This is a genomic window from Xenorhabdus thuongxuanensis (assembly GCF_001908095.1).
Taxonomy (GTDB): domain Bacteria; phylum Pseudomonadota; class Gammaproteobacteria; order Enterobacterales; family Enterobacteriaceae; genus Xenorhabdus; species Xenorhabdus thuongxuanensis.
The window spans coordinates 1-57,671 of record NZ_MKGR01000004.1; the positions used below are offsets into that span (position 1 = coordinate 1).

The 57,671-nt window shown below is 43.7% G+C and carries 45 protein-coding genes (1 of these 45 running past the window's edge); 30 read left to right on the forward strand and 15 right to left on the reverse strand.

Annotated features, from left to right (window positions below):
• Positions 1–607: 607 nt before the first annotated feature.
• Positions 608–1,993, forward strand: a complete 1,386-nt coding sequence (gene mdtD, locus Xentx_RS03785) for a multidrug transporter subunit MdtD (protein WP_074018953.1) — start codon at positions 608–610, stop codon at positions 1,991–1,993.
• Between the two features lie 12 nt (positions 1,994–2,005).
• Here the strand turns inward: mdtD and rbsR are convergent, their stop codons facing one another.
• The 6 genes from rbsR to Xentx_RS03815 form a co-directional block, all read right to left on the reverse strand.
• Positions 2,006–3,001, reverse strand: a complete 996-nt coding sequence (gene rbsR, locus Xentx_RS03790) for a ribose operon transcriptional repressor RbsR (protein ID WP_074018954.1) — start codon at positions 2,999–3,001, stop codon at positions 2,006–2,008.
• A 2-nt stretch (positions 3,002–3,003) separates the two neighbouring features.
• Positions 3,004–3,933, reverse strand: a complete 930-nt coding sequence (gene rbsK / locus Xentx_RS03795) for a ribokinase (RefSeq protein ID WP_074018955.1) — start codon at positions 3,931–3,933, stop codon at positions 3,004–3,006.
• Positions 3,934–3,997: 64 nt separating this feature from the next.
• Entirely contained in the window at positions 3,998–4,888 is an 891-nt protein-coding gene (gene rbsB, locus Xentx_RS03800) for a ribose ABC transporter substrate-binding protein RbsB (RefSeq protein WP_074018956.1), read from the reverse strand.
• A 24-nt stretch (positions 4,889–4,912) separates the two neighbouring features.
• Entirely contained in the window at positions 4,913–5,884 is a 972-nt protein-coding gene (rbsC, locus tag Xentx_RS03805) for a ribose ABC transporter permease (protein WP_074019111.1), read from the reverse strand.
• Positions 5,885–5,889: 5 nt separating this feature from the next.
• Positions 5,890–7,410, reverse strand: a complete 1,521-nt coding sequence (gene rbsA, locus Xentx_RS03810) for a ribose ABC transporter ATP-binding protein RbsA (RefSeq protein WP_074018957.1) — start codon at positions 7,408–7,410, stop codon at positions 5,890–5,892.
• A gap of 114 nt (positions 7,411–7,524) precedes the next feature.
• Positions 7,525–7,680, reverse strand: coding sequence for an RbsD/FucU domain-containing protein (locus Xentx_RS03815; RefSeq protein WP_083600868.1), 156 nt, complete (start codon positions 7,678–7,680; stop codon positions 7,525–7,527).
• 275 nt (positions 7,681–7,955) lie between these two features.
• Here Xentx_RS03815 and ravA point away from each other — a divergent pair, with 275 nt between their 5' ends.
• A complete protein-coding gene (gene ravA, locus Xentx_RS03820; RefSeq protein WP_074018958.1) occupies positions 7,956–9,449 on the forward strand; it encodes an ATPase RavA in 1,494 nt (497 codons plus the stop codon).
• A gap of 62 nt (positions 9,450–9,511) precedes the next feature.
• On the opposite strand, the gene Xentx_RS03825 is transcribed toward ravA, so the two are convergent.
• The gene (locus tag Xentx_RS03825) at positions 9,512–12,991 is read right to left on the reverse strand and encodes a DEAD/DEAH box helicase (RefSeq protein WP_074018959.1); all 3,480 of its coding nucleotides are present in this window, start codon (positions 12,989–12,991) and stop codon (positions 9,512–9,514) included.
• Between the two features lie 130 nt (positions 12,992–13,121).
• On the opposite strand from Xentx_RS03825, the gene viaA reads away from it, so the two are divergent.
• Complete coding sequence (viaA, locus tag Xentx_RS03830) at positions 13,122–14,582, forward strand: ATPase RavA stimulator ViaA (protein ID WP_074018960.1); 1,461 nt, start codon at positions 13,122–13,124, stop codon at positions 14,580–14,582.
• Positions 14,583–14,585: 3 nt separating this feature from the next.
• Here the strand turns inward: viaA and asnA are convergent, their stop codons facing one another.
• On the reverse strand, positions 14,586–15,578 hold the full coding sequence (gene asnA, locus Xentx_RS03835; protein WP_074018961.1) for an aspartate--ammonia ligase: 993 nt from the start codon (positions 15,576–15,578) through the stop codon (positions 14,586–14,588).
• A gap of 165 nt (positions 15,579–15,743) precedes the next feature.
• Between asnA and asnC the strand changes: the two genes are divergently transcribed.
• The 22 genes from asnC (at position 15,744) to asd (ending at position 41,973) form a co-directional block, all read left to right on the forward strand.
• Positions 15,744–16,205 carry a transcriptional regulator AsnC gene (gene asnC, locus Xentx_RS03840; RefSeq protein WP_074018962.1) on the forward strand — a complete coding sequence of 154 codons (462 nt, stop codon included), beginning with the start codon at positions 15,744–15,746 and terminating at the stop codon, positions 16,203–16,205.
• Positions 16,206–16,296: 91 nt separating this feature from the next.
• On the forward strand, positions 16,297–16,737 hold the full coding sequence (gene mioC / locus Xentx_RS03845; RefSeq protein ID WP_074018963.1) for an FMN-binding protein MioC: 441 nt from the start codon (positions 16,297–16,299) through the stop codon (positions 16,735–16,737).
• A 375-nt stretch (positions 16,738–17,112) separates the two neighbouring features.
• Positions 17,113–19,002: a tRNA uridine-5-carboxymethylaminomethyl(34) synthesis enzyme MnmG gene (gene mnmG / locus Xentx_RS03850; protein ID WP_074018964.1), complete on the forward strand. Its 1,890-nt coding sequence runs from the start codon at positions 17,113–17,115 to the stop codon at positions 19,000–19,002.
• A gap of 11 nt (positions 19,003–19,013) precedes the next feature.
• Positions 19,014–19,634, forward strand: coding sequence for a 16S rRNA (guanine(527)-N(7))-methyltransferase RsmG (gene rsmG / locus Xentx_RS03855; protein ID WP_074018965.1), 621 nt, complete (start codon positions 19,014–19,016; stop codon positions 19,632–19,634).
• Between the two features lie 609 nt (positions 19,635–20,243).
• Positions 20,244–20,621, forward strand: coding sequence for a F0F1 ATP synthase subunit I (gene atpI, locus Xentx_RS03860; protein ID WP_074018966.1), 378 nt, complete (start codon positions 20,244–20,246; stop codon positions 20,619–20,621).
• Positions 20,622–20,652: 31 nt separating this feature from the next.
• Positions 20,653–21,477: a F0F1 ATP synthase subunit A gene (atpB, locus tag Xentx_RS03865; protein ID WP_074018967.1), complete on the forward strand. Its 825-nt coding sequence runs from the start codon at positions 20,653–20,655 to the stop codon at positions 21,475–21,477.
• A 51-nt stretch (positions 21,478–21,528) separates the two neighbouring features.
• The gene (atpE, locus tag Xentx_RS03870) at positions 21,529–21,768 is read left to right on the forward strand and encodes a F0F1 ATP synthase subunit C (protein WP_045967711.1); all 240 of its coding nucleotides are present in this window, start codon (positions 21,529–21,531) and stop codon (positions 21,766–21,768) included.
• A gap of 57 nt (positions 21,769–21,825) precedes the next feature.
• Positions 21,826–22,296: a F0F1 ATP synthase subunit B gene (atpF, locus tag Xentx_RS03875; RefSeq protein ID WP_047770880.1), complete on the forward strand. Its 471-nt coding sequence runs from the start codon at positions 21,826–21,828 to the stop codon at positions 22,294–22,296.
• A 12-nt stretch (positions 22,297–22,308) separates the two neighbouring features.
• Complete coding sequence (gene atpH / locus Xentx_RS03880; protein WP_074018968.1) at positions 22,309–22,842, forward strand: F0F1 ATP synthase subunit delta; 534 nt, start codon at positions 22,309–22,311, stop codon at positions 22,840–22,842.
• 14 nt (positions 22,843–22,856) lie between these two features.
• Positions 22,857–24,398 carry a F0F1 ATP synthase subunit alpha gene (gene atpA / locus Xentx_RS03885; protein ID WP_074018969.1) on the forward strand — a complete coding sequence of 514 codons (1,542 nt, stop codon included), beginning with the start codon at positions 22,857–22,859 and terminating at the stop codon, positions 24,396–24,398.
• Between the two features lie 72 nt (positions 24,399–24,470).
• Positions 24,471–25,334, forward strand: a complete 864-nt coding sequence (gene atpG, locus Xentx_RS03890; protein WP_074019112.1) for a F0F1 ATP synthase subunit gamma — start codon at positions 24,471–24,473, stop codon at positions 25,332–25,334.
• A gap of 34 nt (positions 25,335–25,368) precedes the next feature.
• Positions 25,369–26,751, forward strand: a complete 1,383-nt coding sequence (atpD, locus tag Xentx_RS03895; RefSeq protein ID WP_074018970.1) for a F0F1 ATP synthase subunit beta — start codon at positions 25,369–25,371, stop codon at positions 26,749–26,751.
• A 21-nt stretch (positions 26,752–26,772) separates the two neighbouring features.
• Entirely contained in the window at positions 26,773–27,195 is a 423-nt protein-coding gene (locus Xentx_RS03900; protein ID WP_045967700.1) for a F0F1 ATP synthase subunit epsilon, read from the forward strand.
• Positions 27,196–27,335: 140 nt separating this feature from the next.
• Positions 27,336–28,736: a bifunctional UDP-N-acetylglucosamine diphosphorylase/glucosamine-1-phosphate N-acetyltransferase GlmU gene (glmU, locus tag Xentx_RS03905; protein ID WP_074018971.1), complete on the forward strand. Its 1,401-nt coding sequence runs from the start codon at positions 27,336–27,338 to the stop codon at positions 28,734–28,736.
• Positions 28,737–28,872: 136 nt separating this feature from the next.
• On the forward strand, positions 28,873–30,702 hold the full coding sequence (gene glmS / locus Xentx_RS03910; RefSeq protein WP_074018972.1) for a glutamine--fructose-6-phosphate transaminase (isomerizing): 1,830 nt from the start codon (positions 28,873–28,875) through the stop codon (positions 30,700–30,702).
• A 327-nt stretch (positions 30,703–31,029) separates the two neighbouring features.
• Entirely contained in the window at positions 31,030–33,411 is a 2,382-nt protein-coding gene (locus Xentx_RS03915; protein WP_074018973.1) for a type I restriction-modification system subunit M, read from the forward strand.
• A gap of 10 nt (positions 33,412–33,421) precedes the next feature.
• Positions 33,422–34,693, forward strand: coding sequence for a restriction endonuclease subunit S (locus Xentx_RS03920; protein ID WP_208607539.1), 1,272 nt, complete (start codon positions 33,422–33,424; stop codon positions 34,691–34,693).
• Positions 34,694–34,920: 227 nt separating this feature from the next.
• Entirely contained in the window at positions 34,921–37,965 is a 3,045-nt protein-coding gene (locus tag Xentx_RS03925) for a type I restriction endonuclease subunit R (protein WP_074018974.1), read from the forward strand.
• A 269-nt stretch (positions 37,966–38,234) separates the two neighbouring features.
• Positions 38,235–38,540: a type II toxin-antitoxin system TacA family antitoxin gene (locus tag Xentx_RS03930; protein WP_074018975.1), complete on the forward strand. Its 306-nt coding sequence runs from the start codon at positions 38,235–38,237 to the stop codon at positions 38,538–38,540.
• On the forward strand, positions 38,521–39,063 hold the full coding sequence (locus Xentx_RS03935) for a GNAT family N-acetyltransferase (protein ID WP_074018976.1): 543 nt from the start codon (positions 38,521–38,523) through the stop codon (positions 39,061–39,063). Before Xentx_RS03930 ends, Xentx_RS03935 begins: the two co-directional genes overlap by 20 nt.
• A gap of 150 nt (positions 39,064–39,213) precedes the next feature.
• Positions 39,214–40,662: a flavin-containing monooxygenase gene (locus Xentx_RS03940; RefSeq protein WP_074018977.1), complete on the forward strand. Its 1,449-nt coding sequence runs from the start codon at positions 39,214–39,216 to the stop codon at positions 40,660–40,662.
• Positions 40,663–40,851: 189 nt separating this feature from the next.
• Entirely contained in the window at positions 40,852–41,973 is a 1,122-nt protein-coding gene (gene asd, locus Xentx_RS03945; RefSeq protein ID WP_074018978.1) for an aspartate-semialdehyde dehydrogenase, read from the forward strand.
• Positions 41,974–42,049: 76 nt separating this feature from the next.
• Here the strand turns inward: asd and gyrB are convergent, their stop codons facing one another.
• Genes gyrB through dnaA form a run of 4 tightly spaced genes read right to left on the reverse strand, consistent with a single transcriptional unit; the run spans position 42,050 to position 48,085 of the window.
• Positions 42,050–44,464 carry a DNA topoisomerase (ATP-hydrolyzing) subunit B gene (gene gyrB / locus Xentx_RS03950; RefSeq protein WP_074018979.1) on the reverse strand — a complete coding sequence of 805 codons (2,415 nt, stop codon included), beginning with the start codon at positions 44,462–44,464 and terminating at the stop codon, positions 42,050–42,052.
• Positions 44,465–44,482: 18 nt separating this feature from the next.
• Positions 44,483–45,574, reverse strand: a complete 1,092-nt coding sequence (gene recF, locus Xentx_RS03955) for a DNA replication/repair protein RecF (RefSeq protein ID WP_074018980.1) — start codon at positions 45,572–45,574, stop codon at positions 44,483–44,485.
• Between the two features lie 17 nt (positions 45,575–45,591).
• Positions 45,592–46,692 carry a DNA polymerase III subunit beta gene (gene dnaN / locus Xentx_RS03960; protein ID WP_074018981.1) on the reverse strand — a complete coding sequence of 367 codons (1,101 nt, stop codon included), beginning with the start codon at positions 46,690–46,692 and terminating at the stop codon, positions 45,592–45,594.
• Between the two features lie 4 nt (positions 46,693–46,696).
• Positions 46,697–48,085: a chromosomal replication initiator protein DnaA gene (gene dnaA, locus Xentx_RS03965; RefSeq protein WP_074019114.1), complete on the reverse strand. Its 1,389-nt coding sequence runs from the start codon at positions 48,083–48,085 to the stop codon at positions 46,697–46,699.
• A 737-nt stretch (positions 48,086–48,822) separates the two neighbouring features.
• Here dnaA and rpmH point away from each other — a divergent pair.
• From rpmH to mnmE, 5 genes are all read left to right on the forward strand, one after another.
• On the forward strand, positions 48,823–48,963 hold the full coding sequence (gene rpmH, locus Xentx_RS03970) for a 50S ribosomal protein L34 (RefSeq protein WP_000831330.1): 141 nt from the start codon (positions 48,823–48,825) through the stop codon (positions 48,961–48,963).
• Between the two features lie 17 nt (positions 48,964–48,980).
• Complete coding sequence (gene rnpA, locus Xentx_RS03975; RefSeq protein WP_074018982.1) at positions 48,981–49,340, forward strand: ribonuclease P protein component; 360 nt, start codon at positions 48,981–48,983, stop codon at positions 49,338–49,340.
• On the forward strand, positions 49,304–49,564 hold the full coding sequence (gene yidD / locus Xentx_RS03980; protein WP_074018983.1) for a membrane protein insertion efficiency factor YidD: 261 nt from the start codon (positions 49,304–49,306) through the stop codon (positions 49,562–49,564). Before rnpA ends, yidD begins: the two co-directional genes overlap by 37 nt.
• Before the next feature lie 2 nt (positions 49,565–49,566).
• A complete protein-coding gene (yidC, locus tag Xentx_RS03985; protein WP_074018984.1) occupies positions 49,567–51,183 on the forward strand; it encodes a membrane protein insertase YidC in 1,617 nt (538 codons plus the stop codon).
• 105 nt (positions 51,184–51,288) lie between these two features.
• Complete coding sequence (gene mnmE, locus Xentx_RS03990; protein ID WP_074018985.1) at positions 51,289–52,653, forward strand: tRNA uridine-5-carboxymethylaminomethyl(34) synthesis GTPase MnmE; 1,365 nt, start codon at positions 51,289–51,291, stop codon at positions 52,651–52,653.
• A 48-nt stretch (positions 52,654–52,701) separates the two neighbouring features.
• Here mnmE and Xentx_RS03995 read toward each other — a convergent pair whose 3' ends face one another.
• From Xentx_RS03995 to Xentx_RS04005, 3 genes are all read right to left on the reverse strand, one after another.
• Complete coding sequence (locus Xentx_RS03995) at positions 52,702–54,042, reverse strand: MFS transporter (RefSeq protein WP_074018986.1); 1,341 nt, start codon at positions 54,040–54,042, stop codon at positions 52,702–52,704.
• Between the two features lie 486 nt (positions 54,043–54,528).
• Positions 54,529–55,350 (reverse strand): TonB family protein, encoded by an 822-nt coding sequence (locus Xentx_RS04000; protein WP_074018987.1) that lies wholly within the window; start codon positions 55,348–55,350, stop codon positions 54,529–54,531.
• A gap of 20 nt (positions 55,351–55,370) precedes the next feature.
• A protein-coding gene (locus Xentx_RS04005) for a TonB-dependent receptor domain-containing protein (RefSeq protein ID WP_074018988.1) crosses the window boundary here: on the reverse strand, positions 55,371–57,671 show its 3' portion. 678 nt of this gene lie beyond the right edge of the window; 2,301 of the gene's 2,979 nt are visible here — the last part of the coding sequence; its start codon lies off the right edge, out of view; the stop codon is at positions 55,371–55,373.

Below are 57,671 nucleotides of genomic sequence, written 5' to 3' on the forward strand. Positions count from 1 at the left end.
AGCCATGATCAAACTCTTCAATTAAAGGTTTGATGCTCAAAGAATCGTCCTGTTAGTTCGTAATGAATTAACTGTCAGTCACTCTTCAAGACTTTAAATCATTTTGCCTTTCGGCTTGGATAAGTGTCTTGCGAGTGCCCACACAGATTGTCTGATTAACTTGTTAAAGAGCGTTGGCAACCGGATGTCTGTTCCGGGTTGCGAGGCTGCGTATCTTACGCTTTTCGCCGCCAGAGTCAAGCGATTATTTTCGCTTTTCTCTCACCGTCCTGCGCGGCCTGTTTCAGCGCTGCGTCGGTCAGTGGTGGCGCATTATAGGGGGTTTTACGGCACTGACAAGAGTTTTTTTTAATTTCTTTCCTGCTCGTGGTTTTTTTCAACAAAAACGGTAATTATGTGTGTTTTACGCACCAAAAATGATGATTTAAACAACAATCATTAAAGACAATATTCTTATACAATGCTCGTTGTTCAATTGATTACGGCAACTATCGATTAGCCTTAGAGGAAATAGTTGACTACTTAACAATCAACAAATGGTTTGAGTTCGATGTAGTAAGATATTATGTATTCACTAACTATCATTAAAAAATAAATGGGATATCTAATGGTCAAATCCGCACGCAGTACGTCGGGGTTGCCTTGGATTGCGGCGATAGCTTTTTTTATGCAGTCTTTAGATGCCACAATTCTTAACACTGCACTACCGGCGATTGCAAAAAGTCTTAATCACTCTCCGCTGGCAATGCAACCTGCCATTGTCAGCTATACCTTAACTGTAGCGATGTTAATTCCTGTAAGCGGTTGGCTTGCTGATAGGTTTGGCACTCGTACAGTATTCATTTATGCTGTTTCCTTCTTTTCTTTAGGCTCGCTTGCTTGTGCACTGTCACACAATCTCTCTTTCTTAGTTATATCCCGCGTTATTCAAGGCATAGGTGGAGCTATGATGATGCCTGTTGCTCGCCTGACTTTACTAAGAACATATCCACGTAGCGAATTACTACCTATTTTGAATTTTGTCACCATGCCAGGATTATTAGGTCCGATTTTGGGTCCAATGCTCGGCGGATTATTAGTGACTTATGCAACATGGCATTGGATCTTCATCATCAATATTCCCATTAGCTTATTAGGTATCATTTACGCCAAAAAGAATATGCCCAATTTAACTATGCCCAAATGCTCTTTCGATTTTCTGGGATTCATGCTGTTTAGTACGAGTTTGGTAATGATTTCGGTCAGCTTTGATTTATTTGGGGATCACTCATTTTCAGGCTATATTCCTCCCGCTTTATTTTCTGGCGGTATCATTATGCTATTGGGGTATATCTTCCATGCTAAAAGACACTCAAATCCCCTCATTAACCTCCAGTTGTTCCAAACACGTACATTTTCAATCGGCATTGCCAGTAATATTGCTACTCGGCTAAGCACTGGCTCGCTTTCATTTATTATTCCTTTGATGCTACAAGTGGGGTTTGGATTTTCAGCAATAATTGCTGGCATAATGATGGCACCGAATGCTATTGGCTCAATTTTAGCCAAATCTTTTGTGACCAATATATTGACCCGCTTTGGATATCGAAACACACTCATTTGGGTCACGATCATTATTGGTATAATGATTTCACAATTCTCGCTACAGACACCGGAACTCCCCATCGTATTTTTGATAATCCCTCTTTTTATATTGGGAATGGTAATGTCCACACAGTTCACAGCTATGAATACAATTACCTTGGCTGATCTCAATGATAACAATGCAAGTGCTGGTAACAGCCTGCTGGCAATCACTCAGCAGTTATCCATCAGTTTTGGAGTGACCGTCAGTGCGGCAGTCCTGAGATTTTATGAGTCAATGGAATATGGCTCAGCCATCAGCCACTTCCACTATACTTTGATTACGATGGGAGTGATTACCTTGATTTCCTCTACTGTTTTCCTATTACTGAACAAAGAAGACGGTAATAACTTAATTAAGAAGAAATAAATCAGTTAACGGCTAAGCTACAGAACTTCGTTCGATCAATTTAGGTGTCAACATCAGTTGTTTTGGTTCGCTTTCTGGATTGTCCATTCGATAAAGCAGGCTATCAATCGCCAATTTACCCAATTCATCTTTTGGTTGATGAATGGTTGTCAACGGAGGGATAAGGTAAGGCGCGATTGCAATATCGTCATATCCGATAATCGAGATATCATCCGGCACGGAAAGTCCCTGCTGATACAAAGCTTGATAAGCGCCAATCGCCACAGCGTCATTCCCCGCAAATAAAGCTTCCGGTGGTTCAGGTAATTGGAGAAGTTGCTTCATTGATGAGAATCCACCGGCAAATTCAAAATCACTGTAGATCTCATATCCCATGGGGATCTCCAGCCCAGCATCCTGCATTGCTTTTTGGTATCCAGCCAAGCGCTGACGAGCGGGTGTCTTATCACGTGGGCCAGTGATACAAGCAATTTTACGAAAACCTCGACCGATCAAGTAATTGGTAGCCATTTTTCCCCCTTGTAGGGAGTTATCCTTGATAATGTCATAGCAGGTATCAAACGGAGACCAATCCATGATTACCATCGGTACCAATGGGTAGCGACGAAGAGAGTCACTGGATAGCCTCTGGGTTTCAGAACACATGATTAACAAGCCATCAACGCGCTTTTGCAGCAAGGTTTCCATGCTGCTAATCATACGGGTAATGTTACCTTCGGTATTACACAAAATTAAACTGTATCCCCGTTCGTAACAACTCCTTTCTACACCTCTAACGACTTCGGAAAAAAAAGAGTTATCACTGGCCGTAACCAACATACCAATGGTTTTGGTTTGCTTGACTTTCAAGCTTCTTGCCAAAGCAGACGGCGCATAATTTAATTCCTCAATCGCTGCATTGACTTTCTTTTTCACGTTTTCACTGACATAACGATTGCCATTAATCACATGAGACACTGTTGATGTTGATACGCCCGCCAGACGAGCAACGTCCTTCATGGTAGCCACGGTTAATCCTGTTCAGACAGAAATGCATCAATTTCATTCCGCCACGGAACCGCAGGTTGCGCTCCCTGACGCGTAACTGCAATCGCAGCCGCAGCCTGTGCAAAGCGGATCGACGACAATATCTCTTTTCCTTCCAGCAATCCCGTTACCAAGGCGCCATTAAATGTATCCCCGGCAGCAATTGTGTCGATCGTTTTTACTTTAAACCCGGAAACAATTTTCCCTTCCTTATCTTTTTCGCTCAGCCATACACCTCGACTACCCAATGTAATAATGACCGTTTCTATCCCCTTATCATGTAAAGCCTGAGAGGCTCTGTCCGCCCCAACATCATCTTTTACAGCAATGCCAGTTAAATACTCTGCTTCGGTCTCATTCGGCGTGATAATATCTACCAGCGAAAGTAATCGATCCGAGATTTTCTGTGCGGGTGCTGGATTCAAGATCACTTTGGTATGATGTTTCTTAGCCGTTTCAGCAGCAAGTTGTACTGTTTCCAATGGAGTTTCAAGCTGCAATAACAATGCATCAGCTTCTTTGACAACTTGATCATGACGAAGGAAATAATCAGGGGTTAGCCTGCCATTCGCCCCTGCATTAATGCCAATAACATTTTCACCCTGCCGATTGACAAAAATCAGAGCAACACCCGTTGTTTCTCCTTCAATAACCTCAATTGAGGAGATATTGATATTATCTTTCACCAACTGTTGGCAAACACGTGTACCAAGGTCATCTTGGCCAACGCAAGCAATAAATGTAATGTCAGCACCACAACGACCAGCAGCAACTGCCTGGTTTGCTCCTTTTCCTCCAAAGGCAACCTTATACTGTTCTCCTCTCACTGTTTCCCCTGGTTGGGGAAAAGAATTGAGATTCAAGATGTGATCTACATTGATGCTACCCATCACCACCAGTTTTGCCATACTCATTACATTTATTCCTGTATAAAAATAATGCAGCCATAAAAACTAATGGCTGCATGAATAATGTTGATTATTTCTTAACAACTAATCCCAGTTCGACCGGAATGATGGCATCAACTTTTTCACCTTTTAACACTTTGTCCGCGGTCTGAACACCGATGATACCAATTTGATCTGGACGCTGTGCGATCGTTGCTCCCAATTTACCGCTCTGTACAGACTTAAGAGCATCGTCAGTGCCATCGAATCCAACAACCAACACATCTTCTTTACCGGCTGCCTGCAACGCTCGCAATGCCCCAAGAGCCATTTCATCATTTTGAGCGAAAACGGCCTGTACTGACGGATGAGCTGTCAGCAAGTTTTGCATGACATTCATCCCCTTTGTGCGATCATAATCAGCAGGCTGACTAGCCAACATATTGAATTTGTGCTTTTGGGCTGCCTGACCAAAACCTTCACCACGTTCACGCGCACCTGAAGTTCCTGGAATGCCTTCCAATTGAATGACTTTGACATCATTACCTAATTTCCCAGCGATAAAATCAGCTGCCATTTTGGCACCTAAACGGCTGTCGGAAGCAATATAGCTGATAACGTTGCCCTTATACGCTGAACGGTCAAGAGTAATAACCGGAATATTCGCCTTATTTGCCACGATCACTGCATTACCAACAGCATCTGAGTCGGTTGGGTTAATTAACAACAATTTTATGCCACGAACTGCCAAATCCTGTACATTGGCCAATTCTTTTGCTGGATTATCCTGAGAATCAAGTACAATTAAGTGATATCCCAGCTTATCAGCCTCTTTTTGTGCGCTATCTTTCATGGTGACAAAGAAAGGGTTATTCAAGGTTGAAATAACCAATGCAATGCTATCTCTCGCCAGTGCATTAGCACTTATAGTGACACTCAATGCCATGACGGAGAAAATAGTTGCCAGCTTCTTCATTTTCATATTATTTTTTCCTGTAGGGTAAGGTTATTTACTGCTTTTGTTATCAACCAAGACCGCCAGTAAAATAACAACTGCCTTGACGATCATCTGGTAGTTGGAAGAAATACCTAATAAATTCAAACCATTATTCAAAAAGCCTAAAATCAACGCACCAATCAACGTACCAACAATTCGCCCCTTGCCTCCTGCCAAACTGGTTCCACCCAGTACGACTGCTGCAATAGCATCCAGTTCATAACCACTTCCAGCCATCGGTTGAGCAGAAGATAATCGGGCAACTTCGATAATACTGGCCAGTGCAGCCAACAGACCACATAGGGAATAAACGATTATTTTTATTTTATCAACACCAATACCTGATAAACGTGTTGCAGATTCATTTCCGCCTAATGCGTAGATGTAACGACCAAGACGAGTGTGGTGAAGAATGAACCAAGCCGCGACAAACACCAGCGACATAATCCACACAGGCGCAGGCACTCCTAATGGACGCCCAATACCAAACCAACCAAACAGATCAGCATTGTCACTGAAACCGGTATTAATCGGACTCCCATCGGTATAAACCCGAGTCACTCCGCGCAACAATAACATCATCACCAGTGTTGCAATAAATGCCTGAACCTGACCTTTTGCAACAATCACACCTGTGCAGGCCCCAATTGCGGCCCCCAATGCCAAAGCCCCAGCAACAGCGACCAAGGCATTGATATCTGCTCCAACCATTGATGCCGCTACAGCACCAGTCAGGGCCAACAAAGAGCCAACTGATAGATCAATTCCTGATGCCAGAATAACCAACGTCATGCCTACCGCCATGATAGCGTTGACAGAAGTTTGCTGGAGGATGTTAAACAGGTTATTCAATGTGAAAAAATTGGGGCTAAGGGAAGAAACGATGGCAATCAAAAATAAGAGCGCAATAAGTGATTTCTGCTCCATCAACCATGTTTTCGTAAACCAACGTCGGGAGGCTGGCGCTATACTAGAATTCATATCCATTATCCTTGACCATTCTCTTTTAATTGCATCGTATTTTGTTTACCAACAGCAGCGGCCATCAACACTTCCTGAGAAATACCATTCACATTGAATTCCCCACTGATACGACCTTCATGCATAACCAGAATACGATCACTCATTCCCATCACTTCAGGCATTTCAGAAGAAACCAAAATAATGCTTAAGCCTTCTTTTTTAAACTGGTTGATAAGCTGATAGATTTCCCTTTTCGCCCCAACATCTACGCCTCGGGTTGGCTCATCAAGGATCAACACCTTTGGACGAGTCATCAATCCACGGGCAATCGCAACTTTCTGCTGATTACCACCAGAGAGCAGCCCCATCGTCTGTTCCATTGAGGGGGTTTTGATATTGAACAACTTAATGAAGTCAGCAACGGATTTTTGTTCTGCGGAGTGATTCAAGAAACAAGAATTTCGGCTGAAATAACGTAATGCTGTGAGGGACATATTCTCTTTGACCGACATTCCCAAGACTAACCCATCACGCTTGCGGTCTTCCGAAATATAGACAATGCCATTGGTCAGCCCTTCCTGCGGACTGTGGATCGTCAGCGGTTTTCCATCAAGCAAGATCTTGCCTTCAGTTTTTGGCAAAGCCCCGTAAATCACCTTCATTAATTCAGTACGGCCAGCGCCCATCAGACCGGAGATCCCCAGAATTTCTCCACTAAACAGGGAAAAACTGACATTGTTGATTCCCGATCCAGAAAGGTTTTCTACTTCCAACCGTTTTTCACCTCTCGGTAGATCCAAACGCGGGTATTGCTCCTCCAGCTTGCGCCCCACCATCATTTCGATCAATCGATCTTCATTCAGGGCATTGACAGGTTGTTCACCAATAAATTGCCCATCACGCAATACCGTCACATCATCACAAATTTTAAAAAGCTCTTTCAAACGATGGGAAATATAGACAATGCCACACCCTTGCGCTTTCAGTTCCCGTATGACATGAAACAAGGATTCCGTTTCGGTATCCGTCAAGGCATCTGTAGGTTCATCCATAATGATAACTTTGGATTGGAAACTCAGCACTTTGGCAATTTCTACCATTTGCTGCTCACCAATGGACAATTCAGAAACAAGCCGATGGCTGCTGTAACGGATATTGAGACGCCTCAGCAAGTTATCGGCTTCTTCATACATTTTTTTCCAATTGATGACGCCCAGTTTATTGACGAATTCACGACCCAAAAAAACGTTTTCAGCAATCGTTAGTTGGGGGATGAGGTTTAATTCTTGATGAATAATGCCAATACCCGATTCCAGAGAGGATTTGGGACCAGAGAAAGCCACATCCTTCCCAAGATAGCGGATCGTGCCAGCATCTTTTGTATAAATGCCGGTCAAGACTTTCATCATTGTAGACTTACCGGCACCATTTTCGCCGACTAACGCCATTACTTTCCCGGGATAAACCCGCAGTGCAGCTCCTGACAATGCTTTTACTCCAGGAAAAGCCTTATCAATTCCCTTTAACTCCAGTAATGGCTTCATAATAACCTCAGAAAGTGACACTTTTCTCTTTCAGAATGCTATGACTGACATATTTTAATCGCTATTGCATTTCCCTGTTGTATTTCGAAAACAGCAATACGCTTGGTGATTTGTTCATGTATACCGATTGTGTTCAATAATTTCAGCGGCCAAAATGGCCGCTTCAACTTGTACTTCCTGAACAACAACATCAAAGACAGATAACAGATCGGGTGTTCCCTGGGTTAGCGCTAAATCAATTCTTTGGGTAGATAATGGGATAGTTTTCATTTTTATAAGCCTCTTAGCGAAACGTTTCGCTAAAAGGCCATCATATAAAGCTAACTATCAAAGACAACATGATTGATACGAAAATGTGATCATCATTGAAACGTTTAAGAAGATGATAATTAGAAGAAAAAAATAACTTATTGAATAAATTAAGCTGAATCGATTTTTTAAAACACACCATTAAAACTTAATAAATTATCACCAAAACCTTTGCATAGGGTGAATTTTATCTATAAATAAAGGAAGGTAACTATTCAAACCTTGGTGTAAATACTATGCGATTGGTCGAGAAAATATCCCTATTAGGTCAGTATTTAGAAAGCGGACTATATGAAAGACGGCAAGCCATTCGCCTGTGCCTGCTGGCCGCTTTATGTGGAGAGAGTGTTTTTCTTCTTGGACCACCAGGAATAGCTAAAAGCCTTATCGCACGTCGGCTCAAGTTTGCATTTCAAAATGCCCACGCTTTTGAGTACCTGATGACCCGTTTTTCCACCCCAGAAGAGATCTTCGGCCCCCTTTCCATTCAAGCACTCAAAGATGAAGGACGTTACCAGCGCCTTACCGAAGGTTATTTACCCGAAGCCGAAATCGTTTTCTTGGATGAAATTTGGAAAGCAGGGCCCGCCATTTTGAATACGTTACTCACCGCGATCAATGAAAAGAAATTCAGAAATGGCAACCAAGAAGAACAGCTACCGATGCGTTTACTGGTTACAGCATCCAATGAACTCCCTGATAGTGATAGCAGTCTGGAAGCACTTTACGATCGTATGTTGATCCGACTCTGGCTAGACAAGATTCAGGAAAAGAAAAATTTTCGAGCCTTACTGACTGACCGAAACAATGAAAATGGCAATCCCGTGCCTACCCATATTCAAATCACCGATGATGAATTTCAGCAATGGCAAAGCAAGATCAATCATGTATCCCTGCCAAATCATATCTTCGAACTGATTTATCAATTACGCCAACAAGTAAATGCGACTGAGAGTACGGCTGATGTCTCAGATCGCCGTTGGAAAAAATCCATCCGTTTACTGCAAGCCTGTGTCTTTTTCAGTGGCAGAAGTGAGATATCTCCATTAGATATCGTGCTATTAAAAGATTGCCTATGGCACGATTTGGATAGCTTAAAACTCTTGTCCCAATTTTTACATGTCTTATTGACAGAACAGGCTTATCTGCAACATTCCCTCATGCAAAAAATGGAGAAGTTATACCAGCAATGGGTACAGTTCAACCAAGACGAAAATAACCATCATCCCCTGCAATTAGTCGCCAAATCCTCTCTGTTTGGCCGCAGGGCTTTCTATTCACTGCCTGAAAATATTACAGATGAAAAACTGGTCCTGTTTTTACATCCTTCATTACACATACATAATATTGAAGTCAATTTCATTGAATTAGATAAAAAATCACTGGAAAATGCCCTAAAAAATAATACAGGAGAACTCTCAGCCTGTTTAAATGGCATTGGTTTTCCTCAAACTATCACGGCCGAAATCAATGAAAAGAACCAGCTTACAGTGCTGGATATTAGCCGTAATAGCGCTGTCCTCTGCCTATCTGGTCCCACAAAGAACACTAATACAGAATGGCGTGAAAATCTGGCATCTATCAGCGATGAAATTCAACAACAACGTCATCTGTTTAATCAACATCAACCCTGTTTATTTATCGAAGAACACTGGCTTGCCAGCATAGAGCAGAGTTTCCTACAATTAACCGAAAAACTGAAACAATTGAAATCAAAAATGGGGAAGTAATATCGTGTGGGTCTTCTGCAAGGGAGCGACAAATATCATCTCCCTTGGGATAAAGTCATGCATCAAGCAAGCGCAAACAGTTCTCTAAGCGCTTGCGTATCCAGATTGCCTATCCATTGCTCTCCACTACCTACCACCATATCCGCTAGCTCACGCTTGCGCTGGATCATTTCGTTAATGCGTTCTTCAAAGGTGGCACTGGTAATAAAACGGTGCACCTGCACATTACGCCGTTGACCAATGCGATACGCACGGTCAGTGGCCTGCGCCTCCACTGCGGGATTCCACCATAAATCGAAGTGAATCACGTTTGAGGCGGCAGTTAGGTTAAGACCCGTGCCTCCGGCCTTGAGGGATAACAGAAACACTCGCTCAGTGCGGTCGGTCTGAAATTTCTCCACCATTTCGTCACGTTTGGAGCGGGATAGGCCGCCATGCAAGAACATCGGGGACTGCCCGTAGCGCTGCCGCAACCAGTGGGCCAGTAATTCCCCCATTTCACGGAACTGAGTGAAAATGAGTGTCTTCTCGTGTCTGGCATGTATATCGTCGAGCAGATCGAACAAACGTCCGAGTTTGCCGGAAGTCATGGCATCGCTGGCAGGTTGTTTCAGGTACAGATCGGGATGGTTGCAGATCTGCTTTAGCGCCAGAATCATTTGTAATACCAAGCCCTGGCGTTTGAACTGATCTTCTTCGGCTTCAAGGGTCAGCAGACCTTCACGCACCACCGATTCGTACAGTGCGGTTTGCGTTGCCGTCAAAGTGCAGTATTGATCACACTCAACCTTGTCGGGCAAGTCGCTGATCACGTTGTGATCGGACTTAAGGCGACGCAAGAGAAAGGGAGCCGTGATGCGTTGAAAGCGTTCCGCTACCTGCCGATCGCGGTTGATTTGGATCGGCGTAGTGTAATCTTTCTCGAAACGTTTAAGTGTGCCCAGATAACCGCGATTAACGAAATCCATTAAGCTCCAGTACTCAGACAGGCGGTTTTCAACGGGAGTACCACTCATGGCGATATAGCCAGCAGCAGGAATGGATTTGATCGCTTTGGTTTGCGCGGACGACGGGTTCTTGATGTTTTGCGCTTCATCTACCACCAGCACCCGCCAGGACATAACTTTGAGCGTGGTTACCGCACTACGAACAATACCATAGGTAGTCAGCAAGACGTCCGGCCGTTCGCAGGCCAATTCACGTTTGCTGCCATGAAATACGTCAATGCTGATCGTTGGCGCAAAGCGAGCTATTTCCCTCTGCCAATTGGTCAGCAAACTGGTGGGAACCACTATCAGTGCCTTAGACTGTTCTAAGGCGCCGTCCTGCTTGAGCTTGAGCAGAGTAGCGATTACTTGCAGCGTTTTTCCAAGCCCCATATCATCAGCAATAACGCTGCCAAACCCTACCTGTAAATTGCGCAACATCCAAGCGTAGCCGCGTTGTTGATATGGGCGCAAAGTAGCGTTGAGGTTGCACGGTAAAGGCACTTCACCCGACTCCCTCAACTCAGTCAGCAGTTGTAGCGTGTTGTCGTCGAGTTTTACCGGTGTACCACCATATTCGCCAGCCAATGCAGTGCGCAGCAGTTCAGTGCCCGACAATTTAGAGGGGCGGTCCAATTGTGCTTGCAAACTCGCAATTTCTTCCGGATCGAGGTAAACATATTCTCCTTTGAAACGCACTATGCCCGTTGCACCTTGAACCAATTGCTCGAACTCGGTATGAGTCAGATAATGTTCACCCAGCGCTATCCGCCAATCGAAAGTCAGGATTTCATCGACCCTCAATTGATTGCTTCCCAGCCCCTGTGCCCGACTGGATACATTCATCGACAACCGAGGGCGTAACAATCGCTCCAACAATTTGGGTAGCAAAGTACGAATGCCGAGCAGTTGAATAACAGGCAGTGTGTTGAATAATAGCTCAGGAAGTTGTTCAGCCGTCAGTACAATAGGAGAACGTGCTCCCTGTCTCAAATAGTCATTAAGGGGCGGGAAAAATTCAGCCAGCAGAACGACCGTCTGCAAGATGCCGAAACGCGTCTGACTCCATTCTTGCTCAGTCAGCACGCTGTGCAACGGAACTGGTGGTGTCAAAAGGGCTGATTTGGGCTGAATAGCCAACCCCACTTCGAAATCGCCGAACGCCCCCTCATCCAAACTCAGCACAAGAGAATAGTCCCGTTCGGCCAGATGATAGCGAGCAAACCAAGTCTGTAAAGCAGGGCCAATAGCACTTTCCTCCGGACCATCAAAACTTTTTGGTTCACCACTGAATAACAGGGACAAGATTTTATTGTCGCGCGGTTTTTCCCATACATAATCCGACTCCATTCGCAGGTAATAACCGAGAAATACCGCACATAGCGCGCAGGCCTGCATTATCGGTGAAATAGTCTGGTTCCGACTCAACACGGCCAATTGCGACGGCAAGCCTCTTGCCAGAAGCTCCATCTGTTCAGCAACCCGGTTATCAAGCATGGCCGGTAACCAACGCACTCCCAGAACGTCTGGTGCCACAGAAAACACCTGTGGCACCACCGCTCCGTGAGCCAACAGATGCAAAGATATCATGCGCAGGTGGAACAGTGCGGCCACCTCTGGTTGCCTGTCCGGTAAGTCTGCTGGTGTGAGTTGTGCCAGCGCAGTATCCAGTTCTTCAATAGAATACAGGCCATTGACACCGCTGATGATGGCATCGCCCTCCCGACTCAGTGTGATACGAGGGCAGTGGGAAGCTAACAAAGTGACTGTAGGCATATCCATCAGAATCTTGCCATCCAACACCTTGCGGGCAAACTTAGCCACCCGCGTCAGTACTCTCTGCATCACCTTGCGCAGATCGCCGTCAGGGAAAAAAACAGTCTGTGTTGGCAGTACCGACAATAGTGGCTCAGACAGCGATGGCAAATCAGCATAAGCCAACATTTCCAGCGCCATCGGATCCGGCAGGTTAGCCTCTGCCGACGCCTCATCTTCCATTAACAGAGCCGACAAACGCGGCACACTGACCACCACCTCGTGCTCAATATTAATCCCTCGTGCTTTTAGCTGCTGAATCAGATCCACACCACGCAGGGAGAACACCAGAAAAGGATTGCTGTCGATTTGACGACTGATCAAGTAAATCGTTGCCGCCAAGTGCTTACAAGGCACTGCCCAGTCGGGACAAGAACATCTCATTGTTAAATCTTTCCACTGGGATGGAAAGATGGCAATACCCAAGCGGTTAGCCTGCTCTAATACTGAAGGATCCAATTCTCGATTGAGCAGACGGGCGATCACACTAGGATCATCCACCAACGCGTCAAGCAATCGATCGACGTATTTCTGGATCAGTGAGGGGACTTGAATTAAAACCTGATAAGGTAATGGACGAGAACCTAGAACCTTAGCCTGCAAAGTGCCTCCCTTCAATGTCAGATTCTTGACCGCACCTTTATTAGCATAAGTCCGCCCACGCGGCAATCGGTTGTCATAATCTATATTAGTGAGAGCGTTCAGCCACTGTTTACCCCACCAAGAATTGCCATAACTCATGTTATTTACCAAAGAAGACAGAAAATATAGACTGAATTTTACGAGAGTTAGTGACAAAGCACATGACTATTTCTGCAACATTGGCACATGCTCCACAATGGGAAACTGAGATCAAAAATGGGATTATTTCATGTTAACACTGACCACACTCGATCTCTTGCTCTCTGTCAATGAAGGGGAGCTGATCGAAGAGATTATCTTGATACTGCTGAGTGCCCCTCAGTTAGTTATTTTCTTTGAAAAACATCCAAGATTTAAACAAGCATTGATGCAAGATCTTCCTGCATGGCAGCAAATATTGCGGCAAAGAATAAATGAGACCCTGATCCCCGCCCTATTGGCCGAAGAATTTCAGTTATACCAATACATGCAGACAATTAACACGACAGAGTTCTATCAACAGTTACCTAACATCGTAGAGAAACTCCAACAACTCGAATCTCCCTTTGCCAAAGAAGCCGGTATACTATCCAAAGCATTCTCTGAATACACCTCTTCAGGACAAATGTTGTTTATCCAACGCTGGCACCTCAGCTTGATCCTACAAGCGACGACATTTAACAAGACACTATTAGAACAAGAAAAAGAGCAACTCCTTGCAGAGATCCAGAAACGATTAACACTCAGTGGCACCCTTGATCCCTTATTTGATCACAATGATCATGCGGCAGGCCGATTATGGGATATGAGTAAAGGACAACTTCACCTGACCACGAAAAATATACAACTCTTTACTCTCTATGCTGACTTTCTTAAGCAGCAACCTGAGCTGGAAAAACTGACACAATTACTCGGCCGCAGTCAAACAGCGAAATCAATTCCTAAAGAAAGCCCAATTCTGGAACCATTCACCCGATTCGAAAGAATGCCAGATACTATACCTGAGCAAATTAGCGGAATTAGGCAAAGCGACGATATCTTAAGGTTATTACCCACCGAGATGGCTATGCTGGGTATTGAAGAGTTGGAATACGAATTTTATCGGCGTCTGGTGGAGAAAAAATTACTGTCCTATCGCTTACAAGGAAACAACTGGCAAACAAAAACCACGCTCAAGCCCGTCACTCATCATCATCACAATAAAAAACAGCCTCGAGGTCCATTTATTGTTTGTGTTGATACTTCAGGCTCAATGGGTGGGTTTAATGAGCGGTGTGCAAAAGCATTCTGTCTGGCTTTGATGCGTATTGCACTAGCGGATAATCGTCACTGCCATATTATGTTGTTCTCGACACAACTTATCCATTATGACTTAACATCACCGGATGGGCTAACTCAAGCAATGCATTTTCTGGGGCAAACATTTAGGGGAGGAACCGATCTGGCATCTTGTTTAGATGCAACCGTTAAAAAAATGAAAGAAAATACTTGGGAAGATGCTGATGCTGTTGTTATTTCAGATTTCATTGCCCAACGATTGCCGGGCTCCCTAATCCATCAGATAAAAAATCTGCAACAGCATCAACAACACCGCTTCCATGCGGTCTCCCTTTCCCACTATGGAAAACCCGGTATTATGCAGATATTCGACCATATCTGGCGTTTTGATACCGGGCTTACAAGCCGTTTACGAAGAAGGTGGCGAAATTAAAACTTAGAGTACACCTTCAACTGATTCAACAATCTCAGGTGACCAGACACCGCACTGAACCTGACCGATATGAGCCATTTGCAGCAGCAACATCACCAAACGGGATTGACCAATACCACCACCGATAGATTGTGGCATATCACCTTTGATCAACGCCTGGTGCCAATCATATTGCAGGCGATCCTCATCACCAGTCAGTGAAAGCTGACGTTTCAGAGCCTCTGCATCAACACGGATACCCATTGAAGAAATTTCAAAAGCATCCTGTAAAACAGGGTTCCAGACAATAATGTCACCGTTCAGGCCAAAGAAACCATCACAGTTCGGTGTAGTCCAATCGTCATAATCCGGCGCACGTACATCATGAGCCTGATCATCAGACAACTTACCACCAATGCCCATAAGGAAAATGGCACCAAACTCTTTAGCAGCCTCACACTCACGACCTTTAGCATCCAGATCAGGGTAACGTTTCAGAAGCTCTTCACTATGGATAAAGTGAATTTGATCTGGCAGGAACGGTGCCAGACCAAATTCCTTACTTACCGCTTGTTGTGTTTCTTTTATTGCTTCGTAGATTTTACCTACTGTCTGTTTTAAATAGTCGAGTGAACGCTGACCTTCACCCATCACTTTCTCCCAATCCCACTGATCAACAAAGACAGAATGGATAGGCGTCAAGCGATCTTCATCAGGACGCAGAGCTTTCATGTGAGTATACAATCCTTGTTCAGATTGAAAACCAAAGCGACCTAATGTTTTACGTTTCCATTTCGCCAGAGAATGAACCACTTCAAAGGTATCGTCCGGCAAAGTTTTCACTTTCACCTGAACCGCTTTTTCGTGGCCAGATAAGTTATCCTGAGTACCATCACCAAGACGGCTCAAGATAGGACCTTGAACTTCGATTAAGCCAAGTTTTTTCTCTAACAGACGGGAAAAGTATGATTTAACAAAACTAATCTGCTGTTGTTTTTCAATAAAGGAAGTTTTCATGATGCAGCTCTCAAAATTTTTAGTGGCCCTGTGTCCTGTTGATATAGATTAAGCAACAAAATGAGGTACAAATTCAATATCTGATAATAAAAATATTGCATAAGATTTATAAATGATAATTTTTACACTATAAAAATGAATATTATTCAAAAACAGGGGTTAAAAATGGCAGAAATTTATCAGATCGATAATTTAGACCGTGACATACTTCACGCTTTAATGGAGAACGCACGTACACCTTACGCTGAATTAGCCAAAAAATTCGCAGTAAGCCCGGGAACCATTCATGTCCGCGTGGAAAAAATGAAGCAATCAGGGATCATTACGGGGACTAGGGTGGATATCAGCGCCAAACAACTAGGGTTCGATGTATGCTGCTTTATCGGCATCATATTGAAAAGCGCCAAAGACTATCCAGCAGCATTGAAGAAACTCGATATGCTTGATGAGGTCGTTGAAGTTTATTACACCACAGGGCACTACAGCATTTTCATTAAAGTCATGTGCCGATCCATCGAAGCTCTTCAGGATGTACTTATCAACAAGATCCAGACGATTGACGAAATCCAGTCAACAGAAACATTGATATCCCTGCAAAACCCGATAATGAGGACAATAAAACCTTAAAACGAAAAATCAGTTAACCACATTATCCACAGGTAGATCCCAATAGATTCACTGCGTACAATAGTTGTTCTTTAATTTAGCAAGGATCATGATGAATACAATAACCTTAATCAGCGGCAGCACAATGGGTAGCGCTGAATATGTCGCAGAACATATAGCTGAGATCTTAGAAAATAACGGCTTTTCAACAGAGATGCTTCATGGTCCCTCATTAGAAGATCTTCCACTTGAAGGATTATGGCTTGTAGTTACGTCAACACATGGGGCTGGAGACTTACCTGATAATCTCCAGCCTCTGGCAGATGAGATCACACAACAGCAACCGGATCTCAGTAATATCACATTTGGTGCAATCGGTATCGGCAGTTCCGAATATGACACATTCTGTGGCGCGATAAGATCACTGGAAGGCTTATTGGAAGATCACGGAGCAAAACGGATCGGCGATCGATTGGAAATCGACATTCTGCAACATGAAATTCCCGAAGATCCGGCCGAAGAATGGGTCAAAGAGTGGGCAAAGTTACTCTGATCCGATTAAAAACATAACGATCATCTGTGGATAACTTATCTGAAAAGCAGGGGTTAACCCGTAGTTATCCATTTAACAACTGAGTTCAAATCGAGTGGCTGTGAATAACTTAGCTTTTAGATCCCAGCTTATACTGAGTTGGATCACGGATCATTCACAGCAAATGATCCGTTACAGCGTTATGATCTTTATATGGAAAATCCACTTATCCACAGATGATCGTGATCCTAATAAAAGATCCAATAAAGAGATCTTTAAATAAAAAGATCTTCTTTTAAGTAATGATGATCTCTCACCTCTTGGTCTGAGGTCCAAACTTGAGTAGAATTCTCTCCCTAATGCATATGAAGCATTCTCACTATTGAAGGTTCGCACATGTTTTATCCAGAGCACTTTGACGTCATCATTATCGGCGGGGGTCATGCCGGTACCGAAGCGGCGATGGCCTCCGCGCGTATGGGGCGTCAAACCTTACTACTGACTCACAATATCGATACTTTGGGCCAGATGTCATGTAATCCAGCCATTGGTGGGATCGGTAAAGGGCATCTGGTAAAAGAGATCGATGCACTTGGTGGCCTAATGGCAAAAGCCACGGATCAAGCCGGTATTCAGTTTAGAACACTCAATGCCAGCAAAGGCCCGGCTGTTCGAGCAACACGAGCACAAGCGGATCGAGTACTTTACCGACAAGCTGTAAGAACAGCACTGGAAAATCAACCTAACTTAATGATCTTCCAGCAACCCGTTGAAGATCTCATAGTTGAAAACGACACTGTTACAGGTGTTGTTACACGTATGGGATTGAAATTCAAAGCTAAATCTTTGGTTCTGACTGTAGGGACTTTCCTTGATGGAAAAATTCACATCGGATTGGAAAATTACAGTGGAGGACGAGCAGGTGATCCTCCTGCGATCTCATTGTCTCACCGTTTACGTGAACTGCCTCTGCGTGTAGCTCGCCTGAAAACAGGTACACCACCTCGCATTGACGCACGAACCATTGATTTTAGCCAGCTTGAACAACAACTGGGCGATAACCCAACACCCGTATTTTCATTCATGGGTAATGTCGATCAACACCCACGGCAGATCCCGTGCTACATCACACATACCAATGAAAAAACCCATGAAGTGATCCGCAATAACTTGGATCGCAGTCCAATGTATGCGGGGATCATCGAAGGGATCGGCCCTCGTTACTGTCCTTCCATCGAAGATAAAGTTATGCGTTTTGCGGATCGCAACGCTCACCAGATCTTTCTGGAACCAGAAGGATTGACCAGTAACGAAATCTATCCAAACGGTATTTCGACTAGTTTGCCATTTGATGTTCAGATGCAAATTGTTCACTCCATGAAAGGCATGGAGAATGCCCGTATTATTCGCCCTGGTTATGCGATCGAATACGACTTTTTCGATCCACGTGATTTAAAACAAACACTGGAAAGTAAATTTATTCACGGTTTGTTCTTTGCTGGTCAGATCAATGGCACCACTGGGTATGAAGAAGCGGCTGCGCAAGGATTATTGGCTGGTCTCAATGCTGCACGTTATGCCAATGGTGAAGAAGGTTGGTTCCCACGCCGTGATCAGGCTTATATTGGCGTCTTGGTCGATGATCTATGCACACTCGGCACTAAAGAGCCTTACCGCATGTTCACCTCCCGCGCTGAATATCGTTTGATGCTACGTGAAGACAATGCGGATCTTCGACTGACTGAACAAGGCCGCAAACTTGGCTTGGTTGATGATCTCCGTTGGGAACATTACTGCCGCAAATTTGAAATGATCGAACAGGAACGCCAGCGCCTGCGCAATATCTGGGTACATCCTCACTCTGATAGCTTAGAGGATATCAACCAGATGTTGAAAACACCGCTGTCAAAAGAAGCCAACGGTGAAGATTTGCTGCGCCGCCCTGAGATGAATTATGAATTGTTGACATCGTTACCACGTTTCTCTCCTGGGCTGACTGAACCTCAAGCTGCGGATCAAGTTGAAATTCAAGTGAAATATGAAGGCTATATCGCCCGTCAGCAAGAAGAGATCGAAAAACAGTTACGTAATGAAAATACCGCATTGCCTGTTGATTTGGATTATCAACAAGTGAGCGGACTTTCCAACGAAGTTATTGCAAAACTGAATGACCATAAACCAAGTTCAATTGGCCAGGCTTCACGTATTTCAGGTATCACTCCAGCAGCAATTTCTATTTTGCTGGTATGGCTGAAAAAACAAGGTTTATTGCGTCGTAGCGCCTAAGGAGACAGATTTTGCTTAACAAATTGGAATCACTGCTGGCGAAAACTGACATTAAGTTATCACTGCCACAAAAACAGCAGCTCGTTGCCTATGTTGACATGCTGAATAAGTGGAACAAGACTTATAACCTGACATCTGTCCGTGATCCGGAACAGATGCTGGTTCGGCATATTATGGATAGCATCGTTGTTAATCCATTCCTGCATGGAACGCGTTTTATTGATGTCGGAACAGGGCCTGGCTTGCCAGGAATCCCACTGGCAATTGTACGCCCAGATTCTCATTTTACTTTATTGGATAGTCTGGGAAAACGCGTTCGCTTTTTGCGTCAGGTTCAACATGAATTAGGTTTGAACAACATTGAGCCTGTACAGAGCCGGGTTGAAGAATTTATTCCTGAACCTCTTTTTGATGGGGTGATTAGCCGTGCATTTGCTTCATTGCAAGACATGCTGTCATGGTGCAACCATCTTCCTAAACCACTTGAAGGGCGTTTTTATGCTTTGAAAGGTGTACTGCCGGAAGATGAATTGGCTGAATTGCCAACGGGGATTGTGCTCGATACCGTCGTTCCTCTCCAAGTCACAGAGTTAGATGAGCAGCGTCATTTGGTAATACTTAAGTCAAACTAATTTTGCTATTTGTCAATAAAAATTTAAATAATTAGTGACGTCAACTACATTTAAAATGTAACTGACGTTACTCATTATTCTCTTCCATGGATTCAACTTTATTTACTGATGATTCACAGAAAACCAACGTTATTTTTATATTGGTAGAATTTCTCTTTTCAAAGATTGCTATCGATTCTCTTTATAAATAAATTTTAGAGAAAGTGAGAAAATAATCATTTAACCTTTTTTATCGATATATCAGATAAAACTTCATAGGTATAATATTAATAGTTTGATTTTCTATAAAAAAATAAAAGATTTTTATCACATATTTAATGATAAATATAATTAATGATTTTTGTTTAATGTGATGTATATCACGTTTAATTCTGAGGTCATACCATTACTCATTGCAGAATATTAAATGGTATTTGTGAGCGATATAGCACCAAAGTTAGAAATTTAAATAATTATTCACTTTTTCGCTACTTATGGATTGAATTCATTTTGGCTGCCCGTATAATTTGCACGTTTTTGTCACTTGACACTCTTAAGCAAAGCCAGTTTTATACAACATTCAGCAAAGCCTGATATGTGATGGTGTACCACAGGGAGAAAACAAAAGTCATGTCTGTATCCCTTTACAGCGGTAGAATGGCACTGAAACTGTTATTTTTGCAGTTAATGACTTTTGTTATTCTCAGTGTAGCTTTTTGTACCAAAAGTATAGAGTGGGGCGCTTCTGCTTTTGCTGGTGGGCTAGCATGTTGGCTACCAAATGCCATTTTTATGCTACTTAGCCGCTTCCAAAAGGTAAAAGAAGAAGGAGTTCCAGTACGGATTGCATGGTTTTTCGCGATTAGCGAAGGGGTAAAGGTTATCATTACGATAATCGTGCTGATAGTCGCTTTAGGGGTGTTCAAGGCGGCATTTGCACCACTTGGTGTGGCCTATTTAGCGGTGCTGATTGTGCAGATCATCGCACCTGCCGTAATGAACGGTTAGCGTTTTTAACAACAAAAGGGTAAAAAGCATCATGTCTGCATCAGGAGAAGTTTCAACTTCGGAGTACATAAGTCATCACCTGAAGCACCTTCAGTTGGACTTGCGTACCTTTGAGTTGGTCAATCCCCACGCTAGTGGTTATGAGGCGACGTTCTGGACGTTGAATATCGACTCGCTTTTTTTCTCCATCGTATTAGGGATGTTGTTTCTATTTGTATTCAGAAGAGTCGCGGTTCGCGCCACTGACGGCGTTCCGGGCAAATTTCAGACTGCAATAGAAATGGTAATCGGCTTCGTTGATAACACCGTGCGTGATATGTATCACGGCAAGAGCAAAGTGATAGCTCCTCTGGCTTTGACTGTGTTCGTCTGGGTGTTACTCATGAACGCATTGGACTTGCTGCCAATCGATTTGATTCCTTTAATCGGTGAACACTTCTTCGGTTTGCCTGCTCTGCGTATTGTTCCAACCGCAGATGTCAGTGTCACTTTGTCGATGGCTCTCGGTGTCTTTGTCCTCATTCTGTTCTACAGCATTAAGATGAAAGGAATTCGTGGTTTTGCGAAGGAGCTGACGTTACAGCCTTTCAATCATCCACTTTTTATTCCAATTAACTTAATCTTGGAAGGGGTCAGTTTGCTGTCTAAACCTATATCACTCGGTCTGCGACTGTTTGGTAATATGTATGCGGGTGAATTGATCTTTATTCTTATTGCGGCTCTTCTACCGTGGGGAGCACAGTGGTTACTCAGCTTGCCTTGGGCGATTTTCCACATACTGATTATTACGTTACAAGCCTTTATTTTCATGGTTCTGACGATTGTTTATCTGTCGATGGCATCTGAAGAGCATTAATTTTTATCAATCAATAATTGTGTTTTAACTTGAAACAAACTGGAGACTGTCATGGATATAAACATGGATCTGCTGTACATAGCTGCCGCTATTCTGATGGGTTTGGCGGCTATTGGTGCTGCGATCGGTATCGGCATCCTCGGGGGTAAATTCCTGGAAGGCGCTGCTCGCCAACCTGATCTGATTCCTCTGCTGCGTACGCAGTTCTTTATCGTCATGGGCTTGGTTGACGCCATCCCGATGATTGCTGTGGGCCTGGGCTTGTTTATGATGTTCGCTGTTGGCGGTTAATAGATAGCAGAACTTAAAATTACGCCAATTCATTAATTGAAATAGAGGTATTGTGTCGTGAATATTAACGCAACAATCCTCGGCCAGGCCTTAGCGTTTGTCCTGTTTGTTTTGTTCTGCATGAAGTATGTATGGCCACCAATCATGGCGGCCATTGAAAAACGTCAGAAAGAGATTGCTGACGGTTTGGCTTCAGCAGAGCGTGCCAAAAAGAACCTGGACTTAGCGCAAGCCAATGCGACCGACCAACTGAAAAAAGCGAAAGCTGATGCACAAGTTATCATTGAGCAGGCTAATAAACAAAAAGCCCAAATTATCGATGATGCTAAAGCAGAAGCAGAGCTGGAACGTAACAGAATTGTAGCGCAAGCCCATGCTGAAATTGAGGCTGAACGCAAGCGCGCTCGTGAAGAGTTACGTAAACAGGTTGCGATGCTGGCTATCGCAGGTGCCGAGAAAATCATCGAACGTTCCGTGGATGAAGCTGCTAACAGCGACATCGTTGATAAACTGGTCGCTGAACTGTAAGGAGGGAGGGGCATGTCTGAATTTGCTACGGTAGCTCGCCCCTACGCCAAAGCAGCTTTTGACTTTGCTGTAGAACATCAATCTCTCGAACACTGGCAGAACATGCTGGCGTTCATTGCTGAGGTTACTCGCAATGAGCAGGTTGGTGAGCTGCTTTCCGGTTCATTCGCACCGGAAACGTTAGCCAAAACCTTCATCACCCTTTGTGGTGAGCAGGTTGATGAGCATGCTCAGAACTTTATTCGTGTAATGGCAGAAAATGGTCGCTTGCTGGTACTGCCAGAAGTCTTCCAGCAATTTATCCAATTGCGTGCGTCACTTGAATCGACTATCGATGTTGAAGTGATTTCTGCGTCCGAACTGAATGAGCAGCAGCAGGCTAAAATTTCTGCGGCGATGGAAAAACGTCTGTCACGCAAAGTGAAGCTGAATTGCAAAATTGACAAGTCTGTTATTGCCGGCGTGATTATCCATGCAGGTGACATGGTGATCGATGGCAGCATTCGTGGCCGCCTGGATCGTTTAACAGACGTCTTGCAGTCTTAAGGGGACTGGAGCATATGCAACTGAATTCCACCGAAATCAGCGAACTGATCAAACAGCGTATTGCTCAGTTCAATGTCGTGAGCGAAGCTCACAATGAAGGTACGATTGTTTCCGTTAACGACGGTATCATTCGTATCCACGGTTTAGCCGATGTCATGCAAGGTGAAATGCTTTCCCTGCCTGGCAACCGTTACGCAATTGCACTGAACCTGGAGCGCGACTCTGTAGGTGCGGTTGTGATGGGTCCGTATGCTGACTTGGCCGAAGGCATGAAAGTCAAATGTACTGGCCGTATTTTGGAAGTGCCTGTTGGTCGTGGTCTGCTGGGTCGTGTTGTTAACACACTGGGTGAACCAATTGATGGCAAGGGCGCTATTGAGAACGATGGCTTCTCACCTGTAGAAGTTATCGCACCAGGTGTTATCGATCGTCAATCTGTTGACCAGCCTGTCCAGACAGGTTACAAATCCGTTGATGCCATGATCCCAATCGGCCGCGGCCAGCGTGAGTTGGTAATCGGTGACCGTCAGACCGGTAAAACCGCTCTGGCTATTGATGCGATCATCAACCAGCGTAATTCTGGTATCAAATGTGTCTATGTTGCAATTGGCCAAAAAGCCTCTACCATTGCTAACGTAGTTCGTAAACTGGAAGAACACGACGCACTGGAAAACACTATCGTTGTTGTTGCATCCGCTTCTGAATCTGCGGCTCTGCAATATCTGGCACCCTACTCTGGCTGTGCGATGGGTGAATACTTCCGTGATCGCGGTGAAGATGCACTGATTGTTTACGATGATCTGTCTAAACAAGCTGTAGCATACCGTCAGATTTCCCTATTGCTGCGTCGTCCACCTGGACGTGAAGCATACCCTGGTGACGTTTTCTATTTGCACTCCCGTTTGCTGGAGCGTGCAGCGCGTGTTAACGCTGAATACGTTGAAAAATTCACTAATGGTGAAGTGAAGGGTAAAACCGGTTCTCTGACCGCACTGCCAATCATTGAAACTCAGGCGGGTGACGTTTCTGCATTCGTGCCAACAAACGTTATCTCCATCACTGATGGTCAGATCTTCCTTGAATCGTCTCTGTTCAACTCAGGTATCCGTCCAGCGGTTAACCCAGGGATTTCCGTATCCCGTGTAGGTGGTGCTGCTCAGACTAAGATCATCAAGAAACTGTCTGGTGGTATTCGTACCGCTCTGGCTCAGTACCGCGAACTGGCAGCATTCTCCCAGTTTGCTTCTGATCTGGATGACGCAACGCGTAAGCAGTTGGATCATGGTCAGAAAGTCACTGAGTTGCTGAAACAGAAACAGTATCAGCCGATGTCTATTGCACAGCAGGCTCTGTCTCTGTTTGCTGCTGAGCGTGGTTATCTGGAAGATATCGAAATCGCAAAAGTGGTCAGTTTCGAAGCTGCGCTGTTGGCGTATGCTAACCGTGAACATGCTGATCTTCTGAAAGAGATTGACCAGTCTGGTGATTACAATGGAGAGATTGAAGCGAAGCTGAAAGCTCTGTTGGAATCCTTCAAGGCGACTCAGTCCTGGTAACACTATTCGGCCCTGTTTGATTCTATTTAATGAAAAAACTTGGGCCGTCTGGTTGAATTCGGAGAAGCAGAAATGGCCGGCGCAAAAGAGATACGTACCAAAATCGCCAGTGTGCAGAACACGCAAAAAATCACTAAAGCGATGGAGATGGTCGCCGCGTCCAAAATGCGTAAAACGCAGGATCGCATGGCGGCCAGCCGTCCTTATGCAGAAACCATTCGCAATGTGATTGGACACCTTGCGTTAGGTAATCTGGAATACAAACATCCATACCTTGAAGAGCGCGAAGTCAAGCGTGTTGGGTACGTGGTTGTTTCGACTGATCGTGGTTTATGTGGCGGTTTGAACATTAACGTGTTCAAAAAATTGCTGATAGAAATGAAAGACTGGTCTGATAAAAACGTCCAAGTTGATTTGGCGCTTATTGGATCAAAAGCGGTTTCCTTCTTTTCTTCTGTTGGTGGCAACATTGTTGCTCAAGTAACAGGGATGGGAGATAACCCGTCATTATCCGAACTGATCGGGCCAGTCCACGTCATGATGCAAGCATATGACGAAGGGCGTCTGGATAAACTGTATATAGTGACAAACAAGTTCATGAATACAATGTCTCAGGTTCCGACGATCACTCAGTTATTGCCTCTGCCAGCCGGAGACGATGAAACACTGAAGAAGAAGTCTTGGGACTATCTGTATGAACCTGATCCTAAGGCGCTGTTGGATACCCTGCTGCGTCGCTATATAGAAGCGCAAGTTTATCAGGGCGTCGTTGAAAACCTGGCTAGTGAACAGGCCGCACGAATGGTAGCGATGAAAGCCGCGACCGATAACGGTGGCAACCTGATCAAAGAGTTGCAGTTGGTTTACAACAAAGCTCGTCAGGCCAGCATCACTCAGGAACTCACCGAAATCGTTTCGGGTGCTTCTGCGGTTTAACAGCTAGGTTTACGAATTACGTAGAGGATTCAAGATGGCTACTGGAAAGATTATCCAGGTAATCGGCGCCGTGGTGGACGTCGAATTCCCTCAGGACAGCGTACCAAAAGTATACGATGCCCTTGAGGTTAAAAACGGTGAAGAAAAACTGGTGCTGGAAGTTCAGCAGCAGTTAGGTGGTGGTATCGTTCGTTGTATAGCAATGGGTACCTCCGATGGCCTGCGCCGTAATTTGGACGTGACTGATTTAGGGCACCCAATCGAAGTACCAGTGGGTAAAGCGACACTGGGCCGTATCATGAACGTATTGGGTGATCCAATTGATATGAAAGGTGAGATTGGCGAAGAAGAGCGCTGGTCAATTCATCGTACAGCACCATCCTATGAAGAGTTATCTAACTCTCAGGAACTGTTGGAAACCGGTATCAAGGTGATGGACTTGATCTGCCCATTCGCTAAGGGTGGTAAAGTTGGTTTGTTTGGTGGTGCGGGTGTAGGTAAAACCGTTAACATGATGGAGCTGATCCGTAACATCGCGATCGAGCACTCAGGTTATTCTGTATTTGCCGGTGTTGGTGAGCGTACCCGTGAAGGTAACGACTTCTATCATGAAATGACTGATTCAAACGTACTGGACAAAGTATCTCTGGTATACGGTCAGATGAATGAGCCACCAGGAAACCGTCTGCGTGTTGCATTGACAGGTTTGACGATGGCGGAAAAATTCCGTGATGAAGGCCGTGACGTTCTGTTGTTCGTTGATAACATTTACCGTTATACCTTGGCAGGGACAGAAGTATCTGCACTGTTGGGTCGTATGCCATCTGCGGTAGGTTATCAGCCAACGCTGGCGGAAGAGATGGGTGCCCTGCAAGAGCGTATCACCTCAACCAAAACGGGCTCCATCACCTCCGTACAGGCAGTTTACGTTCCTGCGGATGACTTGACTGACCCATCACCTGCGACAACTTTTGCTCACTTGGATGCAACCGTCGTATTGAGCCGCCAGATTGCATCTCTGGGTATTTACCCAGCGGTTGACCCTCTGGATTCAACCAGCCGTCAGCTTGACCCACTGGTTGTTGGTCAGGAGCATTATGACGTGGCTCGTGGTGTTCAGTCTATCCTGCAACGTTATCAGGAACTGAAAGACATCATTGCCATTCTGGGTATGGACGAACTGTCTGAAGACGACAAGCTGGTTGTGGCACGTGCCCGTAAGATCCAGCGCTTCCTGTCTCAGCCATTCTTCGTTGCAGAAGTCTTCACCGGTTCACCAGGTAAATTCGTTTCTCTGAAAGACACTATCCGTGGCTTCAAAGGCATCCTGAACGGTGATTATGACCACCTGCCAGAGCAGGCGTTCTACATGGTTGGTACCATCGAAGAAGCTGTGGAAAAAGCGAAAACGCTTTAATACGGCTGACGGGAGGTTGATATGGCTGCAATGACGTTCTCCCTGAACGTAGTCAGTGCTGAAAAACAGATGTTTGAAGGGCTGGTACAGAAAATTCAGGTGACAGGTAGTGAAGGTGAGCTGGGGATTTATCCTCAACACACGCCACTGCTTACTGCCATAAAACCGGGCATGATACGTATTGTTAAGCAGTTTGGTGAAGAAGAATTTATCTACCTGTCAGGTGGTATTCTTGAAGTTCAGCCAAACGGCGTTATCGTACTGGCCGATACAGCGATCCGTGGTAAGGATTTGGACGAAGCTAAAGTGCTTGAAGCCAAGCGCAAGGCAGAAGAACACATCCGTAATTCTCACGGCGATGTTGATTATGCTCAGGCATCTGCTGAATTGTCGAAAGCGATCGCGAAACTTCGCGTTATCGAGCTGACAAAAAAAATGATGTAATGTACCAAAGGGTATAGGCAGTTAGATAAAAAGCCAGTTGGTGAAAACTAACTGGCTTTTTTGCATTGCGAAATATGTGGCAATTTATTTCGCAAACAGGTTTACTTTCATACTTAAAAATTGGGATTGTCAGGTTTCTTATGTCTGTGATTGCAAATAATGACAACGTAAATAGTGTCGATACAAAAAGTGTCGTGATCCTTGCCGCAGGCAAGGGAACTCGCATGTATTCCGCGCTTCCTAAAGTTCTGCACTTGCTAGCCGGTAAGCCGATGGTTCAGCATGTTATTGATACCGCAATGGCGTTGGGTGCCCAAAATATTCACTTGGTTTATGGTCATGGTGGGGATTTGATGAAACAAGCCCTTCCCAACCAAGATCTAAATTGGGTACTGCAAGCAGAACAGCTTGGCACGGGTCATGCCATGCAGCAAGCTGCTCCGCATTTTTCGGATGATGAAGATATTCTGATCCTTTACGGTGATGTGCCCTTGATTGGTAAAGATACTTTGGCGCGTTTGATTGAAGCTAAGCCAGAGGGTGGAATTGGTTTATTAACCGCGATACTGGATAATCCAACGGGCTATGGTCGTATCATTCGTGAAAATGGTGAAGTGACGGGCATTATCGAACAGAAAGATGCAACGGAAGAACAGCGTAAAATCAACGAGATTAATACCGGTATTTTGGTAGCGAATGGCGGTGATTTGAAACGTTGGTTATCAAGGTTGGAAAACAATAACGCACAGGGAGAATATTACCTGACGGATGTTATTGCGCTTGCACACAAAGAAGGTCGTCAAATCAAGGCGGTACACCCAAGCCGTTTAAGTGAGATGGAAGGAGTCAACAATCGCCAGCAACTTTCTGCCTTGGAGCGTATTTATCAATCTGAGCAAGCAGAAAAATTACTGTTGGCGGGCGTCATGTTGTTAGATCCTGCTCGTTTTGATTTGCGTGGAACATTAGAACATGGTCGAGATGTGGTAATTGATACCAATGTGATTATTAAAGGTCATGTCACATTGGGAAATAATGTTCAGATTGGCTCTGGTTGTATCCTGAAAAATTGTGTTATTGGTGATGGGGTAGTTATTGACCCTTACACTATCATCGAAGATTCTGAAATTGCGGCTGAGTGCACTATTGGGCCTTTTGCCCGTTTACGCCCTGGCTCCAAATTGGCGGAAAAAGCTCACGTTGGCAATTTCGTTGAAATGAAAAAATCCTCGCTTGGCAAAGGTTCCAAGGCTGGTCATCTGACTTATCTTGGTGATTCTGAAATTGGTAATAATGTCAATATTGGTGCGGGAACCATTACTTGTAACTATGATGGCGCCAATAAATTTAAGACCATCATTGGTGATGATGTTTTTGTTGGTTCTGACACCCAACTTGTTGCGCCAGTTACGATAGCGAAAGGCGCGACTATTGGTGCCGGAACCACAGTAACAAAAGACGTTGCTGAGAATGACTTGGTTATCAGTCGTGTAAAACAAACCCATATTAAAAACTGGCAGCGTCCAGTAAAGAAAAAATAACCAAGATATATCCACAATAAAAATCCCCATCTCTACAAAGCTCGGGGACGGCAAAGCCGAAACACAATTTGCCGTAAGATAATCAGGTTGGCGACATAAAAGGGCTTCATCGCCCTGTTTTTAGGAATAAAACAAAATGTGTGGAATTGTTGGTGCAGTAGCACAACGAGATATTGCAGAAATACTGATCGAAGGTCTTCGTCGCCTAGAGTATCGTGGTTATGACTCTGCGGGTATGGCTGTCGTTGACAGTGAAAACCGCATGACTCGCCTGCGTGAAGTGGGTAAAGTGCAGATGTTGGCTGATGAAGCAGACAAACAGCCTGTCATTGGTGGAACGGGGATTGCTCATACTCGTTGGGCGACTCACGGTGAACCAAGCGAACGTAATGCCCATCCCCATGTTTCTGAACACATTGCTGTTGTGCATAATGGCATTATTGAAAACCACGAAGAACTGCGTGAAGAATTGAAAGCGCGTGGTTACACCTTCTCTTCTGATACAGATACAGAAACCATTGCCCATCTTGTTCACTGGGAGCAGCAACAGAGCGGTTCGCTGCTGGAAGTGGTGCAGCGTGTGATTCCAAAATTGCGTGGCGCTTATGGCACTGTAATTATGGATAGCCGTCATCCTGATGTACTGGTTGCTGCACGTTCTGGCAGCCCATTGGTCATTGGCTTAGGTGTGGGTGAAAACTTCCTGGCATCAGATCAATTAGCATTACTGCCAGTGACCCGCCGCTTTATCTATCTGGAAGAAGGTGATATTGCAGAAATCACTCGCCGTACCGTTCGTATCTTTGATGTACAGGGCAAAGCGGTTGAACGTGAACAAATTGAATCTAGCGTTCAGTACGATGCAGGTGATAAAGGTGTATACCGCCATTACATGCAGAAAGAGATTTACGAACAACCGATGGCGATCAAAAGCACATTGGAAGGCCGTTTGAGCAATGGTCAGGTAAATCTGTCAGAACTGGGCGCTAATGCTGCGCAATTGCTGTCTCAAGTTGAGCATATCCAAATCGTTGCTTGCGGTACTTCCTACAATGCGGGAATGGTTTCGCGCTACTGGTTTGAATCACTGGCAGGTATTCCATGTGATGTTGAAATTGCTTCTGAATTTCGTTACCGCAAGCCAGCGCGCCGTAAAGGAAGCCTGCTGATCACTCTGTCCCAATCTGGTGAAACGGCTGATACCTTGGCTGCTCTGCGTTTATCCAAAGAACTGGGTTATCTGACTTCGTTGACCATCTGTAACGTTGCCGGTTCCTCTTTGGTACGTGAATCTGAATTTGCCCTGATGACCAAAGCAGGGGCTGAAATCGGCGTGGCGTCCACTAAAGCCTTTACCACCCAGCTAACTGTATTGCTGATGCTGGTGGCTTATATAGGACGCCTGAAAGGTGCAGATGCAGCACTGGAACAAAATATTGTCCATGCCCTACATGCCCTGCCAAGCCGCATTGAAAGCATGTTATCTAAAGATAAGTTGATTGAAGCATTGGCAGAAGATTTCTCTGAAAAACATCATGCCTTGTTCCTTGGCCGTGGCGATCAATACCCGATCGCGGTTGAAGGTGCACTGAAACTGAAAGAGATCTCCTATATTCACGCAGAAGCCTACGCTGCCGGTGAATTGAAGCATGGTCCATTGGCATTGATCGACGCGGATATGCCAGTGATCATCGTTGCACCGAACAACGAACTGCTGGAAAAATTGAAATCCAATATCGAAGAAGTCCGTGCCCGTGGCGGTTTGTTGTATGTCTTCGCCGATCAGGATGCGGGTTTCACCAACAGCGAAAATATGAAGATCATCTCCCTGCCACACGTAGAAGAGCTGATCGCACCGATCTTCTATACCGTGCCACTGCAATTACTGTCTTACCACGTTGCATTGATCAAAGGCACGGATGTGGATCAACCGAGGAATTTGGCGAAGTCAGTGACGGTGGAGTGATGGTGTTGTAGTTAACTATCAGAGATCTGTCTTATAAAGGCAGATCTCACCACATTTGGATAATTTGCACGTAATGAATTTATCATTTTTTTCTGCAAACAGATCATAGTTATTTTCAAGTATGATGTCTGAACTAAACTCAATATATCCTCAAAAAACTCACAGTTTCGATTGTTGCTATGTGACTTGACAATCAAAGTTTCTACTGCATAACTAAGCAAGATTTTATTTCTTTATGTGATTTTTTCATTCATTAATCACATGATTTGTTATTAATTTTAAAAGAATAATGTGACCACTGAGGTTGTCACACTAAACGGAAAAGATATGAACCACAGCGTACACAATAAACTAGTTTCTTTTATTTGGAACATTGCTGATGATTGCCTGCGTGACGTGTATGTACGCGGTAAGTATCGTGATGTGATCCTGCCTATGGTGGTGTTGCGCCGTTTGGATACCTTGCTGGAGCCGACCAAAGAAGCGGTACTTGAAGAAGTTAGGTTCCAGAAAGAAGAGATGAATTCCATTGAGCTGGATGATGATCCGTTAATAAAAGCTAGCGGCTATGTGTTTTACAACACCTCCAAATGGACACTAAAAACATTGCTCAATACCGCAACTAACAACCAGCAAATCTTGCTTGAAAACTTTAATGAGTACTTGTTGGGGTTTAGTAACAACGTTAAAGAGATTATTGAGTGTTTTAATCTGAAGTCGCAAATCCGCCATATGGCTTCTAAGCAAGTACTCCTAGACGTAGTTGAAAAGTTTGTATCAGATTATATAAACCTAACCCCAAAAGAGACCACCGATCCAGATGGCAATAAACTACCAGCTCTTACCAACTTGGGAATGGGGTATGTCTTTGAGGAACTTATCCGTAAATTCAATGAAGAAAACAATGAAGAGGCTGGTGAGCATTTCACACCGCGCGAAGTGATTGAATTGATGGTTCACTTACTTTTTGATCCAGTAGAAGGCTCGTTACCACTCACCATGACCGTGTATGATCCCGCTTGTGGTAGTGGCGGTATGCTTACGGAATCGCAAAACTTTATTAAAGAAAAGTATCCAAAAGATAACCGCGACATTTACCTGTATGGTAAGGAAATTAACGACGAAACGTATGCCATCTGTAAATCCGATATGATCATTAAGAATAATAATCCGGAAAATATCAGGGTTGGCTCGACTTTATCTACTGACGAATTTTACTCAAATTGTTTCGATTTTATGCTGTCTAATCCTCCTTATGGCAAAAGCTGGGCGTCCGAACAGAAGCACATTAAAAATGGCACTGAAGTGATTGATCCACGCTTCAAGGTCAAATTAAAGGATTTTTGGGGTGTTGAATCTGACTATGATGCGACGCCTCGCTCAAGTGATGGTCAGTTACTGTTTCTGATGGAAATGGTCAGCAAAACGAAGTCACCAAAAATTAGCCCGTGGGGAAGTCGTATAGCTTCTGTTCACAATGGTTCTAGCTTATTTACCGGTGATGCGGGTGGTGGTGAGAGCAATATCCGTCGCTACATCATAGAAAACGATATGCTGGAGGCGATTGTTCAGCTACCAAATAACTTTTTTTATAACACGGGTATTACTACTTATATTTGGATACTGAGCAATAATAAATCAAAAAATCGTCGTGGCAAGGTTCAACTGATCGATGCCAGCCTTTTATATCGTAAATTGCGTAAGAACCTTGGCAATAAGAATTGTGAGTTTGCTCCTGAACATATTGAAGAAATAACCAGTACTTATCTATCCTGTGCCACTGTTGAGCGTCAATTGGATGCTAACGGTGATCCAGTTGGCATTGCTAGCCAAGTATTTCGTAACGATGATTTTGGTTACTACAAAGTCATCATTGAGCGCCCTGATCGCCGTAAAGCAAAATTCACTCATGATGCTATCAATCCACTTCGTTTTGACAAACAGTTAAGTGATGTTATGTCACACTTATATGCTGAGCATGGTGACAAGGTGTATGAGAAAGGTTTCCTGAAATCGATTGAAAAAGAGATTATATCTTGGTGTGAAGAAAATGACATCAGTTTGAATACTAAAGCGAAAGTCAAGCTTTTGGATATTAATCACTGGTTGTCACTCAAATCTGTGTATGAAACAGCTAAGCAATTAATGGCAGCAATTGGGACAAGTGAATTTGATGATTTCAACGTTTTTAAATCACAAGTGGAACAGGAGTTGAAAACACACCAAATTAAGCTCTCGGCTACCGAGAAAAACGCGATCCTGAACGCGGTGAGCTGGTATGATGAAACAGCGGCTAAGGTCATCAAAAAGGTAGTCAAATTAACGGGTGATAAACTTGATGAGCTTTTGGAATGCTACGAATGTGAAGTTTCAGATCTGCCTGATTTTGGTTTTTATCCTACAGACAAAAAAGGTGAATATGTCACCTATGAGACGAGTTCTGATTTGCGTGATAGCGAGTCCATACCGCTGAACCAAAGCATCTACGAATATTTTCAGAAAGAAGTGAAACCTTATGTCGATGAGGCATGGATCAACTTGGATTCAGTAAAAATCGGATATGAGATTAGCTTTAATAAATACTTCTATCGTCATAAACCACTTCGCACGCTTGAAGAGGTGGCATCAGATATCATTAGTCTGGAGCAGAAGGCTGAGGGCTTGATTGCGCAAATTCTGGGCTTGTCAGTTGAAAAGGCTCAAGGGTAAGGGGACATTCATGGTAAGTATTGCAGAAATGTCGAAATATGAGTCTTATAAAGACTCGGGTGAAGGTTGGATAGGAAACGTACCTTCTCACTGGGATGTAAAAAAATTAAAGCATCTGTTTTTTGAAAAAAAACATACAAAAAATATGAGCCTCAATTGTGGTTCTATTAGTTTTGGTGAAGTAGTAACCAAAAATGATGAGAAAGTACTTGAGAGTACTAAAGCGTCATATCAGGAAGTTTTGTCTGGTGAATTTTTGATTAATCCACTTAATCTCAATTATGACTTAATCAGTTTAAGAATAGCGTTATCGCAGATTAATGTTGTTGTAAGCGCTGGTTACCTTGTAATCAAGGAAAAAAGTGTACTTGATAAAGGGTACTTCAAATATCTTCTGCATAGGTACGACGTAGCTTATATTAAACTACTGGGCTCTGGTGTGCGGCAAACTATTAGTTTTAACCATATCGCAAATAGCATGTTGTTGTATCCACCTATTCAAGAACAATCAATCATAGCTAAATACCTCGGCCAAAAAACCGCCCAAATCGACGAAGCTATCTCAATCAAAGAGCAGCAAATAGCTTTGTTAAAAGAACGTAAGCAAATCACCATCCAGAAGGCTGTGACACAAGGACTTAATCCTAATGTACCGATGAAAGATTCAGGTGTGGATTGGATTGGGCAGATACCGGAACATTGGGAAGTTAGGAAATTAAAGTATTGTCTTACCCTGACTAAAGATAAAGTAGAAAGTAAGTATTCAGATTTTCAGTATCTTGGTATGGAGTCTGTTCAGGCAGGTACGGGGTTACTTAGCGGGGTAGATAGTGAAGCCGATGGACTCGCTAATATTTTTAAAAAAGGACAAATCTTATTCGGAAAATTAAGACCTTATCTTGCTAAAGTTTACTTAGCTGAATTTGGTGGGGTTTGTTCTACCGAATTTCTGGTATTTGATATTAATTCATCATTCAATAGAGAGTTTATATCAAAGTTATTATTATCTGACGGATTTATAAAAACAGTTGATGCATCTACTTATGGCTCAAAAATGCCAAGAGCAAATCCCGACTTCATTTTAAACATGCTATTACCTGTTCCTCCTAGCAATGAGCAAGCAAATATATCCAAATATATTAGTATAATATTAGATTTTTCTGAATCTGCTGAAAAAAATTTGATTCAGCAAATCAAAAAACTCAAAGAATACAAAACCTCACTCATCAATAGTGCTGTAACCGGCAAAATCAAAATAACACCTGAAATGACTGAAGCATAAGTAAACAGGCGTTATGTTTACAGTTACATCAAACTGATCTTGAAATGGATGTGGTGGGTAATAAAAACCTTCCCGCATCCAATTTTCTGTAACTTCTGCGATTCAGTCACAATCTATCGCTAGGCATCTCGCTTACATAAGTAAATTAGAATAACCTTTACAAGGTTCGTTGCAAAAAGTGACAGAGGCACTAGCGCAAAAGAATTTTGGATAAGGATAATTTGATTATGGTTAGTAAAACTAACGAACAAGCATTAGAGTCAACAATTGAGAAGTGCTTAGCGGGGATTAGTTCCGAAGAATTGAAAGAAGGTTTATCTCTTCAAGATACAGGGTTTGTATATTCTGTTGGATCATCTCCAGACTCCGCTGGGTATTCTATTGGAGTTCCTTTAGATTTCGACAATCAATATGCGTTAGATAAGCGGTTTTTCTGGCAGTTTTTGGAAAAAACACAAAAAGAAGAGCTTGCCAAACTCAAGAAAAATTCCCCCTCTGATTGGAAAAGAAAACTGCTTGAACGTTATGACCGTCTGATTAAAAAACATGGTGTCTTACATCTTCTTAAAAAAGGGTTAAGTGTCGATGATGCACACTTTGATCTGATGTATTCAGTACCACTAGCCAGTAGCAGCGATAAGGTAAAACAAAATTTTACTGACAATATTTTCAGTTGTACCCGACAAGTACGCTATTCACTTGCTAATCCGCGACAAGAAATTGACATGGTTTTGTTTATCAATGGCATTCCGATTATTACTCTGGAGCTTAAGAATGCCTGGACAGGCCAAACAGCAAGATACCATGGGAAAAAACAGTATCGTGAAGATAGAGATACTAACCAGCCATTATTAACTTTTGGGCGCTGTTTGGTACATATGGCGGTGGATACCGATGAAGTCTATATGACAACTAAGCTGGCAGGTAAAAATACCTTCTTCCTGCCGTTCAACAAGGGGTACAACCTTGGTCAGGGCAATCCACCCAATCGCAACGGACACAAAACAGCTTATCTATGGGAAGAAATTTTCACTAAAGAAAGCATTGCTAATATCATTCAGCACTTTGTTCGTCTGGATGGAACCAGTAAAGATCTGCTCTCAAAGAGAACACTTTTCTTTCCTCGTTATCATCAGTTGGATGTCGTGCGTAAGTTAGTGGCTCACGCATCGATCTACGGTATTGGTCAAACTTATTTAATTCAACATTCAGCCGGTTCAGGGAAGTCTAATTCCATTACATGGGCCGCTTATCAACTTATTGAAACCTATCCCGCTTCGGAAGCTATCTCAGATGGACGAGGTCTTGAGCAACCCTTATTTGACTCTGTCATTGTTGTGACAGATAGACGACTATTGGATGAGCAGCTTAGGAAGAATATTAAGGGTTTCTCTGAAGTTAAGAACATCATTGCATCGGTACATAAATCATCTGAGCTTAAACAAGCGTTAGAAAATGGTAAAAAGATCATTATCACAACGATCCAGAAATTTCCGTTTATCATTGATGGTATCGCTGACCTCAGTGACAAACGATTTGCAGTAATTATTGATGAGGCGCACAGCTCTCAGTCCGGGTCAGCGCATGACAATATGAACCAAGCCATGGGTAAACCGGATGTTGAAGAGGATGCGCAGGATAAGATCTTGCAAGCGATGAAATCACGCAAGATGCGTGGTAATGCATCTTATCTGGCGTTCACAGCAACCCCTAAGAACAGCACGCTGGAGAAGTTTGGTCAGTGTCAGGAGGATGGGTCATTTAAACCATTCCACCTGTACTCAATGAAGCAAGCCATTGAGGAAGGTTTTATTTTGGATGTGCTCGCTAACTACACTACTTATAGAAGTTACTACGAAATAGAAAAATCGATAGCTGAGAACCCTGAGTTTGATACTAAAAAAGCGCAGAAGAAGTTGCGTGCTTATGTTGAGCGTAGCCAGCAGACCATTGATACTAAAGCTGAGATCATGCTTGAACACTTTATCCCTCATATAGTGAATGCCAAAAAACTCAAAGGGAAAGGTAAAGGTATGGTCGTAACCCAGAACATTGAGACAGCGATTCGATACTACAAAGCAATTAGTCATATTTTAGAAGAGCAAGGCAACCCTTTTAAGGTGCTAATCGCCTTTTCAGGATCTAAAGAAGTCGATGGTATTGAATATACAGAGGCAGAGATCAATGGCTTTGCCGAAATGGATACTAAGGATAAGTTTGATACAGATGAATATCGTTTGCTTGTGGTTGCTAACAAGTACCTTACCGGATTTGATCAACCAAAACTTTGTGCAATGTATGTGGATAAGAAGTTGGCCAGCGTTTTATGTGTACAAACACTCTCTCGCTTAAATCGTAGTGCACCTAAATTGGGTAAGAAGACAGAAGACTTGTTTATATTGGATTTCTTTAACTCAGTGGAGGATATTAAAACAGCATTTGATCCCTTTTATACCGCAACATTACTGTCTCAGGCTACGGATATTAATGTCCTCCATGAGCTAAAAGATGAAATGGATGATGTGGGGGTTTATGAATGGTATGAAGTTGAAGATTTCGTTATCCGTTATTTCAATAATGAAGATGCTCAAACATTGAGTCCAATTATCGATAAGGCGGTTGGGCGGTTTGACAGCGAGCTAGATCTTACACCTCAGGCCAAAGTAGATTTCAAAATTAAAGCCAAGCAATTTGTGAAAATTTACAGCCAGATGGCATCCATCATGCCTTATGAATTTGTGTCATGGGAAAAACTGTTCTGGTTTCTTAAGTTTCTGATCCCTAAATTGAACGTGGAAGATCCAGACGAAGAGGTTTTCGACAAATTACTGGAGTCAGTAGATTTGAGTTCTTATGGTCTACAACGAGTTCAGCTAAATCATAGTATTAAATTGGATGACTCTGAGTCAGAACTAGAGCCTCAGAATCCTAATCCAAGAGGTGCCTATGGAATGGGGAAAGAAACCGAAGAATTAGATGAAATTATTCGTACTTTTAATGATAAATGGTTCCAGGGCTGGAGTGCAACCCCTGAGGAACAAAGGGTCAAGTTTGTGAATATAGCGGACAGTATCCGCAATCATCCTGATTTTGAAGCAAAGTATAAAAACAATCTAGATCCACATAACCGAGAGTTAGCTTTCGAAAAAATGTTGAAGGAAATTATGCTCCAGCGTCGAAAAGAGGAGCTGGAACTTTACAAACTGTTCGCAAACGATCCTGCCTTCAAAGTTTCCTGGACTCAAAGTATGCAACGAATAATTGGGGAATAGGTAATTGCCTTAATTTATAATTTTTTATTTTAAATACATTCAGTTAAAAAATTTGAAGCAATTCTAAACCAACAATTAGACAGCGTTGGAACCAGCAAATAGATGTCACTCAATTATTAAACTTTCATCTTATATGTACGGCTTACAGCCGTACATAATTGCATCTATCTCCACTAAATGCTATCTTCCATCAGTACAATATATACACGAAAGCTATTACTACAAACGAGTAAGAAATGGTAATTATCAAACAACAGGAGTGACCTAGAATGGCAACGATATCAGTGGAAAAAACACTCAAAGCGGCTAAAAATGCGCGCATAGAGTTAAAAACCAGCACCGAGCTAAAAGAAATCTTACGTCAGGCTGCGCAGGTTGCTGGTGTCGATTTAAGTGCTTTTATCTTGAACACAGCTTTCGAACGAGCAGAAGAAGTTCTGGAAAACCAAAAACGCCGTGAGTTAGATGAAGAAAACTGGCGTACCTTGAATATATTGATTGCTGAACCCGCATCTCCAACACTTGCTTTATGTGCTTTGATGAGAAAGAACAGAGATGGAAAAGCTATTAAATGAAATCATGGTTGAATACATTTGTGTGAACTATCAGAGCGATATGACATATCCAGGGCAAAAAGCTTTTGATTGTGGCAATCATGTTATTAATCGTTACGTTCGCAGTAGTCTTAGGAGTAACGTCGCCAATGGAAATTGTGTTGCCAAGGTTCTAATTGACACCAAAACGGGGGAATTACTTGGAGTTTGTAGTTTTACTGGCTATTCATTGGCAAAATCTCGGCTCAGTGGTGTATTGAGCGGCTCTATGCCAAGTGACCTTTCTGTCGTTCGTTTGGTGATGCTAGGAGTATCAGTTAAGCATCAAAATAAAGGATATGGTCATATTTTAATGAGGGAATTTTTACAGCATGCCATTAAAGTTCATAATGTGATGCCCATTAAGGGAATATTTCTGGATGCTGCTCCTGATGCTATTGCATTTTATACACTCCTAGGATTTGTTGAATTAGGAATTCCTTCACCTAATAGAACAACTCCCATGTTTTTAAAAATTCAGGATTTATTGGCAGCTATAAAGTAACAGCTATTCATTTTTTGAATAACTAACCATTAACATCCTGATACTCCCCCTACATAAATGCAAATGGTTGCTTCTGCAAATAAAAAATAACATGACATATTGAACAAGCCATTTATCTGGTTAAAAGAATCTTTTTGCAGGAGAAGTAGTATGAGTAACCATTATGATATTTTGATCATAGGCGCCGGAGTTTCCGGTATTGGCATGGCGTGTCATCTGGCAAGGGAATGTCCTAATAAAAAAGTGGGGATCTTAGAACGTCGCCATAATATAGGGGGAACTTGGGATTTATTTCGCTATCCAGGTATTCGTACAGATTCGGATATGATGAGCTATGGCTATAAATTCCGTCCTTGGACAGATACTAGTATTTTTGCTGATGGGCCTTCAATTAGGCGCTATCTCCATTCAGTAGCAACAGAGTATGAAGTTGATAAGAAAATACAGTTCGGGTTAAAGATTATTCAAACTGACTGGTCAAATGAAATTTGCCAATGGACGGTTACTGCAATTGATGAATCCAGTGGAGAAACTCGGCAATTTACCTGTCATTTTCTTATCATGGCGACAGGTTACTACAACTATGATGAACCTCATTTACCCAAATTTCCTGGTCTTGAAGATTTCAAAGGTCCAATCATTCATCCTCAATACTGGCCCGAAGAATTGGATTACAAAGGAAAGCGAGTTGTTGTGATTGGAAGTGGTGCAACCGCAGTCACTTTACTGCCTGCAATGGCTAATGATACTGAACATATCACCATGCTACAGCGTTCCCCCAGTTATATTTTATCAATACCAGGAAGGGATAAGATTGCAGAACTGTTAAAAGGCATTATTCCTCAACGTTGGATTTATACGTTAAGTAAAAATCGCAATATCTTATTTTTCAGTTCGCTGTATAAGATAAGTCGATATTTTCCTAACCTGCTCAGATCGTTTTTATTGGGATTGGCTCGCAGAAAGGTTGGCTCTGGTTTTGACATGAAACACTTGACGCCAAAGTACATGCCATGGGATGAACGGTTGTGCTTTGTTCCCGACAGTAACCTGTTCAACGTACTGAAAGAAGGCAAAGCTTCTATCGTTACCGACCAGATTGAGCGTATTACTGCAAATGGCATTTTGTTGCAATCTGGTAAGGAATTACCCGCAGATATCATAGTGACAGCGACAGGACTGCAATTACATCTTATGGGGGGAATAGAACTTTTTATTGATGGACAAAAACCACAAAGTCATAGCCAATTGTTATATAAGGGAACATTGGTACAGGGTGTTCCTAATTTTGCTTATCTGGTTGGCTATATCAATAATGCCTGGACATTAAAAATTGATCTCTCAGCCGAATATATTTGTCGTTTGTTAAATGAGATGGATCGCCGCCATGCCAAGGTGGTCACACCGCATGCGCAACTGGATGAAGTAGTAATTAATGAGCATATTTTTGGTTCTTTGCGTTCAGGTTATGTGAGGCGTGGTGAATCTGGTCTTCCTCGTCAAGGGCGTAGCCAAAATTGGCATGTTTCACATGATTATAAAAAGGATAAAGAGATATTTGGGCAAACTATTGATGATACGGCATTACGGTGGAAGTAAATTTTAACTCACGATTTGTGATGAGCCGTAACAAACCGAAGGCAAATCTCATGGCTTCAAAATCGCAGACATATCGCTTTAAAAGTTCCAGTGCTATAGCTCATAAATATACTTGCACCTTTCGTTATATTTTGTCAGTTTTAATGAGATTAGTGGTATCTGATGAACATCTTTCAAGGCAGGGTAAACATGAGTAAGAGTGTAGGTTTTATCGGCTGGCGTGGTATGGTCGGCTCAGTATTGATGCACCGGATGGTAGAAGAGCGGGATTTTGACGAAATAAATCCGGTTTTCTTTACTACTTCCCAACACGGGCTTCCTGCCCCGCAGTTTACAATAAATAGCGCAGGAAAATCAGGAGTCTTACAGAATGCTTTTGATATTGAGGCGCTGAGTGCGCTAGATATTATCATTAGTTGCCAGGGCGGGGATTATACCAATGAAATCTACCCTAAACTGAGAGCAACTGGCTGGCAGGGATATTGGATCGATGCCGCTTCTGCGCTGCGTATGAATGATGATGCCGTCATTATTCTTGATCCTGTTAACCATCAACATATTCAAAATAGCCTGAATAAAGGCATCAAGACTTTTGTTGGCGGTAACTGTACCGTTAGCTTGATGCTGATGTCATTGGGAGGGCTATTTGCCAATGATTTGATTGAGTGGGCGTCGGTATCAAGCTATCAGGCGGCTTCTGGCGGTGGTGCCCGCCATATGCGTGAGCTGCTGGTGCAAATGGGGATGTTGCATAATCAGGTTGCTGAGGAGCTACAGAATCCCGCTTCCGCGATTTTGGATATTGAAAAACGTGTAACGGATTTTACCCGCAGCGGTGCATTGCCAACTGACCAGTTCGGGGTTCCTTTGGCGGGAAGCTTGATTCCTTGGATTGATAAGCAACTGGAAAATGGGCAGAGCCGCGAAGAATGGAAAGGTCAGGCAGAAACCAACAAGATCTTGAACACGGGCAAGAATGTGATCCCGATTGATGGCCTGTGTGTCCGTATTGGGGCATTGCGCTGCCATAGTCAGGCTTTTACCCTGAAATTGAAAAAAGATATTCCTATCCATGAAATTGAAACATTGTTGGCTTCTCATAATGATTGGGTGCGCGTGATCCCAAATGATCGTGAACTAACGATGCGTGAGTTAACACCGGCAGCAGTGACTGGTACGTTGAATACGCCAGTGGGTCGTCTGCGTAAGCTGAATATGGGGCCGGAGTATTTATCTGCCTTTACGGTGGGCGATCAGTTGCTATGGGGAGCAGCAGAGCCTTTGCGCCGTATGTTACGTATTTTGCTGTAAGAATTCATATAGAGGGATAATATTCTATCCCAGATAGCACAGGGTTATCTGGGATAATAGGATTTAAGCAGTAATATTAGATATCAATATTTGCCGCTTTCAGGGCATTCTCTTCAATAAATGCTCGGCGAGGTTCAACCGCATCTCCCATCAGAGTCGTGAACAGTTGGTCAGTGGCAATCGCATCTTTCACTGTTACACGCATCATGCGACGTGTTTCTGGGTTCATGGTCGTTTCCCACAACTGATCAGGATTCATCTCTCCCAGACCTTTATAGCGCTGAACGGAAAGACCACGGCGTGACTCTTTAGTCAGCCATTCTAGAGCCTGTTCAAAGCTGCTTATTGCCTGACGACGTTCACCACGTTCGATGTATGCACCTTCCTCAATCAAATTCCCGATCAATTCACCCAGTTTGGTAATGCGGCGATATTCGCCACCGTGAATAAAATCAAAATCCAGATTGTAGTTGGTATCAACGCCATGTGTGCGAATGCACAGAACGGGTTCGAAAATTTGGCGTTCACGGTTCTCATGGATTTGATAGCTGTAAGTGCTGCCATGCTGCTCGTTGTCATTCAGACGAGTAGCCAGTGCACTTACCCATTCTTCCACTTTTGCCTGATTGTTCAAAGCATCTTCGGTTAGTTTTGGATGGTAAACCAGGTTATTCAGCAGAGCCAGCGGATACAGACGTTCCATGCGACGGATGATTTTCTGAGCGGCATTGAATTCATTCACCAATTTTTCCAATGCTTCTCCTTTCAGGGCGGGTGCATGTGGATTGGTATACAATGCTGCGCCATCCAATGCAATGGACATCAAGTAGGCTTCCATTGCATCATCATCTTTGATGTATTGCTCTTGTTTGCCTTTCTTCACTTTATACAATGGTGGCTGGGCAATGTAGACATAGCCGCGCTCAATGATTTCCGGCATCTGACGATAGAAGAATGTCAGCAGCAAAGTACGGATGTGAGAACCATCAACGTCGGCATCGGTCATGATGATAATGCTGTGATAACGCAGCTTGTCTGGGTTGTATTCATCACGGCCAATTCCGCAACCTAGAGCAGTGATCAAAGTGGCGACTTCCTGTGAGGAGAGCATTTTGTCAAAGCGTGCTTTCTCAACGTTCAGGATCTTACCTTTCAATGGCAGAATAGCCTGGTTCTTACGGTTGCGTCCTTGTTTTGCCGAACCGCCCGCAGAATCACCCTCTACCAGGTAGAGTTCGGACAGGGCTGGATCGCGCTCTTGGCAGTCAGCCAGTTTGCCCGGCAATCCGGCCAGATCCAGTGCCCCTTTGCGGCGAGTCATCTCACGGGCTTTACGTGCTGCTTCACGGGCACGGGCTGCATCAATGATTTTGCCGACGACAGTTTTGGCATCATTCGGGTTTTCCAGCAGGTATTCCACCAGCTTCTCATTCATCAGGGTTTCGACCACCGTCTTCACTTCGGAAGAAACCAGCTTGTCTTTGGTCTGAGAAGAAAATTTAGGATCTGGTACTTTAACGGAAATCACCGCAATCAGGCCTTCACGGGCATCATCACCTGTCGCGCTGACTTTGGATTTTTTGTTGTAACCCTCTTTGTCCATGTAGCTATTGAGGGTACGGGTCATCGCAGTACGGAAACCTACTAAATGGGTTCCCCCATCGCGCTGAGGAATGTTGTTGGTGAAACAGTAAATGTTTTCCTGAAAACCGTCATTCCATTGCATGGAAATTTCAACACCAATACCGTCTTTTTCGGTACAGAAATAGAAGACATTTGGGTGAATTGGGTTTTTATTGCGGCTCAGGAATTCAACAAACGCTTTGATTCCCCCTTCATAGTGGAAGAGATCTTCGGTATTTGTACGTTTGTCGATTAAACGAATGGCAACACCGGAGTTGAGGAATGATAATTCACGCAGGCGTTTGGCCAGAATATCGAATTCGAACTCAGTGTTAATCTTAAACGTATCCATACTTGGCCAGAAACGGACAGTCGTTCCTGTCTGTTCAGTATCACCGACGACTTTCAATGGTGACTGTGGTACGCCCAGACAATAGGTTTGTTCGTGAACCTTACCGTCACGGCGGATAGTCAGTTCCAGTTTTTCCGATAAGGCGTTAACAACAGAAACCCCCACGCCATGTAAGCCACCGGAAACTTTATAGGAGTTATCATCGAATTTACCCCCCGCATGCAGCACGGTCATGATGACTTCTGCTGCTGAAACACCTTCTTCTTCGTGTATGTCGGTCGGAATACCGCGGCCATCATCCTGCACAGAAACTGAATTATCTGCGTGGATAGTGACAGTTATTTTGTCACAATGACCTGCGAGGGCTTCGTCGATAGCGTTATCAACAACCTCGAAGACCATGTGGTGCAGGCCGGTACCATCATCGGTATCACCGATATACATGCCTGGACGTTTACGGACGGCATCCAGCCCTTTTAATACCTTGATACTTGAGGAGTCATATGTATTCGACATCAACGTTTCTCGCTCATCTTAATCCTGTGGTTGAACCTCTATTTTGCCATGTTCCACGCGAAACATCCTGCTATTTACATCAATCATGTCTGTAACTTGCCCGGTCGTGATTGCACTGACAAACACTTGGGCTTGCGTAGATTTTAGACGCTCGGCTAATAGCTGACGACGGCCGGCATCCAGTTCTGAGGCAAAATCATCAAGCAGATACAGGCATTTTTGCCCGCTCTGTCGGGTGAAATATTCACCCTGTGCTAACCTCAATGCGCACATCAGTAACTTCAACTGACCACGGGACAGCATATCTTCTACTGGTGTACCGTCCGCCCTGATCCGTAGATCGGCTTTATGCGGGCCGGAAGCGGTGTAGGTTAGCGATCTGTCGCGCTCAAACTGCCGCGCGAGCAGTTCCGCATATTCACTCTCTTTGTCCCAACCTTGCTGGAAGCTGATATTAAGTGTGAATTCAGGTAAAAATTGTTTGCAGGTTTTTTCTATATCCTCGGAAATTCCTACAATATATTCAGCCCGCCATTGACTAATTTCGGTTGCCAATGGGGCAAGCTCTCGATCCCAATGCTGGATTTGGCTGTAGCGGGTGACTTGTCGCAATGCTGCATTCCGCTGCTTAATCAGCCTCTTGAGATTAGCCCAGGCAGCAAAAAAGCGTGGCTCATTGTGAAAGCACCCCCAGTCAATAAAGGCCCGACGATATTTCGGTCCACCATTTAGCAACGTAAAACCTTCTGGCGTGATAAGTTGCATCGGTAGTATTTTCGCTAATTCAGCAATTTTATGTCCATCACTGCCATCTATCCTGACTTTGCTGTCGCCTTGGCGGTTTTTGCTTAATCCCACTGACAAAATACGTTCATAGGATTGCTGAGCAAGTCGCCCATGGAGAATGAACTCTTCGCAATCATGACGAATGACTCTTCCTGCCTGGATACTGCGAAAAGCACGGCCGTGGCCTAATGTATAAATGGCTTCCAATATACTTGTTTTTCCGCTACCGTTCGGCCCAACCAGAAAATTAAAACCGGTTGCCAGTGGCAGGTCAGCATCCGCGATATTACGGAAATCGCGGATCAACAAACGCGAGAGAATCATATAATGAGTTAATTTTGTTACAGGCGCATTGGCATCACGACATAAGTCGCAGCCTGGCTAGCTGAATTCTCAATTTTTACGCTGGATGTGGCATCTGTTAGCAGGAGACTCACTTGCTCGCATTTCAATGCGTTTAGAACATCCAATATGTAGCTGACATTGAAGCCAATTTCCATTTCAGTACCCTGGTAACTGACATCAACAATCTCTTCTGCCTCTTCCTGCTCTGGATTATTGGCGGTAATTCTAAGCTGATTTTCACTTAAGTAGATGCGAACGCCCCGGAATTTTTCATTGGACAAAATCGCTGCCCGCGAAAATGCCTGCTTAAGCACGTCGCAATTGGCTGCCAATGTTTTATCGGGATTTTTGGGCAATACGCGACGATAATCGGGAAAACGGCCATCAACCAACTTCGATGTGAAGATAAAATCACCAACATGAGCACGAATGTTATTGCTGCCAATTTGCAATTGCAGTGGATTGTCACCGCCATCCAGCAGACGCATTAATTCAATGACGCCCTTGCGGGGTACTATCACTGAATGGGACGGCAGCTCTTGCCCGATGCTCATGGAACAAACTGCCAGACGGTGGCCATCTGTGGCAATGGTACGCAGTTCTTCGCCTTCAGTTTCAAACAACATACCATTCAAATAATAGCGAACATCCTGATGCGCCATGGAAAATTGGGTGGATTCGATCAGGCGTTTCAGTGTGGACTGAGGCAGAGAAAATTCAACTTCGCTCTGCCAGTCATCAAGATTGGGAAAATCTGAAGCGGGTAGCGTAGAGAGTGAAAAACGGCTGCGACCAGAACGAACGAGAATACGATCACCATCCAGTTCTACACTGATTTCTGCTCCGTCAGGCAACCCGCGCCAGATATCGAAAAATTTACGTGCGGGGACAGTAGTTGCACCTTGTTCATGTGGCTGGGTAAGTGTAACCCGAGCCTTCATTTCCATTTCCAAATCGGTGCCCGTCAGCAGCAGGGAACCTTCCGTTACCTGCAATAATAAGTTGCCTAAAATAGGCAGGGTAGGGCGACCACCCAAGGGGCTGCTAACCTGTTGCAAAGGTTTTAATAATTGCTCACGTTCAATGATAAATTTCATAGCGCTAGGAAGACAATGTTCTGATTAAGTTAGAAAAATCTTCTTTGATGTCGTGACTCTCTTCACGCAATTGTTCGATTTTTCGACAAGCGTGAAGTACGGTTGTATGGTCACGTCCACCAAAGGCATCCCCGATTTCAGGCAAGCTGTGATTGGTCAGCTCTTTTGCCAACGCCATTGCCATTTGTCTCGGACGGGCAACGGAGCGCGAACGGCGTTTGGAAAGCAGATCCGCGACTTTGATTTTGTAATATTCAGCCACCGTTTTCTGAATATTATCGATGGTTACCAGCTTTTCCTGTAGAGCCAATAAGTCACGTAATGCTTCGCGTACAAAATCAATAGTAATCGCACGGCCGGTAAAATTGGCATTGGCGATGACTCGATTCAAAGCGCCTTCGAGTTCACGAACGTTAGATCGCAGGCGTTTAGCAATAAAGAAAGCCACTTCCCCCGGCAACTGGATTTGGTTCTCATCAGCTTTCTTCATCAGAATGGCGACGCGAGTCTCCAGCTCTGGGGGTTCAATAGCAACGGTCAATCCCCAGCCAAAACGGGATTTTAACCGATCTTCGACGCCATTTATCTCTTTCGGATAGCGATCTGATGTCAGAATAATCTGTTGATTACCTTCTAACAAGGCATTGAACGTGTGAAAGAATTCTTCTTGGGATCGCTCTTTATTGGCAAAAAATTGAATATCATCGATCAATAGAGCATCCACTGAGCGATAATAACGTTTAAATTCTTCTATGGCATTGTTTTGCAATGCTTTTACCATATCCTGAACGAAACGTTCAGAGTGCATATAAACCACTTTTGCATTAGCCTTACGTGCCATAATGCTATTGCCGACAGCATGCAAGAGGTGGGTTTTGCCCAGTCCGGTTCCGCCATAAAGGAACAGAGGATTGTATGCTCCTCCAGGGTTATCAGCCACTTGTCTGGCGGCCGCTCTGGCGAGTTGGTTGGATTTACCTTCAACAAAGTTATCGAATGTATGCTTGGGATTAACATTGGAACGATAGGATAACTCTGGCTGAGCTTTTACATTATCCCAGCTTGGACGCACTGATGAACTGGACGGCGCAGCAGTCACCGGCATATCGGCAATGATTTTCTGAGATTTAGACTGGTTTGGCGAAACAGGCTTATTCCCTACTTCAAAACGCAGTAACGGTACTTCAGGACCACAGAAATCATTTAATAACAAATTGATATTATTAATATATTTCTCCCTTACCCAATCCAACACAAAACGGTTGGGGGCATAGAGAGCCAAAGTGTTATCACTCAGTTCTGCCTGAAGGGGTCGTATCCACATACTGAATTCTGTGGCAGGTAACTCATCCTGCAATCGGGCAAGACATTGCTGCCAAAGCGAAAGTGACACGGCGAACTCCCCTAAAACAAGACCAATAAAAGAAACCGGAATAAAAGATACGTTATATTGGGCACAAGGCATTATTCCTCGTGGCGAGGAAGATAGCATGTACCTTGTGGCGATTTTTAACATCATCGCTCCCCAGAAATCCACATAATCTGTATATAGAGAGACTGGGATCGGGATCAACGATCATAACGCAAAAGACGACACAAATCCTCATTCTTTTACACAGCTTTGACGCTTTTTATCCACAGGGAGATCATCATGCTTTGGCACTTGTAGAATATAAAGGCCCATAAGAGATACTGTAGTGGAATCATTGTATATAGCAAACTTCATTTAATTATCGTTTGAAATTCAATATGCAAATAATGTTATGTTCATACATTAAGAATGCAACGATCTGTGTATGATCCTTGCGCTTTATTGCACAGTCCGTATAATCTTGCACCCTGCGTGTTATGCCAACGATTTTTTCCGGTTAGGTCTGGTGAGGATTTGGGGTTAGCACTTCGGGTAGCAAAAAGTCTGACCTGTCTGTGATTGATTGAAGTAAAAAATCTGACAGGGGGCGGTCAGGCTCGCGTCATCTTAGATTGACGAGGGGTAGTACATTTTATTACAATCCTGCCTCTTTCTATATATTGATGTTGCGACTGAGGCATCGGTGTCTACTTTATTCTCACTGGTCGCCAACGCATTTGCTGAATCAGTAACAAATTTTAAGCTAGGTAGAAATCGCTATGAAACGCACTTTTCAACCATCCGTACTGAAGCGTAACCGTTCTCACGGCTTCCGCGCTCGTATGGCCACTAAAAATGGTCGTCAGGTTCTGGCTCGCCGTCGTGCGAAAGGCCGTGCTCGTCTGACTGTTTCTAAGTAATAAAGCTAACCAACCAAGTGGTTAAGCTCGCTTTTCCGAGGGAGTTACGTTTGTTAACTCCCGAGCATTTCACTTATGTTTTCCAGCAGCCGCAACGGGCAAGCTCCGCAGAGATAACCATTCTTGGGCGCTTGAATGAGCTGGGGCATCCCCGCATCGGTCTAACCGTCGCCAAAAAAAATGTTAAACGTGCCCATGAGCGTAATCGTATCAAGCGACTGGCTCGTGAAAGTTTTCGTTTAAACCAGCATAAATTGCCTCCAATGGATTTTGTGGTTTTGGTGAGGAAAGGGGTCGCTGAGCTCGATAACCGTGAGCTAACGGAAGCTTTGGGCAAATTATGGCGTCGTCACTGTCGCTTGGCTCGCGCCTCCTGATTGCTTTGATCAGGGGCTACCAGTTAGTGATTAGTCCACTGCTGGGGCCTCGTTGTCGTTTCAATCCTACCTGTTCCCACTATGGCATAGAGGCATTGCGCAGGTTTGGGATGATAAAAGGCAGTTGGTTAACAGTGAAACGCATATTAAAATGCCACCCTTTACACGAAGGTGGTGATGATCCTGTCCCACCTAAAAAAAACGACGATAACAGAGAACATTAACGATGGATTCGCAACGCAATCTTCTTCTCATCGCTCTGCTGTTTGTTTCGTTCTTGGTCTGGCAAGCGTGGGAAAATGATAAAAACCCACAACCAACAGCCCAGATCACGCAGCAAGCAAATACTACGCTGAGTAGCGAAGCAAGCAGTGGGCAAGGTAAACTGATTACCGTGAAAACGGATGTGCTTTCATTGCACATTAATACCCGTGGCGGTGATATCGAGGAGGCTGATCTGCTGGCCTATCCTGATACTCTCGGTTCCAAAACTCCGTTCAAATTGCTGGAAACAACCCCTGAATTCACTTATCAGGCTCAAAGTGGATTAACGGGTATCAATGGTCCAGATAATCAAGCTGAACGCCCGCTTTATCATGCCACTCAGAATAGCTTTGTTTTGGCTGATGGTCAGAATGAATTGCGTATTCCAATGACTTATACCGCGCCGGACGGCGTTGTTTATGTCAAGACCTTCGTTTTAAAACGTGGCGACTATGCCGTTTCTGTTGATTACAACGTCAATAACGTCACCGATAAACCATTACAGATGGCGTTTTTCGGTCAGTTGAAGCAGAGCGTCGAGCTACCAAAACATCGTGATACTGGCAGCAGCAACTTTGCCCTGCATACTTATCGTGGTGGTGCTTACTCTTCTGATGAAGAAAAATACGAAAAATACAAATTTGATGATATTGAAAGTAAAGCGCTTTCCGTGACCACAAAAGGCGGCTGGGTAGCGATGCTCCAGCAATATTTCGCCACTGCGTGGGTGCCGGGAGAAGGCAAAACCAGTACTTTCTATACCAAAGACCTGAAAAACCAAAAAATGGCGATCATCGGGTACAAAGGTGAAGACATCAATATTGCGCCAAACAGCCAGCAAAATATCTCTTCTACCCTGTGGGTTGGCCCTGAAATTCAGGACAAAATGGCAGCGGTTGCACCACATCTGGATCTGACCGTGGATTACGGTTGGTTGTGGTTTATTTCTCAGCCGTTATTTAAATTGCTGAAATTCCTGCATGAGTTCATCGGTAACTGGGGCTTCTCCATTATTGCGATTACCTTTATCGTGCGCGGTATCATGTATCCGCTGACCAAGGCGCAATACACCTCAATGGCGAAAATGCGCCTGTTGCAGCCGAAAATCACGGCGATGCGTGAGCGTTTTGGTGATGACCGTCAGCGCATGAGCCAGGAAATGATGGCACTGTATAAGACAGAGAAAGTGAACCCGTTGGGTGGCTGTTTGCCTCTGGTGATTCAGATGCCAATCTTCCTGGCGTTGTATTACATGTTGATGGGTTCTGTTGAGTTGCGCCATGCCCCATTCATTGGTTGGATTAAAGACTTGTCTGCTCAAGATCCTTATTACATCCTGCCATTGTTGATGGGTGTGACCATGTTTGTTATCCAGAAACTGTCACCGACTACCGTGACTGACCCAATGCAGCAGAAGATAATGACCTACATGCCTGTCGTGTTCACTGTCTTCTTCCTGTGGTTCCCATCTGGTCTGGTGTTGTACTACATCGTTAGTAACCTGGTTACCATTATCCAGCAGCAAGTTATTTTCCGCAGTCTGGAAAAACGTGGTTTACATACACGCGAGAAAAAGTAGTTGGTTTTTTTAAATTAAAACAAATATAAGTGGAAGGCGGTCATTGGCCGCCTTTATTATTTTAGTTTTGAAAGATAACGAACATAGGTCAAAAGAGAGAATTTCATGAATACCACCGATACGATAGTCGCTCAGGCCACTCCTCCGGGACGAGGTGGTGTAGGCATCCTGCGTATTTCTGGCCCTAAAGCTACGGAAGTTGCTGAGGTGGTATTGGGCAAACTCCCAAAACCTCGTTATGCCGATTACCTTCCCTTCAGTGATGCAGATGGCTCTGTACTTGATCAAGGCATTGCACTTTATTTCCCTGGCCCTAATTCATTTACGGGGGAAGATGTTCTGGAGCTTCAAGGGCACGGTGGTCCAATTATTCTGGATTTGCTGTTAAAGCGTATTCTGACTATTTCCGGTGTACGTATAGCCAACCCTGGTGAATTCTCTGAACGTGCTTTCCTCAATGATAAACTTGACTTGGCACAGGCAGAAGCCATTGCGGATTTGATCGACGCCAGTTCTGAACAGGCAGCACGTTCCGCGATGAATTCTTTGCAAGGCACGTTCTCCAACCAAGTTCATCAAATGGTAGAAGCGCTGACTAACTTGCGGATCTATGTTGAAGCCGCGATTGATTTCCCTGATGAAGAGATTGATTTCCTTTCCGATGGCAAAATAGAAGCCAAGTTGGATGAAGTGATCGCAGAACTGGAACACGTTCGTTCACAGGCACGTCAAGGCAGTTTGTTACGCGAAGGCATGAAAGTCGTGATTGCAGGTCGCCCGAATGCGGGTAAATCCAGTTTGCTCAATGCACTGGCTGGCCGTGAAGCCGCGATTGTGACTGATATTGCGGGTACAACACGCGATGTTTTGCGTGAACATATCCATATTGATGGAATGCCGCTACATGTGATTGATACGGCAGGATTACGCGAAGCCAGTGATGAGGTGGAACGTATTGGTATTGAGCGGGCATGGCAGGAAATTGAGCAGGCGGATCGAGTGCTGTTTATGGTGGACAGTACGACAACCGATGCCGTTGAGCCTGCACAAATCTGGCCGGAATTTATGGCTAAGCTGCCAGAATCGCTGCCTGTTACCGTCATTCGAAATAAGACAGATATGACTGAAGAAGAAACGGGCGTTACGGAAATCAGTGGCTATACATTAATTCGTCTCTCTGCCCGTGATGGGGAAGGTATCGATTTTCTGCGTGATCACCTAAAAGAGACAATGGGTTTTAACAGCAATACAGAAGGCGGTTTCCTTGCCCGTCGTCGTCATTTGCAGGCATTGAGCACAGCAGCGGAACATTTGCAGGAAGGTCATCAACAGCTCGTTTTTGCCCGTTCAGGGGAACTTCTGGCAGAAGAACTGCGTTTGGCACAGCAAGCATTGAGTGAAATCACAGGTGAATTCACTTCCGATGATTTACTTGGGCGGATTTTTTCCAGTTTTTGTATTGGGAAGTGAAGCAAAGTTTTTAGTGGCTCTCTATTTTTTCATAGAGAGCCACTGGGATTATTTTCGACTGAGAAAATAACAAGTGAAGGTAAAAACTAGTGCAAGCCCAGCCAAAAATAACATTAGAACTTGATAACCTTGGATCAAGGTATTGAAGCGAGCTAACAAAAATACAGCAAAAGCGATACCACAAGCTCCCCCTACATTATGAATAGTCCATGAAGTTCCCATGGCAACGGCTGCTTGCTCACGAGGCAGAGAACTCAGAGCAATTAATGTTGACGGACCAAGAATTGATCCCCATCCCATCCCAAATAACAATAGTGGGACAATGAACCACCAAGCATTTACCTGTGTTGAAGCGAGAGCAAGGAAAGTGGCAGCGGTTACAAATATCAGCAAGCCAACTAAAATGATCCGTTGTGGGCCAAATTTTTCACTACGATTACCTACCCAAGGAGACGTTAAGGCAAACATGACTGTAGCAGGTAGCAAGAACATCCCTATCTCGATATCATTTTTGTCCAATTGTCCTGCGAAAAACATAGGTAATGTCAGCAGAACTGTGCAATAGAAAAAAGCGAGAAAAAATGTTGCAAGTAGTGCAGAGACAAAACGCATATTGCGGAAGAAATGGAATTCAACAATTGGCTCTGGGGTTTTTAACTCATGCACTATAAAGATAAATAACGTTATGACCGCAACAGCCAATAGACTCCATTGTTGCAGGGCATTTCCATCTAGAGAGAAGTAACTGACTAAACTTATTAGAAAAATGATCAGGAAAATACAACCGAGTGTATCCAATTTTTTCACTTTTTCGGTTTTATATTCGGGTATAGACCAGGCGCATAGAATAAAACTAATAATGATAAAAGGAATATTTATCAAGAATGCATAACGCCAATCTACAATGCCTGCAAATAATCCCCCGATGATTGGGCCTATCGCAAGCCCAAGTCCGTTAATTCCAAATAAGATACCAAGCGCTTTTCCCTGTTCATGTTCATCAAATAAATAGGAAATAATAGCCCCAGAAACAGTATAGAGAATTGCACAACCAATCCCTTGAATAAATCTAAAGGTAGTGATGGTGGCAAGATTTGTTGCGAGGCCAACAAGTAATGATGCTGCGCCAAACAGAATTAATCCCCACAATAATATTTTTTTTCGTCCGCGACTATCAGCTAATGTCCCGACCGGTACCATAAAAGCGGAAAGTGCTATCATAAATACAGAAGTAACCCACTGAGTTTCTCTCAACGAGGTATTAAATTCACGTCCAATTGCAGGAATAATAGTATTCACAACGGTGAGATCTATACATCCAAGAAAACTTGCAATACATATTCCGATTAATCCAGCATATTTTCGGGTTGCAATGACTGACTCACTCATTCACCAGCTCCTTTTGTTCTTTCAATAGCTGAAATTTGAACAAAATTAGGTATCCTTATGGCTAATGCATCCACGGTACATAATGAATATAGATAGTTGCCTGTTAGGGATTTTAACATCAACTTCTATTACTTTTCTCATGTTATCTCCTTATGAAAACGGAGGAAATAATATTAAATAAATATTAAACCCACATTAAACAAATAATAATTTATTTATAACTTTTTTATTAAAAATAACGCATATTTAAATTAATTGGTTATTTTTTTATCAGTAACAGATTTTTTATCATATATGGTTTTAATAAGTAACTATGTTTATTATATTTTTATTACGTTATTGTGGCTTATGGGGATATATAAATATTTTTATTTATTATTTTATTGTTAGTTAACCGTTAACTAACGACAATGCAGACAATAATATTATTAACTGATTAGCCACAATGATACTCAATCCTCACTTCGCTTGAGAGCGAGGTGGGATTTACCTCAATGTAAAATCGAGTGTCAGTGTAACATTAGGCTCTGTGCCTGCTGGTATGGAGCCAACTGAATTGGCATTATTGATAGCATCAAGTGCGGCATTATCCAGTGTGCTATTGCCAGAGGAATTAATTACCTTGGCAGAAGTTAATGTGCCGTCGTCTAACAGGGTAAAGTTAACTGTGACTATACCTTGTTGTTTCATCCTCTTTGCTTTGCGGGGATAACGCTTATGACGTTCAATTTCTTGCCGCAGTCTTGCATAGTAATTGTCCACTTCGCTATTTCCTTGCCCTACCAAAGGTTGTGATGTTGCTGCGCGGCTCATACTGCCTTCTGAATTAGCCTGATCGCTACCGTGCGTTTCCTGCTCTGTCTGATTGTCTTTCTGTACCTGTGGTGATTGGGTAGTTTTCTTTTCTACCATTTCTTGCGATTTTTCTTTCTGCTGCTTTTGACGTTTCTTAGGTTTATCGGCTTCTGGCGGTTTGGCTACCTTATTTTCAGGGTGAATGGCTTTATCCAGCACGAGTTCCGGTTTTGTTGGTGATTCTGGTGCAGTCAAAAGTGGGGATGGAGGAGAAACAGGCTCCGGTTTATTTTCCCACGATGGTGCTGCAACCATCATAATGGATAGTCCCATAGTAGAAGCGTTGTTGTTGATATGATGTGCAGTGTCATCATCATATGAAGTATGTCGGTTAAACAACCATATTAGACTGGTATGGAATAAAATGGCGATTAGGACACCAACCAGCAATCTCCTTCTGGGAATCAATGGAAAACAAGCGGCTGGATTATCTAATATGGCTGTGTTGGTCATACAATCCTCTAATTAAGTCCTTAAAACTGGCTGGTCAAACTGAGTTTGAAGGTTCTGCCCGGCGCTGGAATCATCGAGCGCGTCAGCGGATCGAGATAGTAGCGGTTAGTTAGGTTTGTGCCAGTCAACTCCATTGATATAGAGGAAGTGATCTGATAGCTAATATAGGCATCAACCGTAAATACCGGATTCCAGCGCATTGGGTTATTGGACTGTCCCTTATAAATATCTGGCAAGTCATTCATCAGCCATTTTTCATCTTTGTTTTCTGCTTTGCTGTGGTAGAGCATTCGGCTGCCTAGCTCCAATTTTTCATCAAACAAGCGGCCGCCGACGGTCAGGTTAGCTGAGTATTTTGGCTGGATAGAAGTGCGTAAATAACCGCCAGGGAAACCACCATCAATACATTCAGGTATGCCATAACGATTTTGGGAATCCAGCCTCATGACAGAATTACTGTCACAGACCTTATTTTTCATGTTATAGACCAACCCCATATCGGCAAAGAAACTGCCGTTGTCGTAACGTGCCTGTAGTTCCAAACCAGCAAGTTTTTGTTTCTCTAATTGGGAGAATTTATAGGTGTTGTCCCTGTCGAACACATTTTCAATGATGGTGTTGTAATAGGAGAGTTTGATATCAGCATGGCGTTCAGCATCGACCAGTTGGCTGAAATCATAGACTAAGCCGATTTCCGCTGTTTTGGCTCGTTCAGGTTTGAATTTATGGCCTATTTTGTTGGTTGTAGAGCCTGAAAAACCGACGGTATCTTCAAAAATGCTGGGCATTCTTACCGCTTCGGCATAGCGGGCGTAGATACGGAAATCGTCAGTGACATAGGCCGTCGCGGAGAAAGTAGGTGACCAAGCGTGATCCTTACGTTTTGGTGCAGGTTCCCAAGGATCGTTAACAGCAGGGCCCGAAATTCCATTAGTATCAACTCTCTCACCGTATTCATATTTATAGACTTCTTTGCCACTTATTGGGTCGATAACCCTTTCATTCATATCCATTTGACCATTGAAATAGGGGTTACCGTTTTTACTGAGCTTGCCATTGCTAGGATCGTAATTCCAAGTGAATTTTTCGCTAACCATATTACGCTTTAGGCCATCACGTGAATTAATACGAGTTGTTTTAACCACAGGGTATTCAGTTTTGAGTTTATTCATAAACGCAAGCCTCTCTGTGGGGCTCATTTTCAATATGTTGTTTGATTTTATAAATTGTTTTCTTTTTCTCTCCATATTAGCTTCTGTTTCGGTCATTGTTCGCCAATAACTCATTTCATGGCCAATGGTTTCTCGTTGTTTCTGATAACGGCTATCTCTTACGGCACGCCGTTCATTAAGCAAATCATCTTGGGACCAATAAGAAACGCGCTTGGCTCCTGCATTCAGCTCCAGCCATGAAGCTGGCCGCCAGTTAAAGTTAAAGGCGAGATTGATTTCCTGACGTTGTCCTTTCCGCGCCGGTGACTGGACTAAATATAGATTAGTTGAATTATAATCATCATTGGAATCAAGGCGTTCACGTTGGAAATTCCCCATTAAAGTCAGCTCTAAACTAGGATGTAGGGTAAATTTATTGGAAAGATCGATACCCCAACGATTATTTTGAGAATGGGTGATAGCGGTATTGATCAATGTGCCATCGATATTGGCGTTTTTGCGCTCAAGGCCATCTTCCCAACGCCAGTCTCTGTCGACAGGGGTGCGCGGATATCCTCCGGCGGTATTGGTATTGCTGGTGGTGCGAGTTGTCCATAAGTTCATGTCGAAGTTGACATAGAGATTATTTTCAGGCTGCCACTTATAGGTCAGGTTGGCAGCTTTCTGGTGAACTTTCGCTAACGGCCATTGAGGAACTTTATTTTTTTCGGGTGTAACCCAGCCTAAGCGTGAAGGCATGATATCACCAAATTTCATATGGGTATTACGAAATCCCAACTGTAGAGTCTGATCTTCGGTGAAACGCCAAGTATTTTTAATTAATACAGAACGCATTTCATTGGAAGTATTGGGAACTTCATTGCCGGGGCGATAGATGCGAGCAGCAAAAGGCAGATATGGGTCCAGTGTTGTCTGGACATTCTTCATGAGTTCCCTGTCATTTTCCGTAATGGGTTCATCATAGCGATAGGCGCCACCTTTTCCGGCAAAATAGTTACCCTGACGACGGTATGCATAGGCCAGCATTAGGTCAAAATATTCCTGCCGTGTTCCTAATGCGAAACGGAAGGCATTATCTTTGAAGCCAAACAGTTTATTGTCTTTCGATGAATGAGGAGTAACTTGCAACTCCGGATCGGTTTCAACCTT

Excerpts from the sequence above, each read along its gene's own strand:
- mdtD (WP_074018953.1), top strand. The coding sequence starts at position 608 with ATGGTCAAATCCGCACGCAGTACGTCGGGGTTGCCTTGGATTGCGGCG.
- rbsK (WP_074018955.1), bottom strand. The coding sequence starts at position 3,933 with ATGAGTATGGCAAAACTGGTGGTGATGGGTAGCATCAATGTAGATCAC.
- rbsB (WP_074018956.1), bottom strand. The coding sequence starts at position 4,888 with ATGAAAATGAAGAAGCTGGCAACTATTTTCTCCGTCATGGCATTGAGT.
- rbsC (WP_074019111.1), bottom strand. The coding sequence starts at position 5,884 with ATGAATTCTAGTATAGCGCCAGCCTCCCGACGTTGGTTTACGAAAACA.
- rbsA (WP_074018957.1), bottom strand. The coding sequence starts at position 7,410 with ATGAAGCCATTACTGGAGTTAAAGGGAATTGATAAGGCTTTTCCTGGA.
- Xentx_RS03815 (WP_083600868.1), bottom strand. The coding sequence starts at position 7,680 with ATGAAAACTATCCCATTATCTACCCAAAGAATTGATTTAGCGCTAACC.
- ravA (WP_074018958.1), top strand. The coding sequence starts at position 7,956 with ATGCGATTGGTCGAGAAAATATCCCTATTAGGTCAGTATTTAGAAAGC.
- Xentx_RS03825 (WP_074018959.1), bottom strand. The coding sequence starts at position 12,991 with ATGAGTTATGGCAATTCTTGGTGGGGTAAACAGTGGCTGAACGCTCTC.
- viaA (WP_074018960.1), top strand. The coding sequence starts at position 13,122 with ATGTTAACACTGACCACACTCGATCTCTTGCTCTCTGTCAATGAAGGG.
- asnA (WP_074018961.1), bottom strand. The coding sequence starts at position 15,578 with ATGAAAACTTCCTTTATTGAAAAACAACAGCAGATTAGTTTTGTTAAA.
- asnC (WP_074018962.1), top strand. The coding sequence starts at position 15,744 with ATGGCAGAAATTTATCAGATCGATAATTTAGACCGTGACATACTTCAC.
- mioC (WP_074018963.1), top strand. The coding sequence starts at position 16,297 with ATGAATACAATAACCTTAATCAGCGGCAGCACAATGGGTAGCGCTGAA.
- mnmG (WP_074018964.1), top strand. The coding sequence starts at position 17,113 with ATGTTTTATCCAGAGCACTTTGACGTCATCATTATCGGCGGGGGTCAT.
- atpI (WP_074018966.1), top strand. The coding sequence starts at position 20,244 with ATGTCTGTATCCCTTTACAGCGGTAGAATGGCACTGAAACTGTTATTT.
- atpB (WP_074018967.1), top strand. The coding sequence starts at position 20,653 with ATGTCTGCATCAGGAGAAGTTTCAACTTCGGAGTACATAAGTCATCAC.
- atpE (WP_045967711.1), top strand. The coding sequence starts at position 21,529 with ATGGATATAAACATGGATCTGCTGTACATAGCTGCCGCTATTCTGATG.
- atpH (WP_074018968.1), top strand. The coding sequence starts at position 22,309 with ATGTCTGAATTTGCTACGGTAGCTCGCCCCTACGCCAAAGCAGCTTTT.
- atpA (WP_074018969.1), top strand. The coding sequence starts at position 22,857 with ATGCAACTGAATTCCACCGAAATCAGCGAACTGATCAAACAGCGTATT.
- atpG (WP_074019112.1), top strand. The coding sequence starts at position 24,471 with ATGGCCGGCGCAAAAGAGATACGTACCAAAATCGCCAGTGTGCAGAAC.
- atpD (WP_074018970.1), top strand. The coding sequence starts at position 25,369 with ATGGCTACTGGAAAGATTATCCAGGTAATCGGCGCCGTGGTGGACGTC.
- Xentx_RS03900 (WP_045967700.1), top strand. The coding sequence starts at position 26,773 with ATGGCTGCAATGACGTTCTCCCTGAACGTAGTCAGTGCTGAAAAACAG.
- glmU (WP_074018971.1), top strand. The coding sequence starts at position 27,336 with ATGTCTGTGATTGCAAATAATGACAACGTAAATAGTGTCGATACAAAA.
- glmS (WP_074018972.1), top strand. The coding sequence starts at position 28,873 with ATGTGTGGAATTGTTGGTGCAGTAGCACAACGAGATATTGCAGAAATA.
- Xentx_RS03915 (WP_074018973.1), top strand. The coding sequence starts at position 31,030 with ATGAACCACAGCGTACACAATAAACTAGTTTCTTTTATTTGGAACATT.
- Xentx_RS03920 (WP_208607539.1), top strand. The coding sequence starts at position 33,422 with ATGGTAAGTATTGCAGAAATGTCGAAATATGAGTCTTATAAAGACTCG.
- Xentx_RS03925 (WP_074018974.1), top strand. The coding sequence starts at position 34,921 with ATGGTTAGTAAAACTAACGAACAAGCATTAGAGTCAACAATTGAGAAG.
- Xentx_RS03930 (WP_074018975.1), top strand. The coding sequence starts at position 38,235 with ATGGCAACGATATCAGTGGAAAAAACACTCAAAGCGGCTAAAAATGCG.
- Xentx_RS03935 (WP_074018976.1), top strand. The coding sequence starts at position 38,521 with ATGGAAAAGCTATTAAATGAAATCATGGTTGAATACATTTGTGTGAAC.
- Xentx_RS03940 (WP_074018977.1), top strand. The coding sequence starts at position 39,214 with ATGAGTAACCATTATGATATTTTGATCATAGGCGCCGGAGTTTCCGGT.
- asd (WP_074018978.1), top strand. The coding sequence starts at position 40,852 with ATGAGTAAGAGTGTAGGTTTTATCGGCTGGCGTGGTATGGTCGGCTCA.
- gyrB (WP_074018979.1), bottom strand. The coding sequence starts at position 44,464 with ATGTCGAATACATATGACTCCTCAAGTATCAAGGTATTAAAAGGGCTG.
- recF (WP_074018980.1), bottom strand. The coding sequence starts at position 45,574 with ATGATTCTCTCGCGTTTGTTGATCCGCGATTTCCGTAATATCGCGGAT.
- dnaN (WP_074018981.1), bottom strand. The coding sequence starts at position 46,692 with ATGAAATTTATCATTGAACGTGAGCAATTATTAAAACCTTTGCAACAG.
- rpmH (WP_000831330.1), top strand. The coding sequence starts at position 48,823 with ATGAAACGCACTTTTCAACCATCCGTACTGAAGCGTAACCGTTCTCAC.
- yidD (WP_074018983.1), top strand. The coding sequence starts at position 49,304 with ATGGCGTCGTCACTGTCGCTTGGCTCGCGCCTCCTGATTGCTTTGATC.
- yidC (WP_074018984.1), top strand. The coding sequence starts at position 49,567 with ATGGATTCGCAACGCAATCTTCTTCTCATCGCTCTGCTGTTTGTTTCG.
- mnmE (WP_074018985.1), top strand. The coding sequence starts at position 51,289 with ATGAATACCACCGATACGATAGTCGCTCAGGCCACTCCTCCGGGACGA.
- Xentx_RS03995 (WP_074018986.1), bottom strand. The coding sequence starts at position 54,042 with ATGAGTGAGTCAGTCATTGCAACCCGAAAATATGCTGGATTAATCGGA.
- Xentx_RS04000 (WP_074018987.1), bottom strand. The coding sequence starts at position 55,350 with ATGACCAACACAGCCATATTAGATAATCCAGCCGCTTGTTTTCCATTG.